57 protein-coding genes (1 of these 57 only partly in view) are annotated in these 56,827 nt (G+C 66.2%); 19 read left to right on the forward strand and 38 right to left on the reverse strand.

All coding sequences use genetic code 11. The features are described from left to right. The first annotated feature begins 327 nt into the window (after window positions 1-327). Both FB460_RS02645 and FB460_RS02650 read left to right on the forward strand, forming a co-directional pair. Complete coding sequence (locus FB460_RS02645; protein ID WP_142092554.1) at window positions 328-1,122, forward strand: isoprenyl transferase; 795 nt, start codon at window positions 328-330, stop codon at window positions 1,120-1,122. 58 nt (window positions 1,123-1,180) lie between these two features. Continuing rightward, window positions 1,181-1,639, forward strand: coding sequence for an SdpI family protein (locus tag FB460_RS02650; RefSeq protein WP_142092555.1), 459 nt, complete (start codon window positions 1,181-1,183; stop codon window positions 1,637-1,639). Between the two features lie 51 nt (window positions 1,640-1,690). Here the strand turns inward: FB460_RS02650 and FB460_RS02655 are convergent, their stop codons facing one another. From FB460_RS02655 to FB460_RS02665, 3 genes are all read right to left on the reverse strand, one after another. Beyond that, the gene (locus tag FB460_RS02655) at window positions 1,691-2,062 is read right to left on the reverse strand and encodes an SdpI family protein (protein WP_142092556.1); all 372 of its coding nucleotides are present in this window, start codon (window positions 2,060-2,062) and stop codon (window positions 1,691-1,693) included. Between the two features lie 6 nt (window positions 2,063-2,068). Then, a complete protein-coding gene (gene leuA, locus FB460_RS02660; protein WP_142092557.1) occupies window positions 2,069-3,796 on the reverse strand; it encodes a 2-isopropylmalate synthase in 1,728 nt (575 codons plus the stop codon). Between the two features lie 152 nt (window positions 3,797-3,948). Further along, a complete protein-coding gene (locus FB460_RS02665) occupies window positions 3,949-4,458 on the reverse strand; it encodes a hypothetical protein (protein WP_142092558.1) in 510 nt (169 codons plus the stop codon). A gap of 183 nt (window positions 4,459-4,641) precedes the next feature. Here FB460_RS02665 and FB460_RS13135 point away from each other — a divergent pair, with 183 nt between their 5' ends. Beyond that, on the forward strand, window positions 4,642-7,242 hold the full coding sequence (locus FB460_RS13135; RefSeq protein WP_211345799.1) for an alkaline phosphatase D family protein: 2,601 nt from the start codon (window positions 4,642-4,644) through the stop codon (window positions 7,240-7,242). Between the two features lie 247 nt (window positions 7,243-7,489). Here the strand turns inward: FB460_RS13135 and FB460_RS02675 are convergent, their stop codons facing one another. The 6 genes from FB460_RS02675 to argG form a co-directional block, all read right to left on the reverse strand. Beyond that, on the reverse strand, window positions 7,490-8,956 hold the full coding sequence (locus FB460_RS02675; protein WP_211345800.1) for a 2-hydroxymuconic semialdehyde dehydrogenase: 1,467 nt from the start codon (window positions 8,954-8,956) through the stop codon (window positions 7,490-7,492). A 42-nt stretch (window positions 8,957-8,998) separates the two neighbouring features. After that, window positions 8,999-9,796, reverse strand: coding sequence for a 2-keto-4-pentenoate hydratase (locus FB460_RS02680; protein ID WP_142092559.1), 798 nt, complete (start codon window positions 9,794-9,796; stop codon window positions 8,999-9,001). 78 nt (window positions 9,797-9,874) lie between these two features. Next, window positions 9,875-10,297 carry a GlcG/HbpS family heme-binding protein gene (locus FB460_RS02685; protein WP_211345801.1) on the reverse strand — a complete coding sequence of 141 codons (423 nt, stop codon included), beginning with the start codon at window positions 10,295-10,297 and terminating at the stop codon, window positions 9,875-9,877. A 138-nt stretch (window positions 10,298-10,435) separates the two neighbouring features. Further along, complete coding sequence (locus tag FB460_RS02690) at window positions 10,436-11,350, reverse strand: catechol 2,3-dioxygenase (RefSeq protein WP_142092560.1); 915 nt, start codon at window positions 11,348-11,350, stop codon at window positions 10,436-10,438. Window positions 11,351-11,418: 68 nt separating this feature from the next. Beyond that, entirely contained in the window at window positions 11,419-11,733 is a 315-nt protein-coding gene (locus FB460_RS02695; RefSeq protein ID WP_170209923.1) for a 2Fe-2S iron-sulfur cluster-binding protein, read from the reverse strand. Window positions 11,734-12,073: 340 nt separating this feature from the next. Continuing rightward, window positions 12,074-13,489 (reverse strand): argininosuccinate synthase, encoded by a 1,416-nt coding sequence (gene argG, locus FB460_RS02700; protein ID WP_142092562.1) that lies wholly within the window; start codon window positions 13,487-13,489, stop codon window positions 12,074-12,076. 192 nt (window positions 13,490-13,681) lie between these two features. Between argG and FB460_RS02705 the strand changes: the two genes are divergently transcribed. Further along, window positions 13,682-15,391, forward strand: a complete 1,710-nt coding sequence (locus FB460_RS02705; protein WP_142092563.1) for an ATP-binding cassette domain-containing protein — start codon at window positions 13,682-13,684, stop codon at window positions 15,389-15,391. Window position 15,392: 1 nt separating this feature from the next. Here FB460_RS02705 and era read toward each other — a convergent pair whose 3' ends face one another. Genes era through FB460_RS02725 form a run of 4 tightly spaced genes read right to left on the reverse strand, consistent with a single transcriptional unit; the run spans window position 15,393 to window position 19,103 of the window. Further along, window positions 15,393-16,349, reverse strand: a complete 957-nt coding sequence (gene era, locus FB460_RS02710) for a GTPase Era (RefSeq protein WP_142092564.1) — start codon at window positions 16,347-16,349, stop codon at window positions 15,393-15,395. Between the two features lie 17 nt (window positions 16,350-16,366). Beyond that, window positions 16,367-17,701, reverse strand: coding sequence for a hemolysin family protein (locus tag FB460_RS02715; RefSeq protein WP_142092565.1), 1,335 nt, complete (start codon window positions 17,699-17,701; stop codon window positions 16,367-16,369). Continuing rightward, window positions 17,698-18,156, reverse strand: coding sequence for an rRNA maturation RNase YbeY (gene ybeY, locus FB460_RS02720; protein WP_142092566.1), 459 nt, complete (start codon window positions 18,154-18,156; stop codon window positions 17,698-17,700). Before ybeY ends, FB460_RS02715 begins: the two co-directional genes overlap by 4 nt. Beyond that, window positions 18,153-19,103, reverse strand: a complete 951-nt coding sequence (locus FB460_RS02725; protein WP_142093319.1) for a PhoH family protein — start codon at window positions 19,101-19,103, stop codon at window positions 18,153-18,155. Before FB460_RS02725 ends, ybeY begins: the two co-directional genes overlap by 4 nt. Window positions 19,104-19,293: 190 nt before the next feature. Between FB460_RS02725 and FB460_RS02730 the strand changes: the two genes are divergently transcribed. The 3 genes from FB460_RS02730 to FB460_RS02740 all read left to right on the forward strand — a co-directional run bounded on the left by FB460_RS02730 (window position 19,294) and on the right by FB460_RS02740 (window position 21,162). Then, window positions 19,294-20,022: a queuosine precursor transporter gene (locus FB460_RS02730; protein ID WP_425466952.1), complete on the forward strand. Its 729-nt coding sequence runs from the start codon at window positions 19,294-19,296 to the stop codon at window positions 20,020-20,022. Window positions 20,023-20,140: 118 nt separating this feature from the next. Continuing rightward, the gene (locus tag FB460_RS02735; RefSeq protein WP_142092568.1) at window positions 20,141-20,860 is read left to right on the forward strand and encodes a toxin glutamine deamidase domain-containing protein; all 720 of its coding nucleotides are present in this window, start codon (window positions 20,141-20,143) and stop codon (window positions 20,858-20,860) included. Window positions 20,861-20,874: 14 nt separating this feature from the next. Continuing rightward, a complete protein-coding gene (locus FB460_RS02740) occupies window positions 20,875-21,162 on the forward strand; it encodes a hypothetical protein (protein ID WP_142092569.1) in 288 nt (95 codons plus the stop codon). Window positions 21,163-21,171: 9 nt separating this feature from the next. On the opposite strand, the gene FB460_RS02745 is transcribed toward FB460_RS02740, so the two are convergent. The 6 genes from FB460_RS02745 to hrcA all read right to left on the reverse strand — a co-directional run bounded on the left by FB460_RS02745 (window position 21,172) and on the right by hrcA (window position 26,876). Next, window positions 21,172-22,194: a nucleoside hydrolase gene (locus FB460_RS02745; protein WP_142092570.1), complete on the reverse strand. Its 1,023-nt coding sequence runs from the start codon at window positions 22,192-22,194 to the stop codon at window positions 21,172-21,174. Continuing rightward, complete coding sequence (gene tgt, locus FB460_RS02750) at window positions 22,191-23,471, reverse strand: tRNA guanosine(34) transglycosylase Tgt (protein ID WP_425466953.1); 1,281 nt, start codon at window positions 23,469-23,471, stop codon at window positions 22,191-22,193. Before tgt ends, FB460_RS02745 begins: the two co-directional genes overlap by 4 nt. Beyond that, window positions 23,468-23,791, reverse strand: a complete 324-nt coding sequence (locus tag FB460_RS02755; protein ID WP_142092571.1) for a hypothetical protein — start codon at window positions 23,789-23,791, stop codon at window positions 23,468-23,470. Before FB460_RS02755 ends, tgt begins: the two co-directional genes overlap by 4 nt. A 141-nt stretch (window positions 23,792-23,932) precedes the next feature. Next, the gene (locus FB460_RS02760) at window positions 23,933-24,667 is read right to left on the reverse strand and encodes a 16S rRNA (uracil(1498)-N(3))-methyltransferase (protein WP_142092572.1); all 735 of its coding nucleotides are present in this window, start codon (window positions 24,665-24,667) and stop codon (window positions 23,933-23,935) included. After that, the gene (dnaJ, locus tag FB460_RS02765) at window positions 24,664-25,824 is read right to left on the reverse strand and encodes a molecular chaperone DnaJ (protein WP_142092573.1); all 1,161 of its coding nucleotides are present in this window, start codon (window positions 25,822-25,824) and stop codon (window positions 24,664-24,666) included. The genes FB460_RS02760 and dnaJ overlap by 4 nt, the downstream gene beginning before the upstream one ends. Before the next feature lie 2 nt (window positions 25,825-25,826). Beyond that, complete coding sequence (hrcA, locus tag FB460_RS02770; RefSeq protein ID WP_142092574.1) at window positions 25,827-26,876, reverse strand: heat-inducible transcriptional repressor HrcA; 1,050 nt, start codon at window positions 26,874-26,876, stop codon at window positions 25,827-25,829. Between the two features lie 194 nt (window positions 26,877-27,070). On the opposite strand from hrcA, the gene FB460_RS02775 reads away from it, so the two are divergent. Together FB460_RS02775 and FB460_RS02780 are read left to right on the forward strand one after the other, a co-directional pair. After that, entirely contained in the window at window positions 27,071-27,793 is a 723-nt protein-coding gene (locus FB460_RS02775) for an MBL fold metallo-hydrolase (protein ID WP_142092575.1), read from the forward strand. Window positions 27,794-27,840: 47 nt separating this feature from the next. Then, a complete protein-coding gene (locus FB460_RS02780; protein WP_142092576.1) occupies window positions 27,841-28,602 on the forward strand; it encodes a hypothetical protein in 762 nt (253 codons plus the stop codon). Window positions 28,603-28,801: 199 nt separating this feature from the next. Here the strand turns inward: FB460_RS02780 and FB460_RS02785 are convergent, their stop codons facing one another. The 10 genes from FB460_RS02785 to lepA form a co-directional block, all read right to left on the reverse strand. After that, window positions 28,802-29,686, reverse strand: coding sequence for an amino acid ABC transporter permease (locus FB460_RS02785; RefSeq protein ID WP_142092577.1), 885 nt, complete (start codon window positions 29,684-29,686; stop codon window positions 28,802-28,804). Continuing rightward, window positions 29,683-30,348: an amino acid ABC transporter permease gene (locus tag FB460_RS02790; protein WP_142092578.1), complete on the reverse strand. Its 666-nt coding sequence runs from the start codon at window positions 30,346-30,348 to the stop codon at window positions 29,683-29,685. The genes FB460_RS02785 and FB460_RS02790 overlap by 4 nt, the downstream gene beginning before the upstream one ends. A gap of 93 nt (window positions 30,349-30,441) precedes the next feature. Further along, window positions 30,442-31,284 carry a glutamate ABC transporter substrate-binding protein gene (locus FB460_RS02795; protein ID WP_142092579.1) on the reverse strand — a complete coding sequence of 281 codons (843 nt, stop codon included), beginning with the start codon at window positions 31,282-31,284 and terminating at the stop codon, window positions 30,442-30,444. Between the two features lie 58 nt (window positions 31,285-31,342). Continuing rightward, complete coding sequence (locus FB460_RS02800; RefSeq protein WP_142092580.1) at window positions 31,343-32,119, reverse strand: amino acid ABC transporter ATP-binding protein; 777 nt, start codon at window positions 32,117-32,119, stop codon at window positions 31,343-31,345. A 122-nt stretch (window positions 32,120-32,241) separates the two neighbouring features. Next, window positions 32,242-33,039: an inositol monophosphatase family protein gene (locus FB460_RS02805; RefSeq protein ID WP_142092581.1), complete on the reverse strand. Its 798-nt coding sequence runs from the start codon at window positions 33,037-33,039 to the stop codon at window positions 32,242-32,244. Window positions 33,040-33,064: 25 nt separating this feature from the next. Beyond that, the gene (locus tag FB460_RS02810; RefSeq protein ID WP_425466970.1) at window positions 33,065-33,889 is read right to left on the reverse strand and encodes a DUF3097 family protein; all 825 of its coding nucleotides are present in this window, start codon (window positions 33,887-33,889) and stop codon (window positions 33,065-33,067) included. Between the two features lie 190 nt (window positions 33,890-34,079). Continuing rightward, entirely contained in the window at window positions 34,080-35,285 is a 1,206-nt protein-coding gene (hemW, locus tag FB460_RS02815) for a radical SAM family heme chaperone HemW (protein WP_142092583.1), read from the reverse strand. Continuing rightward, a complete protein-coding gene (locus FB460_RS02820) occupies window positions 35,285-35,827 on the reverse strand; it encodes a nucleosidase (RefSeq protein WP_142092584.1) in 543 nt (180 codons plus the stop codon). The genes hemW and FB460_RS02820 overlap by 1 nt, the downstream gene beginning before the upstream one ends. After that, a complete protein-coding gene (locus FB460_RS02825) occupies window positions 35,820-36,767 on the reverse strand; it encodes an aminoglycoside phosphotransferase family protein (RefSeq protein ID WP_142092585.1) in 948 nt (315 codons plus the stop codon). Before FB460_RS02825 ends, FB460_RS02820 begins: the two co-directional genes overlap by 8 nt. After that, complete coding sequence (lepA, locus tag FB460_RS02830) at window positions 36,764-38,614, reverse strand: translation elongation factor 4 (RefSeq protein ID WP_142092586.1); 1,851 nt, start codon at window positions 38,612-38,614, stop codon at window positions 36,764-36,766. The genes FB460_RS02825 and lepA overlap by 4 nt, the downstream gene beginning before the upstream one ends. A gap of 208 nt (window positions 38,615-38,822) precedes the next feature. Between lepA and FB460_RS02835 the strand changes: the two genes are divergently transcribed. Next, window positions 38,823-39,446, forward strand: coding sequence for a rhomboid family intramembrane serine protease (locus FB460_RS02835; RefSeq protein ID WP_246044210.1), 624 nt, complete (start codon window positions 38,823-38,825; stop codon window positions 39,444-39,446). A gap of 43 nt (window positions 39,447-39,489) precedes the next feature. Here the strand turns inward: FB460_RS02835 and FB460_RS02840 are convergent, their stop codons facing one another. Together FB460_RS02840 and FB460_RS02845 are read right to left on the reverse strand one after the other, a co-directional pair. Next, window positions 39,490-42,135: an ATP-binding protein gene (locus FB460_RS02840; protein ID WP_142092587.1), complete on the reverse strand. Its 2,646-nt coding sequence runs from the start codon at window positions 42,133-42,135 to the stop codon at window positions 39,490-39,492. Next, window positions 42,132-43,271, reverse strand: coding sequence for a metallophosphoesterase family protein (locus FB460_RS02845; protein WP_142092588.1), 1,140 nt, complete (start codon window positions 43,269-43,271; stop codon window positions 42,132-42,134). The genes FB460_RS02840 and FB460_RS02845 overlap by 4 nt, the downstream gene beginning before the upstream one ends. A 709-nt stretch (window positions 43,272-43,980) precedes the next feature. Between FB460_RS02845 and rpsT the strand changes: the two genes are divergently transcribed. The 3 genes from rpsT to FB460_RS02860 all read left to right on the forward strand — a co-directional run bounded on the left by rpsT (window position 43,981) and on the right by FB460_RS02860 (window position 45,706). Beyond that, window positions 43,981-44,244 (forward strand): 30S ribosomal protein S20, encoded by a 264-nt coding sequence (gene rpsT / locus FB460_RS02850; RefSeq protein WP_142092589.1) that lies wholly within the window; start codon window positions 43,981-43,983, stop codon window positions 44,242-44,244. A 113-nt stretch (window positions 44,245-44,357) separates the two neighbouring features. After that, the gene (locus FB460_RS02855) at window positions 44,358-44,720 is read left to right on the forward strand and encodes a GntR family transcriptional regulator (RefSeq protein WP_142092590.1); all 363 of its coding nucleotides are present in this window, start codon (window positions 44,358-44,360) and stop codon (window positions 44,718-44,720) included. Then, window positions 44,717-45,706 carry a DUF1648 domain-containing protein gene (locus tag FB460_RS02860; RefSeq protein ID WP_142092591.1) on the forward strand — a complete coding sequence of 330 codons (990 nt, stop codon included), beginning with the start codon at window positions 44,717-44,719 and terminating at the stop codon, window positions 45,704-45,706. Before FB460_RS02855 ends, FB460_RS02860 begins: the two co-directional genes overlap by 4 nt. On the opposite strand, the gene holA is transcribed toward FB460_RS02860, so the two are convergent. The 5 genes from holA to FB460_RS02890 form a co-directional block, all read right to left on the reverse strand. Further along, window positions 45,703-46,731, reverse strand: coding sequence for a DNA polymerase III subunit delta (holA, locus tag FB460_RS02865; RefSeq protein ID WP_246044211.1), 1,029 nt, complete (start codon window positions 46,729-46,731; stop codon window positions 45,703-45,705). The genes FB460_RS02860 and holA overlap by 4 nt on opposite strands. 35 nt (window positions 46,732-46,766) lie before the next feature. After that, complete coding sequence (locus tag FB460_RS02870) at window positions 46,767-47,441, reverse strand: class F sortase (protein WP_142092592.1); 675 nt, start codon at window positions 47,439-47,441, stop codon at window positions 46,767-46,769. After that, the gene (locus FB460_RS02875) at window positions 47,438-49,234 is read right to left on the reverse strand and encodes an Ig-like domain-containing protein (RefSeq protein ID WP_142092593.1); all 1,797 of its coding nucleotides are present in this window, start codon (window positions 49,232-49,234) and stop codon (window positions 47,438-47,440) included. Before FB460_RS02875 ends, FB460_RS02870 begins: the two co-directional genes overlap by 4 nt. Before the next feature lie 29 nt (window positions 49,235-49,263). Continuing rightward, a complete protein-coding gene (locus FB460_RS02880; RefSeq protein WP_170209924.1) occupies window positions 49,264-50,250 on the reverse strand; it encodes a ComEC/Rec2 family competence protein in 987 nt (328 codons plus the stop codon). 163 nt (window positions 50,251-50,413) lie between these two features. Next, window positions 50,414-50,887 carry a hypothetical protein gene (locus FB460_RS02890; RefSeq protein ID WP_142092595.1) on the reverse strand — a complete coding sequence of 158 codons (474 nt, stop codon included), beginning with the start codon at window positions 50,885-50,887 and terminating at the stop codon, window positions 50,414-50,416. Window positions 50,888-51,030: 143 nt separating this feature from the next. Here FB460_RS02890 and FB460_RS02895 point away from each other — a divergent pair, with 143 nt between their 5' ends. The 3 genes from FB460_RS02895 to FB460_RS02905 all read left to right on the forward strand — a co-directional run bounded on the left by FB460_RS02895 (window position 51,031) and on the right by FB460_RS02905 (window position 53,583). Next, window positions 51,031-51,528 carry a bMERB family protein gene (locus FB460_RS02895; protein WP_142092596.1) on the forward strand — a complete coding sequence of 166 codons (498 nt, stop codon included), beginning with the start codon at window positions 51,031-51,033 and terminating at the stop codon, window positions 51,526-51,528. 64 nt (window positions 51,529-51,592) lie between these two features. Continuing rightward, entirely contained in the window at window positions 51,593-52,576 is a 984-nt protein-coding gene (locus FB460_RS02900) for a DNA cytosine methyltransferase (RefSeq protein WP_142092597.1), read from the forward strand. A gap of 71 nt (window positions 52,577-52,647) precedes the next feature. Further along, a complete protein-coding gene (locus FB460_RS02905; protein ID WP_170209925.1) occupies window positions 52,648-53,583 on the forward strand; it encodes a NotI family restriction endonuclease in 936 nt (311 codons plus the stop codon). Between the two features lie 9 nt (window positions 53,584-53,592). Here FB460_RS02905 and FB460_RS02910 read toward each other — a convergent pair whose 3' ends face one another. Together FB460_RS02910 and FB460_RS02915 are read right to left on the reverse strand one after the other, a co-directional pair. Continuing rightward, the gene (locus tag FB460_RS02910) at window positions 53,593-54,603 is read right to left on the reverse strand and encodes a DNA adenine methylase (protein WP_142092599.1); all 1,011 of its coding nucleotides are present in this window, start codon (window positions 54,601-54,603) and stop codon (window positions 53,593-53,595) included. Window positions 54,604-54,716: 113 nt separating this feature from the next. Beyond that, window positions 54,717-54,950, reverse strand: coding sequence for a hypothetical protein (locus tag FB460_RS02915; RefSeq protein ID WP_142092600.1), 234 nt, complete (start codon window positions 54,948-54,950; stop codon window positions 54,717-54,719). 132 nt (window positions 54,951-55,082) lie between these two features. Between FB460_RS02915 and FB460_RS02920 the strand changes: the two genes are divergently transcribed. The 3 genes in view from FB460_RS02920 to FB460_RS02930 are tightly spaced (each overlapping or abutting the next) and all read left to right on the forward strand, a layout consistent with a single transcriptional unit that may run on beyond the window. Beyond that, a complete protein-coding gene (locus FB460_RS02920) occupies window positions 55,083-56,018 on the forward strand; it encodes a hypothetical protein (protein ID WP_142092601.1) in 936 nt (311 codons plus the stop codon). Continuing rightward, window positions 56,015-56,533 carry a hypothetical protein gene (locus tag FB460_RS02925; RefSeq protein WP_211345802.1) on the forward strand — a complete coding sequence of 173 codons (519 nt, stop codon included), beginning with the start codon at window positions 56,015-56,017 and terminating at the stop codon, window positions 56,531-56,533. The genes FB460_RS02920 and FB460_RS02925 overlap by 4 nt, the downstream gene beginning before the upstream one ends. Beyond that, window positions 56,530-56,827, forward strand: the 5' portion of a protein-coding gene (locus tag FB460_RS02930) for a hypothetical protein (protein ID WP_142092602.1). 26 nt of this gene lie beyond the right edge of the window; 298 of the gene's 324 nt are visible here — the first part of the coding sequence; its start codon is at window positions 56,530-56,532; its stop codon lies beyond the right edge, outside the window. Before FB460_RS02925 ends, FB460_RS02930 begins: the two co-directional genes overlap by 4 nt.

Raw genomic sequence — 56,827 nt, forward strand, 5'->3', positions numbered from 1 at the left:
CCTGAGTCCCTGCCCCGCTTCCATCCGATCCTCATCCCCACCTCGACGTAACGCCGCGTCTACCCGGCACAACGCAGAGATGGAACACCCAACCCCAAAACACCCACCCCCACCTCGACACAAAGCCGCGTCTACCCGGCACAACGCAGAGATGGAACACGCAGAAGCGGCGCACGCAGAGAGGGAACGCGCAGAGGCGGAGTACACCGAGGTGACACGCGTTCGGGACGCATCCCCGTGGAGAATCCCGCGCATGGGGCCACCGACCACGGCCCGCGCCGAAGAGCCACACGCCGGAGCCGAAGAGCAACCACCTAAACTGAAGCGGTGAGCAAGCGTCCCCCGAAGCGTGGTCCTGATCCACACCCCAGTGGTGCCCGGCCACCGCAGATTCCGGCCAAGAAGATCCCCAAGCATGTCGCCGTGGTGATGGATGGAAACGGCCGATGGGCCAAGCAACGCGGGCTTCCCCGCACAGATGGCCATGCCGCCGGCGAGGACGCCCTGTTCGACGTGATCGAGGGTGCCATCGAAATCGGCGTCAAGTACCTCTCGGCCTATGCCTTCTCCACCGAGAACTGGAAGCGCTCCCCCGACGAGGTGCGGTGGCTGATGGGCTTCAACCGCGATGTGATCCATCGTCGACGCGATCAGCTCGACGCCATGGGTGTACGCATCCGGTGGGCCGGACGCCGCCCCAAGCTGTGGGCCTCGGTGATCAAGGAGCTCGAGGACGCCGAGCGTCAAAGCGCCGACAACGATGTGCTCACCCTGCAGTTCTGCGTCAACTACGGGGGTCGCGCCGAAATCGTCGATGCCGTCCGGCGCATCGCCCAGCGGGCCGCCGATGGAGAGATCGATCCGCAACGGATCAGCGAGAAGTCGTTCCGCACCTATCTGGACGAGCCCGAGATCCCCGACGTGGACCTCTTCGTACGTTCCTCCGGCGAACAACGCACGTCGAACTTCCTTCTGTGGCAGTCGGCCTACGCCGAGATGGTCTTCCTCGACACCCTGTGGCCGGACTTCGACCGCCGGGATCTGTGGCAGGCAATCGAGCTCTACACCGACAGGGATCGGCGTTATGGCGGAGCGGTCCCCAACAAGGTCATCAAGAAGTGAAAAGGCACCAAGAAGTGACTTTACCGGCGGCCCGGCATGCTGCGACTAGGCTGGCTCCGTGAACGGTCAGGAGATCTGGGAATTCGTCATCGTGAACGGACTCATGGCGGTGGCGGTGCTGGTATCGCCGCTGCTGGTGGCGTGGCAGGGTCGCGAATCCGCCAAGCCCAACCGGTACGCGGGGATCCGGACCGAGAAGACATCGGTCGACGCCACCACTTGGCAAGCAGGACATCGCGCAGCGCTGCCCGCGATCCGTTTCGGCGGCCTCCTCGCCTTCGTCTTCGCCGGCGGTGGCGTCGTCACCGGGCTCTTCGGATGGCAGGGCCTGACGATGATATGCGCGCTGTGTGCGGGTGCGACGGCGTTCATCGCCTTCGGCGTCGGCGTCGCCCGGGCCAACACCGCTGCGGAGAAAGTCTCCGAGGAGCAGTCACAGAAGACCCCGTCTTCCGATGATGCGCCCGCCGATGATGATGCGCCCGCCGATGACGCGTCGGCCCCCGAGGCCGACTGAGCCGGACGCGCTGACAGGGCCGAACAGGAACAGGGCCGAACAGGACCAGGTTCAGTCCACGTCCGGCATCGCCGCGATGACCTCGGCGGCCCGCCGATCGGCATGGATGGTGCCGGCGATCGACACCAGCGCCATACCGACCAGGCTTCCGAGGAAGAGCCACTCACCCCATCCAGCACCGGTGCGCATCCCCCACACGGCCCCAATGAGGCTGAGTAGTGCCAGCAGACAGGCTGCGGTCAGTTCGTGCCGCGCGGCACGGTGACCCTCCACCCAGGTCTCATCGAAACGGAACACCCGCGGCGTCCGCAGCCCGAACAGCGGATTGGCGGGCAGCTTCCCGCTCGGGCCCGTCACCCGAAGGATGACGAACCCGAGCAGGCACAGTGCTGCGATGGCAGCGGCAAAACCCCACGTCGGCATGGCGCGTCAGCGTCCTGTCCGGTTGACCGCCGTCACAACGGCCTCCAGCGAGGCACGCACGATGTTGGCGTGCATACCGACGCCCCACACGACCCGGGCGTCATCGCCTTCACCGACCTCACACTCCACATAGGCGGCAGCGGCCGCATCCCCACCAGACGACATGGCGTGTTCGGCGTAGTCCAGGACGCGTACCGCGTGACCGCGCGTCGACAGCGCGTCGACGAATGCCGACAACGGACCATTGCCTTCACCGTGCACGGTGTGCTCGACACCGTCGATGACCAGTTCGGCATCACACACATTGTGGTCGCCCTCGGTGGCGACACTCGCGCCGTTCAGCGTCAGCGACCCGGTGACGTTCAGGTACTCGGCCGAGAAGACGTCCCACAGCTCCTGCGGAGTGACCTCGCCGCCGTCGGAATCGGTCTGCATCTGCACCATTCGTGAGAATTCGATCTGCAGACGACGCGGCAGATCCAGATGGTGCTCGGACTTCATCAGGTAGGCCATGCCGCCCTTGCCGGACTGCGAATTGACCCGGATCACGGCCTCATAGGATCGGCCCACATCGTACGGGTCGATCGGCAGATAGGGGGCTTCCCAATCGATCTCGTGGATCGTGACGCCCTTGGCATCGGCTTCGGCCTGCAGGGCTGCGAATCCCTTGTTGATGGCATCCTGGTGGGATCCGGAGAACGCGGTGTAGACCAGATCACCAGCGTAGGGATGACGCGGGTGCACCGGCAGATTGGTGCAGTACTCCACCGTGCGACGGATCTCGTCGATGTCGGAGAAGTCGATCTTGGGGTCGATGCCTTGGCTGAACAGGTTCATGCCCAGCGTCACCAGGTCGACATTTCCGGTGCGTTCGCCATGACCGAACAGGCAGCCCTCCACACGATCGGCCCCGGCCATCAGGCCCAGTTCGGTGGCGGCCACCGCAGTGCCACGGTCGTTGTGGGGGTGCAGCGAGATGACGACGTTCTCACGACGGTCGATGTGTCGCCCGAAGTACTCGATCTGGTCGCCGTACACGTTCGGCGTCGACATCTCGACAGTGGCCGGGAGGTTCAGGATGATCTCGCGCTCATCGGTGGGATCCCACGTGTCGATGACGGCATTGCACACATCCACGGCGAATTCGGTGGGCGTCTGGGTGAAGATCTCCGGCGAGTACTGGTAGCCGAACTCGACGTCCTCCAACAGCTCATCGGCGTACTTCTTCACCAGCTCGGTGCCACGCACGGCCAACGCCCGACATTCGTTCTCGTCCATGTCGAACACGACGCGACGGAACAACGGCGCAGTCGCGTTGTACATGTGGATGGTGGCGCGCTTGGCGCCCACCAAGGATTCGGCGGTACGGGCGATGAGGTCTTCCCGTGCCTGGGTCAGGACGCTGATGGTGACGTCATCGGGAATTGCGTCCTGCTCGATTAGGTCGCGGACGAACTGGAAGTCATTGGACGACGCCGAAGGGAAACCGATCTCGATCTCCTTGTAGCCCATACCGACCAGCAGATCGAACATGCGGCGTTTACGTCCGGGAGTCATCGGGTCGATCAGGGCTTGGTTGCCATCGCGCAGATCGGTGGACAACCAGCGTGGTGCCTTCTCAACGCGCTTGGTGGGCCAGGTGCGATCGGGCAGATCGATCGGTTCGAACGCCTTGTACCGGTGGAACGGCATCGGCGACGGCTGCTGGATCGGCTTCGGCTGTGGTCTGGTCATGGCGGTGCTCCTGCTGGAAGAAATGGTGTGCGGGCGGGCACGTCAACACTCCGCAGCGAGAATCCCACCCCTTCGGGGACTCGCTGCGGCGTCAAAGGAGCAGGAAGCGCGTGGCTTCCGCAGCGTTCCGCGTCAACAGCACGATGGTGACCTTACCAGCGAGCCCGGTGGGCGGACAGTCCCGCCACCACAAGGAGTACCGCTCCCCCGCCGACGCCGGCCAGCGTCACTCCCAGGAAGCGCAGCGGCATGAGCGCGAGGATCATGCCCACCCCACCGGCGGTGAACACCGCCCAGCCTCCGATCCGGGCGGTGTCGTCCCACCAGACCCAGCCCAGATAGACGACCGCACCTCCGATGCAGGCCACGCACATCGCCATGATGAATTCGACCGCTGCCCCGGCCCAATTCGCCAACCAGCCACCAACAGCGGCCACGACGATGGCTGCGACCACGGCGAGGACCGTGCGCACCACCGGGCCACGGTGTCCTGCCTGCGCGGGCGCTCGCATGGCGAGGAACAGCGTCAGGACCATGGCGAACATGGCCGCCGTCTTCAAGGCCGTCCCCAACGCCACGGGAACGGGAGGATTGCTGAAGGCGACCACCAGAGCAAGGCCGATGGCGCTCATGGCGGCGGTTCCGAGCAGTCGAGGACTCATGACCGCCAGTTTATGGCGGGCCGGAAGGTTCCGCGGACTGCGGCAAGACCGGCTGCAGGCCCGGCTGTCATGTTGTGTTCACCCACGACTTGACGCTCCGTTACCCAGCACGGTCACCCTGTCGTCATTGACGCCCAGCGCGCCACGCCCACCCCAGTACGCGATCCCTCCGGAGGGAATCCCATGAATGTCAGCCGTCGATCCTTGCTCGGGGGCTCGGCAGCCGCCGCTGCCGGCACGCTCCTGCCGATCCGAACCTTCAGCCGTGAGGCCGCAGCCGCACCGGCTTCGGAGGGCACGTTCGGCTATGGCGTCGCCTCCGGTGACCCGACCGCAACGTCGGTGATCATCTGGACGCGCGCCACCCCCGCGCCGGTGGACGGCGTCGTCGCCGCTCCCGGCTCCGGGCTGGGTGACCCGGTGCGGGTGCGGTGGACCGTGTGCAGCGATGAGGAGATGACATGCCCGGTCGCCTCGGGTGAGGTCATGACCGATGTCGCCACCGACCACACGGTGAAGATCGACGTGACCGGCCTCGATCCGTACACCCGGTACTGGTACCAGTTCTCCACCGACAGTGATTCCAGCATCGTCGGACGCACGCAGACCGCCCCGGACGAGCCCGGCGAAACCCATGCGCTGCGGTTCGCGCAGGTGTCATGCGCCAACTACACCGGCGGTTACTTCACCGTGTATCGCGCACTCGCCGAACGCGACGACATCGACTTCGTACTGCATCTGGGCGACTACGTGTACGAGTACGGCAATGCCGATGACCGCTACGGCCCTGACGCGCTCGCCGGGGACCGTGACCATGAGCCCGACCGCGAGATGCGCGAGCTGGAGGACTACCGCCTGCGCTACGCCCAATACCGGGCCGACGCCGACCTGCGCCAGTGTCATCAACGTCACCCGTTCATCACGATCTTCGATGACCACGAGATCACCAACAACGCCTGGGCCGACGGCGCGGAGAACCATCAGGACGGCGAGGGCGACTACGCAGCACGGATGGCCACGGCCCTGCAGGTGTACCAGGAGTGGATGCCGATCCGTATGCCCGAGACCGGCGACCAGGCTGCTCCGCATCAGGGGCTGCAGTTCTTCCGCCGGTTCACCTTCGGCGACCTCGCCGACCTCTCGGTGGTCGAGACCCGCCAGAATCGTTCCGAGCAGGTCTCCTCGTTCGTGCTGGTGGGAACACCGGAGGTCAATGACCAGCTCAACGACCCCGATCGTCACATCATGGAGCCCGAGCAGATGCAGTGGCTCAAGGACGGCATCACCACGCAGCGTTCATGGCATCTCGTGGGCAACCAGGTGATGGTGTCGCCGCTGGGCTGGCCCGGCCAGTACCTCGGGCTGGCACAGGGCTCGGTCGCGATCAACGGCGATGCATGGGACGGATACCGTCACGACCAGACGCAGCTGCTCTCCCACATGGCCAGCCAACCTCTGGAGAATGGAGACACCGTCATCCTCACCGGTGACATCCACTCCACGTGGGTGGAGAACCTCGTCGGCGACCCCGGTACACAGATGGATGGCACGGTCGAGAAGGCCGGTGCGGTGGAGGCCGACCCCACCGCACTGGTGGACCAGCCCGAGGGCACCGAGGTCCAGCCCAAGAACAGCAGCGAGCTCGGGCTCGAGGTCCAAGAGGGCCAGATCATGACCACCGCCGCCGACGCCTCGATCCCTCCGGGCGTATCGGTACCGCTCGCCAGCCAGACCCCCGAGCCGACACGGCTGGACGGTGGCGCGCCCGCCGGCGTCGAGTTCGTGTGCCCGTCAGTGACCAGCGATGGTTTCTACGAGATCGTCCGCGGCATCCTGCAGGGGCCGCTGCTGAGCATCGGTGCGGTGGAACTCGCCGGCGGCATCCTCAAGATGCTGAACCCGTCCCTGGAACATTTCGATGGCATCGGCCACGGATTCGCCCTCATCGACGTGACGCCCGAACGCGTGCAGGCGGACTACCACTACCTGCCACGTCCCCGGATCGACTACCCCGACCCGCGCCTGGATGATTCGGCCACCACCGCTCACGCCTCCTCGTGGCAGACGCTCGCCGGCACTCGTGAGGTGATCGCGGCCGACTCCCCCGTGGGTGAGCGCTCCGATGAACCACGGATCGCCGAGTGCGTGGTCCCGAGCCAGACCCCGACGCCCAGCGAAACGGCCACCCCCAGCCATACGCCCACCCCGAGTCATACGCCCACCCCCAGCCATACGCCCACACAGTCCCCCGAGCCAAGCGTCACCATGAACCCGACGCCCACCGGTGATGCCGCACCGATCACGGCCGCCCCGACGGCAAGCAGCACCCCTGCACCGACCACACCAAGCGGCACCCCCGTGCCAACCACACCAAGCGGCACCCCCGCGCCAACCACACCAAGCGGCACCCCCGCGCCAACCACACCAAGCAGCACCCCCGCGCCAACCACACCAAGCAGCACCCCCGCGCCAACCACACCAAGCAGCACCCCCGCGCCAACCACACCAAGCAGCACCCCCGCGCCAACCACACCAAGCGGCACCCCCGTGCCGACGCTCGACCCCACCGGCGCCCCCATCGCGTCCGCCACACCCACGCCGGGGCCGACGACCGCTGCAGGTGGTGGCCGTCTCCCGAGCACCGGCGGCCCCAGCGGCACGCTGGCCTTCGGCGCCCTCGCCGCCACCACCCTGGGCGCTGGGTTGATCGCCCGGCGCAACCGGCTGGCCGGACGCCGCCAGGAACACGCCGATGTGCAGGAGCGCACCGACGAGTCCGAGTGAACGAGCGCCCCACCTCTACGTTGTGCCGCGCAGACCCGGCCCAACGTAGAGGTGGGGCTTGTTGAAGGCTCAAAACGACGATCCCCGCACCTCTGATGTCAGGGGTGCGGGGATGTAGGGGACTGCGGGATGCCAAGGACCGCGGGATACCAAGAACTGCGGGATACCAAGAACTGCGGGATCGCGCGGTGTCAGGCGTCGAGCCTCCGGTCCTCGGCGCACCGAAGCGCGCCGAGGACCAGAACACTCAGTACTTGATGCAGATGTTGCTGGTCTCGGTGTAGAACTCGAGGCCGTGCACGCCGCCCTCGCGTCCGATACCGGACTGCTTCATGCCACCGAAGGCAGTGCGCAGGTCACGGAGGAACCAGCTGTTCACCCAGATGATGCCGGCTTCGAGCTGGGGCGCGACGCGGTGCACGCGGCTGACGTCCTGGCTGAAGAAGGTCGCCGCGAGACCGTACTTGGTGTCATTGGCGAGCTTGATGACCTCATCCTCGTCGGTGAACGGGATCAGCGCGACGCAGGGGCCGAAGATCTCCTCACGCGCGGTGCGCGAATCGTGTGAGAGGCCGGTCCAGATGGTCGGCTGCACCCACGAGCCGCCGTCGCGCTCGTCGTCGAACTTCGGTGCGCCACCGCCGGTGACGACGGTCGCGCCCTCCTCCTCGGCGAGCTTGTAGTACGACAGCACCTTGTCGCGGTGCTCGTCGGAGACCACGGGGCCGAAGTTGGTGGCTTCGTCATCGGGGAAGCCGTAGTGGAGGTTCTCCGCGGCCTCCTTCAGCCGGTCACGGACCTCGTCGAAGACCGATTCGTGCACGTAGACACGCTCGGTGCCCAGGCACACCTGACCGGTGTTGAGGAAGCAGGAGCGAGTGAGCTCCTTGATGGCGAGATCCAGGTCGGCGTCCTCGAACACGATGCCGGGGTTCTTGCCGCCCATCTCCATCGACGAGGCCTTCAGAGTGGGGGCCACGGCCTCGAGGATCTTCGAGCCGGTCACAGTCTCACCGGTGAAGGTGATGCCGTCGACGTCGGGGTGCGAGGTGATCATGGCGCCGGTGTCACCGTAGCCGTGGACCACGTTGTAGACGCCCTCGGGAACGCCGACCTCGTTCATGACCTCACCCAGCAGGGTGGCGGTCGACGGGGTGACCTCCGAGGGCTTGACCACGACGGTGTTGCCGCAGGCCAGGGCTGGCCCGACCTTGAAGGTCATGAGCAGCAGCGGGAGGTTCCACGGCGAGATGACGCCGATGACGCCCCGCGGGCGACGGATCATCATGTTGTGGGCGCCGCGGCCGTCAGGGGTGTCGAACTGGAACATCTCGGTTGCGTGCTCACGCAGCGACTCGGCGAACGACTCGAAGTTCGCACCACCGCGAGGGATGTCCACGTGGCTGGCGACCGAGTACGGCTTGCCGGTGTCGAGCACCTCGGCCTCGAGGAAGTCATCGAAGCGACGACGGATCGCGGCGGCGATGTCCTTGACCATCTCGACCCGGGCGTTGGTGGTCAACTGCCCCCAGGGGCCCGAGAGAGCGGCGCGAGCGGCGGCGACGGCCGCGTCGACCTCGGCCTGTCCGGCAGTGTGGGCCTTCGCGGTCACCTCACCGGTGATCGGGTAGAGCACATCGAAGGTGTTGCCGGTCTCGACGTACTGTCCGTTGATGAAGTTCGGGAGATCTCGAACGGTGATTTCCTTGCGCACAGTTCCTTCTTTTCCGTAGACGCTTGAGGGGATGGCCGGTACTCAGTTGGCGGGCTCGTCGCCGCCGTCGATGGTGAACTCGCCGAGGGTGGAGAACTTCACCTCGGTGCGGCTGTTCGGCGGGGAGAACACGGCGTCGGTGATACCACCGGTCAGCACGATCATGCCGGGCTCGATCGCCAGGCCACGGCGGGCGAGATCGTTGGCGGCAAGGGCGAGGGCCTCACCCGGGTGCCCCTGCACGTCCTCACCGGTGCCGGTGTGCTGGAGTTCTCCATCGCTGTGGACTTCGACCTTCTCGGCCAGCAGGTCGACATCCTCGACGGCGAAGTCCTCATCACCCATGACGAAAGCACCGGAGGAGGCGTTGTCGGCGATCACATCGCCGGCCTTGAACCGGAAGTTGCGGTAGCGCGAGTCGATGACCTCGGCTCCACCACGGATGCTGCCGACAGCGGCCATGGCGCTCTCCCGCGTGACCCCCGGGCCCTCGAGCCGGTCCTTCATGATGAAGACGATCTCGGGCTCGATACGCGGATGGATGAGCTTGGCCTGCGGCACGGGGGCACCGATCTCCATGACCATGTCGTCGGTCAGCCACGCGACGAACGGCGCGTACACCCCCATGCGCTTCTGCTTGGCCTCACTGGTGAGTCCGAGCTTGACGCCGATGAGCTTCTCGCCGCGGGCGAGGCGCTTCTCGAGGTTCGCGTCCTGGATGCGGTAGGCGGTGTCGACGTCGAGTTCGGGCCACTCGTCGGTGAAGGGTTCGCGATCACGACGCTCGGCCTCGCACGCGAGGAGTTCCTCGGCGACGCTCTTCTCATCCCACTGGGCCATGTGTTCCTCCTGTACAGACGCCGGCCCGTCGCCGGCGATCGGAAATCGTTGGGTCGGATGTGGTGGGTGGACGCCGGGTCACGCCACGGCGTCGGCGCCGGCCTGGGCCACTGCGGCGTCCTGTTCGGCGCTTCCGCCGGAGACGCCGACGGCACCGACCACCTGGCCGTCGACCTTGACCGGGACACCTCCGCCGAACAGCACGAGTCGGGGACGGTGCGGGAAGCTGAGGCGCAGTTCGTCCTCACTGTTGACGACGTCGAAGAAGTCCTGCGTCGACATCTTTCCGAAAGCCGCCGTCCAGGCCTTGTCGATGGCGATGGAGCTGCTGACGAGCATGGCATCATCCATGCGTTCGAACATCAACAGGTTTCCTCCGGCGTCGCAGATCGCCACGTTCATCTTGGTGTCCAGCTCGATGGCCTTGGCGATGGCGGCGTCCATGGCGGCGCGGGCACCGGCTCGGGTCAGTTGGGTCTGCGGACGAACGAGGTCGGACACGTGGGCTCCTTACGCTGGGCGTGTTTCAGTGGGCGGGCGATCAGGTGGGTTCTGTTGTGCCGGCTCCGGGATGAGACCGGCCGAACCCGATGTGCCCATCCGTACGGGGATGGGCACATCGGGTCGGTGGGGCGTCGATCAGGTGAGGACCGTGGTGAAGCGCTCGTTGAGCTCACGGTCGTGGTAGAAGATGCCCTTGCCGAGCTGGTCGGCGGTCCAGATGATGCACGGGCGGTCCGGGTAGGCCATGTAGCCACCGGCGAAGACCTCGTTGCGGTTGCCGGCGGGGTCGAAGAAGTAGACCGTCTTGCCACGGGTGATGCCGTGACGTGTCGGGCCGACGTCCTTCGACACATCGTCCATGGTGAACAGGTCCGCCGCACGGAGCACCTCGGCCCAGTCATCGAGCTGGAAGGCGAAGTGGTGCAGCTTGCCCTGCGGGCCACCGATGACAGCGAGCTGGTGGATCGAGTTGCTCGGGGTCATCCACACGCCCAGGGTGTCGGCGTCGTCATCGAGGGACGACATGACCTTCTCGGCGGTGTAGAAGTCGAAGACCTCGGCGAGGAACTTCTCCATGAGACCGACGTCCTCACAGGTGAGGAGCGAGTGGTCCAGTCCGGGGACGCCGACGCCCACGAGGTGACGCGGGAAGGCCTCGGGGTTGTGGGTGCCGACCTCAAGGCCCCACGAGGTCATTTCGTGGTAGATCTCGAAGACGTGGCCCGACGGCGGGTAGACGCGCAGACCGTCGCCGACCTCGGCCACCTCGCCGGCGCTGAAGCGCTCGGTCTTGGCACCGAAGTCCTGTGCCTTCTTCTCGATACGGTCGATGTCTTCGAGGTACTGGACCTTGAATCCGTACTTGACGACGCCGACACCGCCCTCCTCGAGCACGACCGAGTGGTGATCCCACTCATCCCAGCCCTTGTACCAGACCTTGCCATCCTCGGCGTGGGTCTCATACAGACCAAGGGTGTTCGCGTAGTGGTTCTTGGCCTCGGCCAGGTCGGTGACCCGGGTGTGGATGTATCCCATGCGCAGGATGCCCATTACCTACTCCTTTGTTGTGAGCATTTCCATCGACTGTGTCGTGACCACGGTCATCGACGTCAACCGGTTCAGGAAGCCGGTGGATGCAGCAGCGGGTTCGTCACCCGCAATGCTGACTTGAGCAGGGCGATCCTGACATCACCCTGAGGGACGGCGCGGCAGCCCAAGCAGACCCCTTCGCCCCTCTCCTCGGTATTCAGAGCACTCTCGGCGATGGGCCTGTTGTGCTCGATCTCTCCTTCCAGCACCTGCACCTTGCAGATGCCGCATCCACCACGACGGCAGCCGACGAGAAAGGTGTACCCGTGTTTGTTGAGCGCGCCCATGATGGTGTCGTCCTCCCCGGCGGGGATCTCGACGCCGTTCGGCTCGACTCTGATCACAGGTGGTCTCTCCTCGAACTGCACTGTCCTGATGAACTTGGCCCCGGATCACAGCGTGACCTTGGACCGAGCACGAGGGTCGCTCGCCTGACCCGCATGGTTGAAACCACGCCGCCAACAGCGGCCCTCGTGCCTGCACCGTATCGTTGACCTCGACAACGCCACAACGAAATCCAAGGCACCCTAGGCAATCCCTAGGGTTTTGTCCTAGCGGGAACCCGGAAAGGTGCCGCGTGTCGAAACGATGGGCCCGGCCAGGTGGCCGAGCCCATCGAGTGGTCGTATGTGATTCTGCCCCGCTGGATGCCGAGAGGGAACCCTGCGGGGAGTACGGGAAACCTCAGTCGGTGCCCAGATCGAATGCCGCCCGGTCCAAGGCCTCCTGGTCGTCGTCCGGGCCGCCACCGCCGGCGATCGCACGGGCGCCACCGGCCTCCATCTCACCCATCAGCTCGGCGGTCTGGCCACCGACGATGCCCTGCTGCGCGTACTGCTCGAGGCGCGACCGGGAGTCGGCGATGTCGAGGTTGCGCATGGTGAGCTGTCCGATCCGTTCCACCGGGCCGAACGCGGCGTCGCCGACGCGCTCCATCGAGAGCTTGTCGGGGTGATAGCTCAGGGCGGGGCCGGTCGTGTCGAGGAACTGGTAGTCATCGCCCCGACGCAGACGCAGCGTCACCTCACCGGTGATGGCCGAACCAACCCAGCGCACGATGGATTCCCGAAGCATGAGCGCCTGCGGATCCATCCAACGGCCCTCATACATGAGGCGGCCCAGACGGCGTCCTTCGTTGTGGTAGTTCGCGATCGTGTCCTCGTTGTGGATCGCGTTGACCAGACGCTCGTACGCGATGTGCAGCAGTGCCATGCCGGGCGCTTCGTAGATGCCTCGCGACTTGGCCTCGATGATGCGGTTCTCGATCTGGTCGGAGGTTCCCAGACCGTGGCGTCCACCGATCTCATTGGCCTTGAGCACCAGGGCGACCGGTGAATCGAAGGTCTCGCCGTTGATGGCGACGGGGCGTCCCTGCTCGAAGGTGACGGTGACGTCCTCGGTGGCGATCTCGACGTCATCACGCCAGAAAGCGACACTCATGATGGGGTCGACGAGTTCGAGCCCGTGGTCGAGATGTTCGAGTTGCTTGGCCTCATGCGTCGCGCCCCAGATGTTGGCGTCGGTCGAGTAGGCCTTCTCCTGCGAGTCGCGGTACGGCAGATTGCGTTCGCCGAGCCACTGGCTCATCTCGTCACGTCCGCCGAGTTCCTCGACGAACTCGGCGTCGAGCCACGGCTTGTAGATGCGCAGGTTCGGGTTCGCCATGAGGCCGTAGCGGTAGAACCGCTCGATGTCGTTGCCCTTGTAGGTGGATCCGTCGCCCCAGATGTCGACGGAGTCCTCCTTCATCGCGCGCACCAGCAGGGTGCCGGTGACGGCGCGTCCCAGCGGCGTGGTGTTGAAGTACATCTTGCCGCCCGAGCGGATGTGGAACGCACCGCACTGCAGCGCGACCAGGCCCTCCTCCACGAGGGGCTCACGGCAGTCGACCAGTCGGAAGACCTCGGCCCCGTATTCCTCGGCGCGCCCGGGCACCGAGGCGATGTCGGGCTCGTCGTACTGGCCGATGTCTGCGGTATAGGTGCAGGGAACAGCGCCTTTCTCACGCATCCAGGCGACTGCCACGGACGTATCGAGGCCACCGGAGAACGCGATACCGACGCGCTCCCCCACGGGAAGACTGGTCAAGACTTTGGACATGGTCCAAGACTAGGGCTTCCAGCAGCATGCTGCGACGCCGGTCACGCAGCGGTCGCGTTAGAATGACCGGGTCCTGTCGTCGACGGAAGTTTCGATCGTGGAGAACGCACCTCTCGCCCACATCCGCTGAGCGGTCCGGCGTCCGAGGCCACTTTGGCCGACGCGTCCGCTCGCCCTTCGAGAGGACGCTCCATGCCCACGATCACCTTCACCGACGTTTCCTTCACCTGGCCCGACGGCACCGCCTGCCTCGCGCCCTTCAGCCTCAGCCTCGACGCCGGTCTCCACGGCGTCATCGGATCCAACGGCACCGGCAAGACCACGCTGGCCCGGCTCGTCACCGGTGACCTCCGCCCCAGCACCGGCACGATCTCGGTCCCTCGACCGCTGTGCGCGCTCGCACAGGATCTCGGGTTACGCCCCGACGCCACGGTGGCCGACCTCCTCGGCATCACCGAGACACTCGAGGCATTGGACGCGGTCGCTCGCGGGGACATCGACCCTGCTCTGTTCGACGTGATCGGTGACGACTGGGGCGTCGAGGAGCAGGCACGATCCGCGCTGGACCGCGCGGGCCTGCGGCGGATCGCCAGCACCGAAGCGGGTCTTCGACGTCCCATCGGCACACTCTCTGGTGGCGAAGCGGTCCAAGTCGCGCTGGTCGGCATCGAGATGCGCCGACCAGCGGCCCTCCTTCTCGACGAACCGACGAACAATCTGGACGTCGACGCCCGACGGCGTCTGGGTGAGCTGCTGGAACGCGAACGCGGCCGTATCCCGATTCTGGCGATCAGCCACGACCGTTCCCTGCTGGATGGGTGTGATTCGATCACCGCGCTCACCCCGTCCGGACCAGCGCGTTCCCGATCCGACGGCATCACCACACCGATGGGGGCCACGGTCACGATGCGTCCGGGCGGCTACGCCGAGTGGGCCGAGGAACGTGCGGCCGCGGCGGACCGTGCCGAGCAGCGTGTCCGAGCGGCGAAATCCAGCCACGCCACGGAGAAGCGCCAACGCATCGCGCACGAGATCAAGCAATCCCGTGACGAGCGTCGCGGAAGGTCGTTCCATGCGAGCAAACGCGAGCCGAAGATGGTGATGAACCTGCGCAGGCGTGCCGCCGAGCAGTCGGCAGGCGCGCTGCGCGGGACCATGCAGAACAGGGAGATGCGGGCTGCCGAGGCTGTCAAGCAGGCCGAGCTCGAGGCTTGGATCCCAGACGCCGTTCACATCGAGCTGCCCGACACACAGGTTGCCCCCGGCCAACGGGTTCTGGAGCTGGATCTCGTGGGATGCCCGTCCGATGATCCCGAAGCGCCACCACTCGCCAGCGAGATCATCCACCCGATCATCAAGGGCCCCGAGCGGTGGCGTCTGGCCGGATCCAACGGTTCGGGCAAGACCACTCTCCTTCGAGCCGTCATGGCCGAGGGCCAGGTGGAGGCCACCCACAGGGTCGTCGCCCGCACCGATCGAGTCGGGTACATCGCCCAGACACCGGCGATTCCGGACGCGTCGACACTGCTCGAAGCCGTGCGTGACGCCAACCCGGGTGCCGAGGAACAGTGGCTGCGCGATCAGCTCGCCCGTCTCCTCTTCCGTGGGGACAAGGTCTTCGCCGCCCCTGCAACCTTGTCAGGAGGTGAGCGTTTCCGCGCCGCCGTGGCCATGACGCTGTTGGCATCACCTGCCCCGCAGCTCCTGTTGCTCGATGAGCCGACCAACAACCTCGACATGGACACAGTGGACTGGCTCGTCGATGTCATGGCCCGGTACGAGGGCGCGTTGATGGTCGTGACGCATGATGACGACGTCGCCGAACGACTCGGGCTGACCAGAACCTTGGACCTCGATCTGGTGGCCCGAGCCGTCGCGCCGGGCGGCTCAGAAGCCCAGTGACTCAGAAACCCAGGCGGTTGAGGTGTTTCGCGTCGCGCTGCCATTCCTTGAGCACCTTGACGCGGAGGTCCAGGTGCACGGGGGTGCCCAGCAGGGCACCGATCTGGCGGCGGGCGGCCTGGCCCACCTCTCGCAGGTGCGAGCCGCGGTGGCCGATCATGATGCCCTTCTGCGATTCGCGTTCGACGATGAGGTTGGCGAACACATCGACGAGTGGTTTGTCCTCGGGGCGTCCTTCGCGCAGGCCCATCTCCTCCACCGTCACGACGATGGAGTGCGGGAGTTCCTCCCGGACGCTATCCAGTGCGGCTTCTCGGATGAGTTCCCCGACGAGTCGTTCGGTGGGCTCATCGGTCACATCGCCATCGGGATAGTAGGCCGGGCCTTCGGGGAGGCGGTCGATGAGGCAGTCGGCGACCACATCCACCTGGTGTCCCTCGGTGGCCGAGACCGGAACGATGTGCTGCCACGTCAGCCCGATTTCCTCCTCGAGCTTCTGGATGCTCAGCAGGTGCTCCCCCAGCCGTGTCGGCCCGACGAGGTCGGACTTCGTCGCGATCGCCACCAGTTCGGGGACCCTGCGCAGTTTCAGGATCTCCCCCAGCAGGTACTTGTCGCCTGGACCGACGCGTTGGTCCGACGGCAGGCACACGCCGATCACGTCGACCTCGGCCCAGGTCTCCTGCACCAGATCATTGAGGCGTTCACCCAGCAGCGTCCGCGGCCGGTGGAGTCCGGGGGTGTCGATGAGCACGAGCTGGGCGTCGGGACGATGGACGATGCCGCGCACCACGTGACGCGTCGTCTGTGGTTTGGACGAGGTGATCGCCACCTTCTGCCCCACGAGCGCGTTGGTGAGCGTCGACTTGCCGGCATTGGGCCGACCCACGAAGCTCACGAAACCCGACCGGAACCCCTCGTGTCGTTCACCCGGGCCGTTCGCAGTGGTCTTGTCCATCGTTCCTCCAGTCCTTCTCAGCGGGTCGCTCGGGCGTCCGCCGCGTCACTGAGCATCTTCGCAGCCGCTTCGGTGCCGGCGTCGGTGTCGACACGCGAGGCGAAGAACGTCGTCACGCGCTGGCGCGGCCCTGCGGTGCGATCAGCGGTCAGCTCGATGCCCTCCACCTCGACGCTCGACCCACGCACCGGCATCCGTCCGAGCCTCTTGGCCATCAACCCACCCACGGTCTCGACATCGTCGTCATCGAGTTCGATGCCGAACAGCTCCCCCAGGTCATTGACCGGAAGCCGCGACGACACCCGAAACCGTCCGCTGGCAAGCTCCAGCGCCAGCGCCGCCTCGGTGTCATATTCATCGATGATCTCGCCGACGATCTCCTCCAGGATGTCCTCGATTGTCACCAGACCGGCGGTGCCGTCGAACTCATCGACCACGATGGCCATGTGTTTGCGTTGCACCTGCATCTCCCGCAGCAGGTCATCGACCGGTTTCGACTCCGGGGTCCACATGGGTTCACGCATGATGGCATCGACACGTACCTTCCCCTGCGTCCCTGCGTGGTCGTGCACGTGCTTCATCAGGTCCTTCACGTGCAGGATCCCGACCACATCGTCGAGGCCGTTCTCGGTGATCACCGGGATGCGGGAGAACCCGGTGCGCAGGGACAGGGCCATGCCTTCCAGAAGGTTCCTGCCGCTGTCGATGTAGACCATGTCGGTGCGCGGCACCATGACATTGCGCACCACCGTCTCGCCGAGGCCGAACACCGAGGCGATCATCTTGGCGTCCTCGGCCTCCAACAGGTCCGCAGCAGCGGCCTCGTCGAACACCTCCCGCAGTTCGGCCTCGGACGAGAAGGGACCCTCAGCGAAACCGTGGCCCGGTGTGACGGTGTTGCCCACCATGATCAGGACGCGCACCAACGGACCCACGACCCAGCCGATGATGACCAACGGCCACGACGCCGCCAATGCCACCGCGTCGGCGTGCTGGCGTCCCAGGGTGCGTGGCAGGACGCCCCACAGCAGGAACGACACCAGCAACATGCCTGCAACCAGCAGCACGATCGGCAACCACGACTCAGCCACGTGGGCGAACACGACGTGGGCCACGAGCGTCACGGTGATGAGCTCGACGCCGATCCGGACGAAGAGTGCTGCGTTCAGATAGGACGGCAGGTCCTCCACGACCCGCAGGAGACGCTTCGAACCTTGGCGGCCGTCATCGACGAGCCCCTGTGCGCGGGCACGGGAGAAACTGGTCAGAGCCGCCTCGGAAGCCGCCACACAGGCGGCGATGACCGCGCACACCCCGGCCAATCCGATCTGCAACCATTCGACGGTCGTCACCGCGGACGTTGCTCCTCCCACGCCGCCAGGAGACGATCCTTGAGACCGAACATCTCCTGCTTCTCCTCCGGCGTCCCGTGGTCGAAACCGAGCAGATGCAGCAGTCCGTGTGTGAGGAGGTATTCGGCCTCGGCGTCGGGTTGGCGTCCGTGCTCGGCAGCCTGACGCGAGGTCACCGCCGGGCAGAGCACCACATCGCCCAGCAGGCCCAGGGGTGGTTCCTCGTCCTGCCGCGGCGGCCGCAGCTCGTCCATGGGGAACGACAGCACATCGGTCGGCCCGGGCTCGCCCATCCACTTCTCGTGGTAGACGCTCATCACGTCCTCGCCCACCAGCAGGATCGACACCTCGGCCTCCTCGTGGATGCGCATCTCGGCCAGCACGAACCTGGCCAGTGCCACGAGCCCTGGCTCATCGGCCTCGACGCTGGATTCATTCTGGATGTCGACGCTCATCGCTTCTCCCTGGTGTTGTCTGATCGGGCGCTGTCTGATCGGGTGCTGTCGAAACGGTCATAGGCGGCGACGATGCGTCCCACGAGTTTGTGGCGCACCACATCCAGATTGGTGAGGTTGCAGAACGCGATGTCGTCGATGTCGTCGAGGATGTCCTGCACCACGCGCAGACCGGACCTCTGGCCGCCGGGCAGGTCGACCTGGGTCACGTCACCGGTCACCACCATCTTGGAGCCGAACCCGAGTCGGGTGAGGAACATCTTCATCTGCTCCGGGGAGGTGTTCTGGGCCTCATCGAGAATGACGAACGCGTCGTTGAGCGTCCGGCCCCGCATGTAGGCCAGGGGCGCGATCTCGATGGTTCCAGCGGTGAGCAGACGGGGGATCGAATCGGGGTCGATCATGTCGTGCAGCGCGTCGTGGAGCGGGCGCACGTACGGATCCATCTTGTCGCCAAGCGTTCCCGGCAGGAAGCCGAGCCGCTCCCCCGCCTCGACCGCCGGGCGGGTCAGGATGATGCGGTTGACCATCTTGGCCTGGAGAGCCTGGACCGCCTTGGCCATCGCCAGGTAGGTCTTGCCCGTGCCGGCTGGCCCGATCCCGAACACGACGGTGTGCTCGTCGATCATGTCGACGTAACGCTTCTGATTGAGCGTCTTGGGTCGAATGGTCCGGCCGCGGTCGGAGAGGATGTTCTGTGTCAGCACCTCGGCGGGACGTTCGTCGCCGGTGCGCATCATGGTGAGGATCCGTTCGACGGCGTCTGCGCTCAGTCCCTGCCCGGTGCGGATGATCGCGACCATCTCGGTGAGAACGTCGGCTGCGGCCACCAGTGCCTCAGGGTCTCCGCTGAAGGTGATCTCATTGCCGCGGACATGGACGTCGGCGTCGAGCTCACGTTCCAGGATGCGCAGGTATTCGTCGCCCGGGCCGAGCACGCTGATCATGTCGATCGAGGCGGGCACGGTGATCTTCCGAATGGTTCCGGCTGCGGCCGTCGTCTGTTGCGGTCTGATCTGTCTCTCCGTAGTGCTTGCGATGTCGTCGGTGCCGGCGATGTCGAGAAATCCGGCGGGCACCGGTGCGTCCGGGGCCGGAGTCAGACACAGTGTAGGGCGAAAGGCAGCACGACATGCCGTGGTGGGCTATCCTCCCGCGGTGACCTCGTCGAACGAATCCCGCTCACCCGCCTACGCCGACCCCGGGTCGGGCACGTACGCGATCTTGATGTCACTGCTGTGTGCCGTGGTGATCCTCTCCGGCATCGGCGCTGCCAAGGGCGTCGTATTCGGCCCCATCATCACCGATGGTGGCTTCTTCCTGTTTCCCCTCGCCTACGTGCTGGGCGACGTGATCAGCGAAGTGTTCGGTCTCAAGGCAGCCCGTCGCGCCATCTACATGAGCTTCGGCGTCAATCTCCTCGCTGTGCTCTGCTACGCGGTGATCATCGCCCTGCCGGGGTTCGACGACGACTACGGCATCGAGAAGCAGGCCGCGCTCGAGGGCGCACTCGGCCCGGTCTGGCAGGTCGTGCTCGCCGGCCTGGTGGGTTACGTCGTCGGCCAGTCCATCAACTCGGTGATCATGACGCGGATGAAGCGTCGCGATGGCGAACGTCGCCTCATCAGTCGCATGGCCAGCGCCACCGGACTCGGTGAACTGGCCGACACCATCTTGTTCTGCACCATCGCCGCCACCGCCATCGGCATCGACTCGGTGGGCCAATGGGCCAACTACACCGCCTTCGGTTACCTGTACAAGATGATCGTGCAATACGCCGCGCTCCCGGCCACTGCCGCCGTGGTCACACGTATCAAGCGCCGCGAACCCACCTACCAGGCCGCCCTGGCCGAACAGGGTCACTGACCAGCCACCTGACCCCGGAACCATCCCGGAGAATCATCAACACGGTGGAGTCGCCACCGGTTATCTTCACTCCAGCACGACTCGACGCTACAGGTGTCAGGAGCGGGGAGGGGGAAACATGCCGAAGGTTCCGACCACGGGCGGCGGATTCATCGTGAAGATGCTCAAGGACTTCTTCCGGACCCCACGCACCAGTGCTCGTGCCGGTTCAGGCCCCGAGGCCCCAGCGCTCAAAACACCAGCGCTCAAAACACCAGCGCCCAAGACCCCAGCACCCAAAACCTCGGGCAGTGGGCCCGCTCATCCCAATCCTTTCGCGCATGCGCCTGATTCGCCCCAGGCCAGGCCATTGGCCGGGGCTGAACCTCCGGAGGTGGCCGTCCGCAACGCCAATCCTCATTTCGACCCGAAGGACCCCACCGGCCCCTACAACGTGAACTGCACCAACTGTGTGGTTGCGGTCGAGCACCGGATGCGTGGGTGGGATGTTCAGGCCAGGCCCTTCACCGGTGGCCCGGCCGGACGCTTCGGTGACCCTTCCGAGGGCTGGCGGGGGCCCGACGGGAGGCCCGTGGAGCATCACGTCTATCACGAGAACGTGGGTGATGAGTTCCCCGATGGGGCGAGTGGAAGCATCTACGGTGGATGGCGCATGGGCGGTGGCCACATCTGGAACTGGAGGAAGCAGGACGGGGTCATGCAGTATTTCGACGGGCAGACCGGGCTTGCCGATGCCTCTGGATACTTCGACAATCTCGCCCCCGGCACCACGGCTCTCTATCGCACCGACGATGCCGATTGGATCGGTGATCCATCCGACTGGATCATGCCGAGCTGACCTCAGGAGGAACCTTGCTCGACCTCACCGAAGCACGCGAAAAGGCGCGCGCGTTGTTCGCCGCCAAGTCCGGTGACGGTGCAACCGACACCTTCCGGGTGCGCCTGACCGGCTGCTCCGAGAGGAATTACCTGTTCGTGGCCGAACCCGCCGACGGTTCCGCCGCGTTCGGTGGTCTCCATGCCCTGGTGGACTTGGAGTCCGGACAGATTGAGCTGACCAGCATGCCCCTGCTCATGGGCAGGTTGAACGAATTGGCTCTGGACCCGGTCGACGACGACGTGGACCCGCAGCACCCCTGACCGGCGCGGTCAGCGGAAGCTGCGCAGCGCCCGTCCCCAGTCCACGAACACAGCACCGGAGTCCACGTGCCTCACGCGTCGGGCTGCGGCCGGTGCCGGGGTGATCTCGGTCGCCCCACGAGCATCCCCCTCGATACCGACGTGTACGCCCACCAATTCGGTCTCGAAGGTGACCCTCCCTCCGATGAGCACGGCGGCCAGCAGGTCATGGACGTGCACGATGTACTGGCCGTCGTGGTCCAGGTGGAACTGGAAGTAGAACTGCAGCGCGTTCACCAGCAGCGTCAGCACCGGGAGCCGACACTCGTACTCCTCCACCTCGCCGGGACGCAGCCGTGGTTCCGGCACACCCGCCGACGAGCAGTAACCCCGCAGGTGTGCCGGGTGCATCTCGACGGTCTCGGTGATGTCGAGCCCGCACACGATCGGCAGGTCCGCTTCGGGGCGGCCCGTGAAGTGCTCGTACACGCGGGCCGCGGCGTGGGGATCGCACCAGGTGTTCCACTCGGCCCGATCGGTGGTGTTTCCGGGGTGGTCGAAGCTGCCGCCCATGATGACGATCTGGTCGAAACGTTCCACCAGATCCGGGTCGCGGTCCAGGGCGTCGGCGAGGTTCGTCAACGGGCCGGTGAGCAGCAGCGTCGTGGGTGGGACGATGGCCCCCGCGTACCCCTCGGGCGGCGCGTCGAGGGCGTCCCGCCACACCTCGAGGAAGTCGGCGTCGGCGATCCTGTCGGGCCGTTCGGGGACGTGCGCGTGGCCCAGCCCCGTGGGGCCGTGCGTCTCCGGCGTCGTGACCAGTGGGACCTCCCGCGGCACGGTGTTCCCCACCACCACCGGTACGTCGTTGACGCCGCAGGCGTCGAGGACCGCAGCGGTGTTGCGGGCGGCGAGTTCGGCGGTGGTGTTGCCCGAGACCGTCGTGCAGGCCATCAGCTCCACTCCACCGGTTCCGGCCAGCCAGCTCAGCGCGCAGGCGTCATCGATTCCGGTGTCGACATCGGCTACGACTCGCCTCGGGCCCAGATTCACGCGTCAGAGGATACTCCCGCGCGTCGCGCATGGAAACGCCCCAGGAATTCGTCTCGGAACTCGGCGAAGTCGCCGTTTTCGATGCTGGCCCGGATGCGGTCCACCAGATCGATCGTGAAGTGCTCGTTGTGGATGGTCGCCAGGGTGAAGCCGAGCATCTCCTTGGCCTTGAACAGGTGATGCAGGTAGGCACGCGAGTAGTTGCGGCATGTGTAGCACGAGCAGCCGGGATCGATCGGTTCAAAGTTGCGACGGTTCGGCGCGGTGTTGATGTTGAACCGCCCATCGGGGTGGTAGATCGCCGCGTTGCGGGCGACGCGCGAGGGCTGTACGCAGTCGAAGGTGTCCGCGCCGGCCTCGATGGCTGCGAAGAAGTCCTCGGGTTCGGAGATCCCCAGCAGGTGCCGGGGTTTGTCCTCGGGGAGTTCGCTGCAGACCCAGTCCACGATGGTGCCCAGGTTGTGCTTCTCGAGGGCTCCCCCGATGCCGAATCCGTCGAACATCTGCCCGTCGATCTCCATGGAGCCGAGGTCCCGGGCGGCCTTGCGTCGCAGATCCTCGTACTGCGCCCCCTGGAGGACGCCGAACAGCGCCTGATACGGCCGGTGGGAGCGTTCCTCGGTGAGACGCCGGTGCTCGGCCAGACAACGCTCGGCCCACAGCCGGGTGCGCTCCAGCGACTTCTCCTGATAGCCGCGGGTGTTCATCAACGTGGTGAGCTCGTCGAAGGCGAACATGATGTCTGCGCCGATCTGGTGCTGCACCCGCATCGACACCTCGGGGGTGAACCGGTGCTTCGTCCCATCCAGGTGGGATTTGAAGGTGACACCGTCGTCATCCACGACGGCGAGGCGTTCTCTGTCGGCGGCCATCGCCTCGTCGTCGGGCCCCTGCCCCGCCTCCATCTGGATGATCTTCTTGAATCCGACGCCCAAGCTCATCACCTGGAAGCCGCCCGAATCGGTGAAGGTGGGGCCGTCCCAGTGCATGAAGGCCCCCAGACCGCCGGCCTCATCGATCAGGTCGCTCCCCGGCTGCAGGTAGAGGTGGTAGGCGTTCGCGAGCACCGCCTGGGCGCCCACCTCGGCGACCTGTTCGGGGGTCACGGTCTTGACGGTCGCCTTGGTGCCGACCGCGATGAAGGCCGGGGTCCGGATGGTGCCGTGCGGGGTCTCGATGACGCCGGTGCGGCCTCCGGCGTCGGTCAGCGAGGACGTCTCGGACAGGCGCGCGCCAATGGAGAAGCCGAAACCACGGCTCTGGGCGTCGTCACTCACGTGGTGCTCCGCTTCACGTCCATCCGCACGATGTCCGATCCGATATCGGTGCACGTCAGCTCAAGCTGCGGCATCTCGACCGTCTCTCCCCGCTGACAGCCATAACTCTTGCCGCCGGCGCCGAAGAACGCCACACGACCATCGGATCCGTAGAACTTCAGATCGACGCCGAGCACGTTCACCTTGGATTCGATGCCGTCCATCGTCACCACGCACGTCTGCCCCTGGCATTCGGAATGCGTCCCATTGACCGGGTTCAACGCGATGAAGGCGACGACGACCGCCGCGAGCATCGACAACGGCAACCACACCGAACGCATCGAATCTCCTGTCGTAGCACGGGCCACCGGTCCACATCCCCCGACGGGGACTCGCCGAGTCTAGGCCATGAACGTCAAAGCCATGAGTGTCGAGGCCAGGGGCATCGAGATCAGGGGCATCGAGATCAGGGACGTCGAAGATCAGGGGCAGCGCAGGATCGCCGTGGCGGCCGCCCCGGCGGTCGAGGTGCGCAGGACGCCGTCGCTGATGCACACCGGGTGGGCGCCGACCTCGACGAAGCGGTCGAGTTCCTCGTCGGTGATGCCGCCCTCGGGGCCCACCACGAGGATGATCTCGCCCCTGCTTGGAAGGTCGACCCCGCCGAAGCCGGGTTCGGCACTCTCGTGGAGCACCAGCACCGTGACCGGTTCGGTGGCGTCGGCGACCTCCTGGCACAACTGGTTGGTGGTGACCGGCTCGGTGATCTCCGGGACGCGGACGCGCCGGGACTGCTTGGTGGCCTCACGTGCGGTGCTGCGCCACCGATTGAGGGCCTTGGCGCCGCGGTCGCCCTGCCATTTGACGATGCAGCGGGACGCCTGCCACGGGCGGATGCGCGTCACTCCGACCTCGGTCATGGTCTCGACCGCGAGCTCTGCCCGATCACCCTTGGCCAGTGCTTGGACCACGGTGATCGGACGTGCCTCGGGGGTGGCTTCGACGATCTCGTCGATGCACACCACGAGCCCGGACTTCTCGGCCTCGGTGACGGTGCCGTGCACGACGCGCCCGTCCCCGGCTCCGATCATCACCTGTTCACCGACGCCGATGCGGCGCACGACGGCCGCGTGGCGTCCCTCGCTGCCGCGCAGTTCGACGGTGTCCCCGATGTGGGGCTCGGCGGGCAGCTCGCCGAGAAACAGTGGCCTGGTCAGCGGAACGACTCCTTGATCCGGTCGAAGAAGCCCTTGCCGGCTTCGCGTTTGTGCACATCGGGCTGCGGGTCGGTCTCATCGCGGAGCTCGGCGAGCTCCTGCAGGAGCCGGGTCTGTTCGGCATTGAGCCGGGTGGGGGTGGCGACGCGGAACGTGACCCCGAGGTCGCCGCGTCCTTTCCCACGCAGATTGGGGACGCCGCGCCCGGGCAGGGTGACCCGCGTGCCCGACTGGGTGCCGGCCGGCACCTCGATGTGGGCGATCCGATCTTCCTCGGGGCTCTCGCTCCACTCGTATTCGAGCGTCTCGACGGTCACCTCGGTGCCGAGGGCCGCAGCGGTCATCGGCACCGAGAGTTCCATCTCGAGGTTGTCGCCGTCGCGGTGGAACACCGGGTGTTCGTTGACCAGCAGCTCGACGTAGAGGTCACCGGCGGGGCCGCCGCCGGGGCCGACCTCGCCTTGGGAGGCCAGGTGGATGCGGTTGCCGGTGTCGACGCCCGCGGGGATCTTCACCGTGATGTCGCGACGCGAGCGCACCCGGCCCTCACCGTCACATTCGATGCACGGGTTCGGGATGACGCTGCCGTAGCCGCGGCACTGCGGGCAGGCCGAGGTGGTGCGCACATCGCCGAGGAAGGAACGCTGGGTCTGCACGATCTCGCCCCGGCCATGGCAGACCTTGCACGTGACCGGCTCGGAACCCTCGGCCGCGCCCGAGCCCTGGCAGCGTCCACACAGGACGGCGGTGTCCACCGACACCTTCTTGCGGGTGCCGAACACCGCTTCGTACAGGTCGAGCTTGGTGCGCACCAGCGCGTCCTGGCCGCGGCGCACGCGCGAGCGGGGCCCGCGTCCGCCCTGCTGGCCGAACATGGCGTCCATCAGGTTGGTGAAGTCGAAGCCACCGGCGCCGAACCCGTCGAAACCGCTGAAGCCACCGCCGTGCTTGGGGTCGCCGCCGCGATCGTAGACGGCACGCTTGTTGTCGTCGCTGAGGACCTCATACGCCTCGGAGATCTTCTTGAACTTCTCCGCGGCATCGGCTTCGGAGTTGACGTCCGGGTGGTACTTCATCGCCGCACGCCGGTAGGCCTTCTTGATCTGTTCGGCCGTGGCGTCACGGGAGACACCCAGAACCTCGTAGTAGTCGGTCATCGTCACCCTTCGTTGAGGAATCGTCCGAGGTAGCGGGCGACGGCGCGTACCGAGCCCATCGCCGAGGGGTAGTCCATCCGGGTCGGGCCGACGATGCCGAGCGCCGCCCACGCGTCATCGCTCGCACCGTACCCGGCGGAAACCACCGATGTCGTCTGCAACTCCGTGTAGGGGTTCTCCTGCCCGATGCGGACGGTGACCTCCTCCGGCGAGGTGGACTCCCCCAGGAGCCGCAGCAGTACGACCTGTTCTTCGAGTGCTTCGAGCACCGGCCCCATGGTGGTGAGGAATTCGGGGCCGAAGCGGGTCAGGTTGGGCACTCCCCCCACCACGACGCGACGCGGGGCGCCGGTGCTGAGCATGTCGAGCACCGCACTGCCGCAGGCGGTGAGACCGGGCGCGTGGCGCGTGGCGTCACTCTGTCCGTCGTCACTCTGTCCGTCGTCACGCTGGTCCAGGAATGCCCCGAGGGCGGTGACCGCTTCGGAGACCTGTTGTCCCTCGACCACACGGTTGATCTGTTGTTTCCATTCCGCGAGGTCGTCCTCGGTGTGTGCACCGATCTCGAGCGTGCGCTGTTCGATGCGGCCGGTGGAGCTGATGGCGATCACCAGGACCCGCTCGGTGCTCATGGAGACCAGTTCCACGTGCCGCACCGTGGAGCTGTCGAGCACCGGGTACTGCACGATCGCGACCTGCTGGGTGATCTCCGCCAGCAGACGCACGGTGCGGATCACGATGTCGTCGACGTCCGCCGCACCGGAGAGGAAGGTGCTGATGGCGCGACGTTCGGGGCCCGAGAGTGGTTTGACCGTGGCCAGCCGGTCGACGAAGAGGCGGTAGCCCTTGTCGGTGGGGACGCGTCCGGCGCTGGTGTGGGGCTGGGCGATGTAGCCCTCCTCCTCCAGCGACGCCATGTCGTTGCGCACCGTGGCCGGGGACACCCCGAGGTTGTGCCGTTCCACGAGGGCCTTGGAGCCGACGGGTTCACGGCTGGAGACGTAGTCGCTGACGATGGCCTTCAGCACCGACAGCTTGCGATCGTCGACCATCGTCCCTCCCTCCTGGCTTGTTCATCGCGTGGCTTGTTCATCGCGTGGCTTGTTCATCGAGTGGCTTGTTCAACGAGACCCAGCACGTCGACATCTGGCACTCACGCAGAGCGAGTGCCAATCACACAGGGGGCCAGTGTAGCGACGTGGATCGGCTTTCGCAGTCCGCGCGCCGTCCGGACTACCGTTGTCCCATGACCTCAGGCCCTGCTTCAGACACCCCGATCATCTGGACCGAGCTCGCACGCGGCGTCCACACCTGCACGGTTCCCGGGGCGGTACCGACCACGGCGACGCTGGTGGTCGGCACCGAAGCGGCAGCACTCATCGATCCCGGCCGGAACGCGACCGATGCCGCCACCGTGCGGAACGCCGTGGATGAGGTGACCGATGCGCCCCTCACCCATGTGGTGGTCACCGGGGCCGCGCATGCCGGTTCGTTGGCCGCGTTCGAGGATCTGACGACGCTCGGGCAGTGGTCACTGACCGAGGACGCGCAGGACCACCCCGCCCCGAACAGACCCTTCGCCGGCGCCGCCAGCGTGTCGCTCGGTGACCTGTGGCTCGAGGTGGTCCAAGTCGGGGGCCGCTGTGAATCCGATGCCGTCGTGGCCATCCCGGCCGCGCATCTCGTGGTGGTCGGAGATCTGGTGGATTCCCGCGACGACGCCCTCGAAGGGCTCACCGCCGCCGATGTCGCCGAGGGCTGGCCCGATGGCGTGCACACCATGCTCGGGCTCCTGCGCCCGGCCCGTGGCCAGCAACCGGCCGACCGCGTGATCTGCAGCCGCGGCCCGGTGACCGACGCCGCAGGCGTCACGCGGTTCGGCATGGCGATCGACGAACTCTCCCACGCCGACGACCCCGCGCCGACCGACCCCGGCGGACGACCGCAGTTGCCGATCACCTTCCGATAAATTTTCGGTGAAGTCTCAGCCCGCACACGTCGACAAAGGGGGATGACGTGGATGACAGGGAATGGTTCGACCTGACGCCTCGGGTGCGCGAGCTGTTCAGCAACGGCTTGTTCGAGCAGTGGTCCATGCTCGGGGCGTGGAGCAGTGAATCCTGCACCGCGCTCACGCTACGCCGAAACGAGGATGAGCCGCAGGTGTACAGGTGGCCCCTGGACCAACCCGCGGCCGACTTCATCGACGACGTCCACCACGGTCGGGTCGCAGCCGAGTCCTTGAGCGTCGGCCCGTGGGAGCGCTCTCCGCTCCACGAACCCGCACGTCACGGGTTCTTGGATTCGTCATTGACGGATCGGATATACAGCCGGGGCCCGTGGGCTGAGTATCGCGGGCCCACCTGGGCCGAGACCATGGCTGTGTGGGTGGCGCTGTTGGGTGGTGATTTCGCCGGTCCGATCAACCCCACGCTGGGGGTGTGGATGACAGCGCCGGATGAGATCATGTTCTGCCAAGCGTTGTGGGCCACTCACGTCGGAGGCTTTGACGAGCTGTCTGACCCTTGGGGCACGGGTCATCTGTGGCAGGTGGTGGTCGAGAGGCTGGGCTCCTACGGCAACATGGCCAACCCATGGTCGCCGGACTGGGCAGGCGAGGCGATCAGATACGTCAACGAGATCGGCCCTCTCGGGCCGATCGAGGCCAACCCGGCGAGGGTCTCTGAAGCCGGGTTCTACCGCACCTACGGGGATGGCTACCCCGAGCCGGTGGAACGACTGTGCGCCCACCTGACACAACTGACCCGCCAGGGATAGGAATGGGACTGCCGCACAGCCAAAGGTCGCAGTGCTGGCCTGCACCACCTCGCCCGCTGCATGACGATATTGCAGGAGCACACCACGACGCTGCAGCGTGTGCAGACCTCATCATCGCAGCGATTCGAATGGCCGCTTGAGGCCACTCGTGATGGGCGGCGCGCCACGTCCCACGGGCACGGCACCCCAAAGGCTCACATCACAGATGCGGGGCCGAGGATCCGGCCGGCCCCGGCTTGAGCGCCGTGGCACCACTGGTGCGCGACGACAGGCGTCCGGCCAGCCACCGGGCCACGAGCGTCAGAACCGTGTTCAACACGATGAACACCAGAGCCGCCACCACCAGGGCCTGCAACATGTTGCCCTGCCCCGACCCGAGCTGACGGGAGTACTGGAGCAGCTCGTAGAAACCGATCAGGTAGCCGAGCGCGGAGTCCTTGATGATGATGACGATCTGGCTGAGCAGCGACGGCATCATCGCGGTGATGGCCTGGGGCACCTCCACCAGCAGCAGCGACTGGTTCCGCGTCATACCGATCGCCGACGCCGCCTCGCGCTGCCCCTTCGGCAGACCGTTGACGCCCGAACGGATCAACTCGGCGATGACCGAGCCGTTGTACAGCGTCAGGCCGATGATCACCGCGTAGTACGGGGAGTCCTCCGCCGCGATGGCGCCGGTGGTGCGAGAGACCTGCGCGAGCGCGGTGTACAGGAACACCATCATCACCAGCACCGGCACGGCGCGCAGGAACTCCACGATGATGCTCGCGCCCCAGCGGATGACCGCGAACGGCGCAAGACGCAGGAACCCGAACGCGAGTCCGAACACCAGTGAGGTGGCCACCGAGATCGCAGCGGCCTGGAGGGTGAACTGCAGACCGGGCAGCAGGTAGTCCTGCCAGGCCGCGCCGTTGATGGCGTTGATCCACAGGTGGCCGGCGAGTTGGCCCTTCTGTGCGAGGTCGACCAGGACCTTGACGATCAGGCCCACCACCAGCAGGACGCCGACGATGTTGAGCAAGAGGATGTTCCTGCGTCCCCGGGGCCCGGGGGCATCGAACAGGACTGTGGGTTGTGCGCTCATCGAGCCACCGCCAATCGGTCGGAGAGCCACGTGGTGCAGATGCCGATCGGGATCACGATCAGGCAGAAGCCCAACGCGACGATGCAGAAGATGAACACCATCACGTCGGGGCGGAACTCCATCATCGTCTTCATCATCCCCGAGACCTCGGCCACCGACGCGGCGGCGGCCACGGTCGAGTTCTTCGTGAGCGCGATCAGGGTGTTGCCGAGGGGCGTCACCGCGCCGCGCAGCGCCTGCGGGAGGATCACCAGACGCGCCGCGTCCATGAAGGGAAGACCGATCGCCCGGGCGGCCTCGGCCTGCCCGAGCGGCACGGTGTTGACGCCCGAGCGGATCGCCTCACACACGAACGACGCATGGTAGAGGCTGAGGCAGGCCACCGCATAGAGGAAGAAGTTGAAGTCGAAGTCCGACGACAACTGCACCTGCAGCTGGCTCCAGACACCGAGCACGCCGATCACCATGATGATGGTCAGCGGTGTGTTCCGAACGATGTTCACGTAGGCCGCACCGAACTTCTGCAGCGACCCGATCGGTGAGATGCGGCACAGCGCCAACACCAAGCCGATCACGAACGAGCCGACGGCCGCGAGCACCGTCAACTTGATGTTCATCCAGAACGCTCCCAGTACGTCGTACTGGCTGAGCAGTTCTCCCATGAGTCGAGATCCTTCCTGCCTGGGACTGCGTCGGCGGGTCCTGCTTCAGGACGCCGCCGTGGGGCCCGGCCCACTCGGGCCGGGCCGGGTCGATCAGGAGCAGGACTCCATCTCGGCGTTGTCGTTGAGCTCGGCGTCGGGCTCGTAGCCGGTGCCCTCAGTGGCGGTGTCGAGGGCTTCCTGCCACTTGCCGTCCTCCTTCATCTTCTCGATGGCGGCGTTGATGTCGGCGCACTTGTCCGAGCCCTTGGGCAGGCCGACGCCGTAGCGCTCCTCGGTGAAGGCGTTGCCGACGACCTTGAACTTGCCCTTGTTGGCATCGGCCGCCGCCAGCCCGGCGAGGATGATGTCATCGGTGGTCACCGCGTCCACCTGACCGGCTTCGAGGATGGTCACGCACTCGGCGTACCCGGCCTGCTCGACGAGGTTGACGCCCTCGGCGTACTCGTCCTTGATCTTCTGGGCCGAGGTGGAGCCGGTGACCGAGCAGAGGTTCTTGCCGTTGAGATCCTCGGGCCCCTTGATGGCGTTCTCATCCGAACGAACGAGCAGGTCCTGTCCGGCGACGAAGTACGGGCCGGCGAAGTCGACGCGCTCCTTGCGTTCATCGGTGATCGAGTAGGTGGCGAGGATCATGTCGACCTCACCGTTCTCCAGGGCGTTCTCGCGGTTGGCGGACGGGGTCTGGACCCATTCGATCTTGTCCTCGGGGAAACCGAGCTCGCTCGCCACGTAGCGGGCCACATCGGTGTCGAAGCCCTCGGGATCGGCGTTGCCGGCACGGAAACCGAGACCGGGCTGGTCGAACTTGATGCCGATGCGCAGGGTTTCGCCGTCGCCACCTTCGTCACCGCCCTGACTGGAGGGCGCGCAGGCGGTCGCGGTGAGCATCAGGCCGGCCGCGGCGGTCGCGGCGAGGAATCGGAAACGTCGCATGGGGATCTCCTTTGGTCGTGCGGCGTGAGTGTGGATATGAGGTTGGGGGTGGATCGGTTCAGTGGCTCAGGATCTTGCTGAGGAAGTCCTTGGCGCGCGAGGTCTCGGGCTCGGTGAAGAACTGGTCCGGCGTCGTGTCTTCGAGGATCTTGCCGTCGGCCATGAACAGCAGACGGTCACCGGCCTTGCGGGCGAACCCCATCTCGTGGGTCACCACCACCATCGTCATGCCCTCCTTCGCCAGGTCGGTCATGACGTCCAGCACCTCCTGGACCATCTCGGGGTCCAGCGCCGAGGTCGGCTCGTCGAAGAGCATGATCTTGGGCTTCATCGCCAGCGCCCGCGCGATGGCGACACGCTGCTGCTGGCCGCCCGAGAGCTGAGCGGGCATCTTCTTGGCCTGGTGGGCGACGCCGACGCGGTCGAGCAGCTTCATCGCCTGCTCCTCGGCGTCCTTCTTGGAAACGCCCTTGACCCTGATCGGGCCGAGCGTCACGTTCTCCAGGATCGTCTTGTGGGCGAACAGGTTGAACGACTGGAACACCATGCCGACCTCGGCACGCAGCTTGGCCAGGGCCTTGCCCTCCTCGGGCAGGGCCGTGCCGTCGATCGTGATGGTGCCGCCGTCGTCGATCGTCTCCAGACGGTTGATGGTGCGGCACAGCGTCGACTTGCCCGATCCGGAGGGGCCGACGACGATGACCACCTGCCCGCGAGGAATCGACACATTGATGTCCGTCAACGCCTGGAAGTCACCAAAATGCTTGTTGACTCCCTTGATCTCAACAAGAGCTTGCGCCTTTTGGTGCCCCGAAGCGTCATCGCGTTCATTCATGAGCGGGACACTACCGGCTGGTAAGCCTTGACGGGAAGAGCCGACGATCCGGTTATCCAATCGTTGTCTAACGACCGGCTTTCTTCGCCTTCCCCCTGTATCGGTCAGGCGAACTGTATCGGTCAGGCGAACCTCGTGATGAGACGCTCACGCGCATGGTCCATGGTGTCTGCACCACACGTCGCCAGGAGCATCGACGCGGGCTGACCCACATATCGTTCCCCCTCACCAGTCACCACGGCTCCACCGGCCTCGGTGACGAGCAGGGCCCCCGGAACGTGATCCCACGGCTTGGGCTGCTGGTAGAGCAGGAAGTCCTGCAGACCCACCACCAGATCCGGGTAGTCGACGCCACAGCAGATCCCCACCCGGTTGATGTGACGGGCGAGAGTCTCGTCCTGCAGGACGTGTGGCACCGACGTGGCCCCATGCAGGTCGCGCGTGCCCTGCCCACACAAGTGGAGTTGTTCTCCCTCTGCGCTGAACGTTCCGGCACCTTTCTCCGCCATGTAGGCACGGTCGTGCTCGGGTTGCAGCACCCACGCGCGGGTGATCTCGCCGCGTCGGATCTCGCCGATCATGACGGCGTAGTCGGGGCTCCCCTGGATGAACTGTCGTGTGCCGTCGACGGGATCGACGTAGAACACATGCTCGGCCAGATGACTGTCCACCAGCAGCTCCGGGTCTGCTGAGACCGCCTCCTCCCCGACCACAAGGGCATGCGGGAAGGCCGCAGTGAGTTCTTGGGTGAGACGCAGCTCCGACTCCCGGTCGGCCACGGTCACGACATCACCGGGGGCCTTCTCGCTGATGTCACCGCGGCCGAGACCACGCCACCGCGGACGGATGACGTCGCCGGCGACCGCCCTCATCAATTCGAGGATCCCGGCGGTGTCCAGAGGCTCTGCACTGTTCGGCATGTCGACAAGGGTAGCGAGCGCCCCCTCACCACCCGTCCTGGGTGACGAAGTCGATGAGTTTCTCGACCTCGGTGACCAGCCTTCGATCCAGATGTTCCCAACTCTCGACACGGGCCAGGATCGCCTGCCATGCACGGGCGATGTCCTTCTGATCGCGCGCTGGAAGCCCCAGATGGGCGCAGATGCCCGATTTCCAGTCGGTCCCCTTGGGAATGTGGGGCCATTCGGTCAGACCGACGCGTTGGGGAAGCACCGCCTCCCAGATGTCGACGAACCGATGCCCGGTGACGAACACGTGGTCGGCGTACGGGCCGCGGGCGACCGCGTCCACGATGCGGGTCTCCTTGGTGCCCTGCACCAGATGGTCCACCAGGACGCCGAGACGACGTCCCTTCTCGGGTGCGAAGTCCCGCACGATCGCGTCCAGATCGTCGATACCGCCCAGGTACTCGACGACGACGCCCACGTGACGCAGGTCGTCACCCCAGATCTTCTCCACGAGCTCGGCGTCGTGGCGTCCCTCCACGTAGATACGGCTCGGGAGCGCCACCTTGGCCCGCTGCTCCGACGCCGGCGTCCGGCGGCTTCCCGAAGCGGTGTGCGTGAGCGACCGGGGCGTCTTGGCGCGCGGGCCGGCGACCAGATCGACCGGCTGCCCCTCCAACCACAGGCCGGGGCCGAGCGGGAAGGAGCGCGTCTTGCCGCGTCGGTCCTCCAACACGACGAGCCCGTTCTCCCAACGCACGACCGCCCCGACGAAACCACTGGACGGATCTTCGAGGACCATGTCCTTCTCCACGGTCGTCTTCTTCGACGGCGTGCGCCCGGATGCCTTGGGGTTGGCCAGCACATCGCCTCGGTACCGCTCCTGGGGTGAGGGGCGTCGCGCTCCGGGAGGCGCGGAGCGTCGAGCGGGACGTTCGTCAGCAGCGCCACTGTTGGTCAGCCCGGTGCGACGAGCACCGGCCAGCCGACCATCACCAGAACCGGATTCATGGGGGAAGGGGTTACGGGAAGACACCCGGGCGATGCTAGCCAGCTCAGTCGAGCAGGTCACGTACCACGGCGTCGGCGAGGAGGCGTCCGCGTCGGGTGAGGGTGAGGGTGTCGCCATCCACGACCAGACCGCGAGCGACGAGGTCGGGCACGCGGCTCCGTTCTGACTCGGTGAGCACATCGGCGTCGAGCCCCGGGGCGATGCGCAGTTCGAGCAGGACACGTTCGATGCGGCGGGTCTCGGCGTCCAGCACTTCACGAGCCTGGACCGGGGACTCCCCCGCACCCAACCTGCCCGCCCACGTGGCCGGGTGACGCAGGTTCCAGAACCGCGTCCCGGCGATGTGCGAGTGCGCGCCGGGGCCGAATCCCCACCAGTTCCCGCCCTGCCAATAGGCGATGTTGTGTCGGCACCAGTCATCCGGTGACGCCGCCCAGTTCGAGATCTCGTAGGCCTCGAGCCCGGCTGCGGTGAGCATCTCGTCGGCCAGTTCGTACTTGGTGGCTTGGTCATCCTCATCGGGCATGGGCAGTTCGCCACGGCGGACGCGACGGGCGAGCTGGGTTCCGGGCTCGACGGTGAGCGCATAGGCAGAGACGTGACGGACGCCGGCGTCGATCACCGTCTGGACCGAGGTGCGCCATTCCTCGAGGGTCTCGGTGGGTGTGCCGTGGATGAGGTCCAGGCTGACGCGCTCGAATCCGGCCTCACCGGCCCAGCGGGCCACGTCGAGTTCCCGGCCGGGGCGGTGCTGCCTGTCGAGCAGGTCGAGCACGCGCGGCACCGCCGACTGCATACCGATGGAGATCCGGGTGAAACCGGCGGCGCGGAGGGCCTCGAGTTCGGCCGGGCCGACGGTTTCGGGGTTGGCCTCCGTCGTCACCTCGATGTCATCGGCGAACCCGAACCGTTCCCGCAGCGCGTCGAGGATGGACGCCAACTGCGCGGGGTCGAGCATCGTGGGCGTGCCGCCGCCGAAGAAGATGGTCCGCAGCGGCTGCATGGGCGGCAACACCTGCGCGGCGAGCCCGACCTCGGCCAGGAGCGCGTCCACGTAGGCCGGTGTCGACGCTGCGGTGCCCAGTTCCCCCGCGGTGTAGGTGTTGAAGTCGCAGTAGCCGCAGCGGGTCCGACAGAAGGGGACGTGCACGTACGCCGAGAGGTGCTGCCCGCGGGCTTCGGCCACTGACTCCGGCGGGAGGGAGCCGTCGCGCGGGGCGTCCTCACCATCTGGCGGTGTGGAGGGCATCAGCGCAGCCCCGCGTACGCCTCGGCCAGGGCCCGCGCGGAGGCGTCCACCACGTCGGCCCACGCGCGGGCGTCCTCATCGGCGGTGTCGGAGACGTGCTTGATCATGACGAGTTCGACGCCGAGGGTTTCACAGGCGTGGGCGATCGCGAAGCCCTCCATGTCGACGAGATCGCAGCGTTCCAGCAGTGCGTCCCTGGCCGGTCCTCCGGCGACAAAACTGTCGCCGGTGCCCAGAATCGGGCCCTCGGGGTCGCCGTGGATCAGATCGATGCGTTCGTGCGGCGTCAGGCCCATGGAGCGGATGTCATCGGCGTTGAGGTCGCGGTTGATCACCGCACGTGGACGCTGGATCCCCACGAGGCCGGGGCGCAACGCACCGACTGTCCCGAGATTGACGACGCGGTCGGGTGTGCGCTCGCAGATGGCCCGGGTCACTGCGGTGGCGGCCTGGACCATGCCCACCCCGCACAGCAGCACGTCGGCGTCCTTCGGGAGCCGCGCGGCCTCCCAGCGATGTGCGACGACGATGAGATCACCCATGCAGGCCCCCCTCGGCGATGAAGGGCGTCAGACCATCGGCCATGGCTTCCTGCCAGGGCCGCAACCACGGCGTGCGTTCGGGTACGTGCCGGGTACGACGCGAATACATGAACGCACCGAGCGAGGCGATGGTCGCGGCCACGATTTCGGGGTCGGCACCGCCGAGCGCCGGGTGCACGACCTGCTCGGGCAGATGCGTCATGCCCCGGGAGGCCACCACATCGGCCAGCACGAGAGCGGCGTCGATCCACGGTGGCGCGACGGCCAGTTGTGCCCAGTCCACCAGGGTGACGCGTCGCGCGTCCCGAAGGATGTTGTCGGCCCGCAGGTCGCCGTGGGCCACGGTGTGCGCGTGCGAGAGCTCGGAACGCAGATGCCGCTCCAGCGGATGCCAACGTTTCGAGTACTGGAACCACGGGTGCTGCCGGTCGTCCGCGATGGCCTTCCACCCGGAGAAGTAACCGATCATCTGGTTTCCCTGGGCGGCCTCGGTACTCACCGATGACAGCCCTTCACGCATCTCGGCGAGGGCATCCAGCACCGCTTCAAGGTCCTCGTCGTTCCAGGGATGGGCCGGTGGTTCCCCGGGCGCAACAGAGGTGATGAGCAGATCCCACTCCCCCTCCTCGGTGTCGATCGCTTCACCGTGCAACACGCGGGGCACGTGGGGAACGGCCGCGAGCTGGGTGAGGATGCGGTGCTCATCGGCCAAGGACGGCCCGGAATCGACGGCACGGGCCTTGACGAAGGCGGTGCAGTCGGCCCCGTACACGATCGCCGCCGGGGAGGTGCTGACACCCCCATGGCAATCGGTGATCTCCTCTATTCCATTGACGAAATCCGAGATCGTGTCGATGACCTCGACGGGCATCTCGTCGAACCGCTGGCGTCGCCCCTGCAGAAAAGTGGCAGGAGTCGCGGCAAGCGCCGCGTCGCTCACTTCTTCTCCTTCTCCTTGGGCTCGCCCGTCGACAGTGCGGCGACGAAGGCCTCCTGCGGGACCTCGACCCGACCCACCATCTTCATGCGCTTCTTGCCCTCCTTCTGCTTCTCGAGCAGCTTGCGCTTACGGCTGATGTCACCGCCATAACACTTCGACAGGACGTCCTTGCGCATCGCGCGAATCGTCTCACGGGCGATGACGCGCGAGCCGATCGCCGCCTGGATCGGCACCTCGAACTGCTGCCGTGGGATGAGCTCGCGGAGCTTACCGGCCATGGCCACCCCGTACTGGTACGCCTTGTCGCGGTGCACGATCGCGGAGAAGGCGTCGACGGCGTCACCGTGGAGCAGGATGTCGACCTTCACCAGATCCGACGCGGCCACACCGTCGTCGTCATAGTCGAGCGACGCGTAGCCCTTGGTCTTGGACTTGAGCTGGTCGAAGAAGTCGAACACGATCTCGGCCAACGGGAGGCGGTAGCGGATCTCGACGCGATCCTCCGAGAGGTAGTCGAGCCCCTGTTGGATGCCGCGGCGGTTCTCGCACAGCTCGATGATGGGTCCGATGAACTCGGCCGGGGCGAGGATGGTCGCCTTCACCATGGGTTCCTGCACCTCGGCGACCTTGCCCTCGGTCGGGTACTCCGACGGGTTGGTCACGTGATGCTCCAAGCCGTCTTCCATGACCACGTCATAGACGACGTTGGGCGCGGTGGAGATGAGGTCCAGATCGAACTCGCGTTCCAGACGCTCCCGCACGATCTCCATGTGCAGCAGACCGAGGAAGCCGACGCGGAACCCGAAGCCCAGGGCCGTGGACGTCTCGGGTTCGTAGGTGAGGGCGGCATCGTTGAGCTGCAGTTTGTCGAGCGCCTCGCGCAGATCGGGGAAGTCGTTGCCGTCGATCGGGAACAGACCCGAATACACCATGGGATTGGGGTGCTGATAGCCCGCGAGCATCTCGGTGGCCGGTTTGTTGGCCGCAGTGATCGTGTCACCGACGCGGGACTGCCGCACCTCCTTCACACCGGTGATGAGATAACCGGTCTCCCCCACCGCGAGACGGTCGACGCGCTTGGGTTCGGGCGAGATGACGCCGACCTCCAGCACCTCATGGGTGGCGCCGGTCGACATCATCAAGATCTTCTCGCGGTGCGACAGTTCGCCATCGACCACACGCACGTAGGTGACGACGCCGCGGTAGGTGTCGTAGACCGAGTCGAAGATCATGGCCCGTGCCGGGGCCTCGGCGTCGCCGACCGGCGGCGGCACCTGGATGACGATCTCCTGCATGAGGTCCTCGACGCCCTCACCGGTCTTCGCGCTGACCCGCAGCACATCGTCCTCGTCACAGCCGATGATGCCGGCGATCTCGGCGGCATACTTCTCCGGCTGCGCACCCGGAAGGTCGATCTTGTTGAGCACCGGGATGATGTGCAGATCGGCTTCGATGGCCAGATAGAGGTTCGCCAGCGTCTGGGCCTCGATGCCCTGAGCCGCGTCGACCAACAAGATGGCTCCCTCACAGGCGGCCAGCGAACGTGAGACCTCGTAGGTGAAGTCGACGTGACCGGGGGTGTCGATCATGTTGAGCACGTATGTCTCGTCGTCCAGGCCCGTCAGCGGCATGCGGACCGCCTGCGACTTGATCGTGATACCGCGTTCGCGCTCGATGTCCATGCGGTCGAGATACTGCGCGCGCATATCACGGGCCTCGACGATTCCGGTCAATTGCAACATGCGGTCGGCCAACGTCGACTTGCCGTGGTCGATGTGCGCGATGATGCAGAAATTGCGGATGATCGCCGGGTCGGTGGTGCCGGCCGCGGGAACGGGCTGGTTCATCGAACTCCATCTGGTCTGGTGAGGTGGCTTCGCGCCCCGTGAGGACGGACGTCAAGCGCCCATTGTGGCATGGAAACGCCTGCGGACCGTTGGCTCGGTCTCAGCCCCACCGCTGCTGGTGATACGTCATACCCCCACTTTCCTACTCGTGTGGAGGTAGACGCGTTCACAGCACCTCGGTTGACCGGTCATCACGCACAATGGGTCCATGAGCTCCGAGTCGCCTCGTCACGCCGTCGAAACGCCCAAGGGCGCCGCCTTCTTCATGATCGGCGCCGTCCTCCTGCTGTGGATCCTCGAGATCATCGACCAGTTCATCTTGTTCTTCATCAACCTCGACCACATGTTGGGGATCCGTTCATGGGAACTCACGGGCTTGTTCGGCCTGGTCACCGCCCCGCTGATGCACATCGGTTTCCAACACCTGATGAGCAACAGCCTTCCGTTCATGATCCTCGGATTCCTCATCCTGGTGGGTGCCGGCGGACTGCAGCGTTTCATCGGGGCGACAGTGGCCTCGGCGCTCGGCTCGGGGCTGTTCGCGTGGGCGCTCAATGCCGTACACACCTTCACCGTCGGGGCATCCGGCATCGTGTTCGGCTGGTTGACCTACCTGATCCTTCGTGGCGTGTTCGCCCGCAACTGGAGCAACATCATCGTCTCGATCGGTGTTCTGTTCATCTACGGCGGTGTGCTGTGGGGCGTCTTGCCGACCACACCCGGCGTTTCCTGGCAGGCGCATCTCGGTGGCGCGATCGCCGGTGGACTCGCCGCGTGGTGGATGCATCAGAAGGCTGCCCGACGCGCCGACCGAGGGGTCCGGATCGCCTGAGCGCTCCGGACCGACTTTCACCAGGAGTGGGACTCAGGAATCGTCAGGAGTCGTTGCCCACGCCCTCTCCAGACGACACCGCCTCTCCCCGGAGCGGAAGAGTCACGTGTTTGGCCTTTCCAAGGTACTTGTAGCGGTCGGGCTGGCATGTCAGCACGATCACCTGCGTGGTTCGCCCCACTTTCGCCAAGGCTCGCCCCAGCGCACGAAGACGGTCTTCGTCAGTGAAACCGAGCGCATCATCCAGGATCAGTGGCGCTCCCTGCTCTCGATCCACCAGTTGCGCACAGGCCAACCGCCCGAGCAGCGCCAACTGCTCCTGCGTACCACCCGAGAGTGATTCGAACGCGACGGTGCGGCCATCGACGGTGCGGCTCGCGATGTGCAGATCGGGCGTGACCTCCACCTGCATCTCCTCGTTGTAGAGGATCTTGCCGAGGCGATCGATCTCCGAGGTGAACGGGGCGACATAGCGGGCCTGCGCCTCATCACGGCGCGCGGTGATCACGCGGTGCAGGAGCTGGATCGCCGCTGCCCGGCGCTGGAAACGCTCGTACCGCTGGGTCACTTCCTCCAGTTCGGCCTCGGCGTCGTCCAGCAGGTCCCGGATCCCCAGACGTTCCCGGTCCCGCAGCAACCCCTGGAGTTCGCTGCGACGCTCACGCGCATCGTTCCGCACCTTCTCCTGCGTCTCCAGGCTGCCTTCGAGATTCTCCAGTTCCTCGGCCACCGACTCCGGGTCCGCCTCATCGAGGGCCATCTGCTGCTCGTCCCGCATGGCTGTGGCCTGTTCGACCGCGATGTCGGCCTGCTCGACCGCTGCCTCGAGCGCCTCATCGCTGTCGGCTTCCCGTGCTTCGGTCAGACGTCGACGATGCTGGTCGGCATTGCGTCGTTTCTCCTCCAACGCCGCTTGTGCACTCGCATGCACCGTGTGCGCCTCGCTGGCGGACTCACGGCGTTCCTCCAGCTCCTCACGCGCCGACGCGAGCTCCTCAACAAGACCTGTGCGTCGCTCGTCGAGCTCGGCGATCCGCGCCTCCCAGGTATCGGATTCCCCGAGGTTGGAGGGTGCGTCCTCCGAGACCTTCGCCTGGATCCGAGCAAGCTCGACCTCAAGCTCGGAGAGCTCAGCCCCATCAAGGTTCTGATCTCGTCGGGCCTTTGCGTCCTGCACCGCCTGCGACGCTCGATGACGTCGTTCCGCCGACTCCTGGGCGGCCGCGATGTCGGCGACCTGCAGCTTCGACAGTTCCCTGACCAACGCCGCATGGGCGGCGTCGACTCCCTGCTGAAGGTCTTCGGGAGAACGTCCCGGCTGCACGGTGACCTCGACGATGCCATCCACCGTGACACGCACCGGATCGATGACGGGACGGGAATCCTGCGCACCGGGCTGCACGGTGTCGTCGTCCACGCCCACCGAATGGTCCCCCATGGCCCGGACGGTGATGTTCGCGGCGGCGGCCTCCTGTGCGGCCTCGGCGACCCGCAGGTCCTGCTGAAGCTTCGTCAGCCGCTTCAACGCACCTTCATCGACCTTTTCGGCCTCCATCTGTGCTTCGGCCGCCCGCACATCGTCATCGGCCTGTTGTGCAGCCTTGACCCGGGCCTCGAGCTTCTCCACCGCCTCGACGGCGCGGTGACGATCCAGTGCCCGACGCAGCTTCGTCAGGTCCGCGTCGACCTCGGCCTGCTCCTTCTCGAGCCTCCGTGCCCGTTCGTGCGCGGCGTCACGGGCTTCAGCGGCCGATTCCCGATCCGCGTCACGCTCGTCCAGAACCGACTGTTCCTCGGTGATCTCTGCATCGGTCCGCTCGAGCCACGCGATCGCTTCACGACGCTCGTCCCGTGCCGCGCAGGCACGCTTCAACCGCTCGGTGGCATCGGCGAGTGCCTTGTCGCTCGCGTCCCGCGACTCGGCAAGGCCACGCAACTCCTTGTCCTTCGCTCTCAGAGCGGCAAGCTCCTCCTCCATGGACGCGATGCTCCGGTTCGCTCGGTCGATCGCCACTCCGCGCTCGGCGTGCTCATCGACGAAGGCCTGCATCTCCTGGCTCTGCCCCATCAAGCGGTCACGCTCGCGCGTCAGCTCCTGGACCGCGTCGCTCAGCGCCCGGCCCTCCTTGGAGGGTTTGCCGGAGCGCGGTGTGAAATAAACCTCGTACTCGGCGTTGATCCGTTCCATGAGGGCGTCATCGGACTCATCGGATTCCTCATCGCCCAATGCGTTCTGCAACACCCGCAGCTGAGCGAGATCCGGCTGATCGAGCGATTTCCCCTGTTGCACCTCGAGGGCCTCGAGGAGGTCGATGTCGAGGGTCTCCTTGAGGATCTCCAGGTAGCGCTGATCGGCATCACGTCCGGTGTGCTGTTCTGGGCTCGGCTCGAACACATTCAGGGTCGTGGTCGCTCGCTTCCGCCAGCGTTTCGCATATTCGACGCGGTACGGCCCGGTCGTCACCACGACCACGACCTCCGGCCCCACATCCTTGTGCACCGGCGTGATGGCTTGGATCTCCCTGGCCTTGGAGCTGTCGGGCTTCGTCCGGATCAGACGCAGGGCCTCGGCGATGGATGACTTGCCGACCTCGTTCGGGCCGCTGATCAGGGTGACGCCGTCGTCGAACTCGATGGTGCGGTCCTCGACCCCTCGGTAATTGCGCAGCGTGACGCTTTCGATCCTCATCGGACACCTCCGGCGAAGCGATAGAGCAGGGCCAATGCATCCTGCGCGGCGCCAACGTCAGCATCGCTGTGGTTTCCCTCACCGCGCGCCGCGGACTCCAGATCATCGAGCGCCTGCCGAGCGAATCCCGTCAGGCCCAGGGCTTCGAAGTCAGCGTCTTCGGGCATGACCGCCAGATCGGTGTGCCGCTCCCACGCGTCCAACTTGGCGAACAGCTCCGATGCCTCATCGAGCACCTCCTGCAGTCGAGCATGGGCCGCGGTCGACAGGGTTCCGCTGAGCCTCAACCACACCGCGGTGCGTGACTTGGCGTCCATGCCCTGCAGCCGACGCCGCAGCACCTCGACATCTTCGACGGAATCGAGTTCCTCGCCCACCACCGTGAACGCCCAGCGTCCGATATTGACCTTCTCGACCTCGCACCGGTCGGGGGCGACATCCATCACGAGCACATTGCCCGGGTCGATCTCGTCGCGGCTGGTGACCTCGGGCGCTCCCGGATACCAGATCCGGTCCGCGACCTCGGTGGTCGAATGCCGGTCGCCCAACACGGCGGCGTGGATGATGCCGTCGGCGAGCGTCCGCTGGAGATCGGACACCTCGACCACCGCCGGGTCATCGGGATCCGGGCTCAGCGTGCTCACCGCCCCGTGCCCGGCCAGGATCCGGACGACCCCGTCCGGCGCAGGCTCGCGCCCCTCCACGGCCGCCGCCATGAGATCGCGCTGCGGCCGCTTCGATGACCACGGCGCCCCGATCACCTCGACGCCGGGCACCACCTCGTGGGGCTCGCTCGACCGCAGCACATGAATGTGGTCGGGCATGCCGCCGATGAACCGGTGTGAGTCGTAGATGGACGAGGCATCGAGCGGGTCATGGTTGCCAGGCACCAGCACCACCGGAACATCGAAGGCCCGCAGAGCATCGAAGGCCTGGGCGATGACCCGGCGGTCGAGCTGGTTGGACTCGAACACATCCCCGCAGGCGACCACGAACCGCGCATCATGCTCGGCGACGACCTCCGCGATGCGCTCCACCGCGTCGAACCGTGCCCGCTGGAACTGGGGCCTCGCCTCGTCATCGAGAAAATGCGCCGTCATCCCCAACTGCCAGTCTCCGGTCGCCACGAATTTCATGGCTTGTCCCCTTCGAATCTCATGGCCCATCCGCTTTCATGGCCCGTCTCCTCGAGCTTCATGACCTGCCCGCTTCCATGGCCTGTCTTCTCGAGCTTCCCGGCCCGTCCGTTTTCCAGAGCCTGCGCCCCTCAAATTGTCGCTGTGTCAAACGCATCTGGAGAGTAACAAGGGGGTCTGACAGATTTGGGCACGCCGTGTCCACGTACGCCCTGTGTCTCACCTCGACCCGCGCCCCACCTCGACGTTGTGCCCCACCTCGACGTTGCGCTGCGCAGACACAGCACTACGTCAAGGTGGAACGTCATGACCTGTAGCCGGGCAGCCGAAGACCGACCCCATACGATTGGTAAATCGTCGAGGACACTTCCTGACCTCATTGAACGAAGATCCGCAGCCGCGAAGAGCTGATGCGGACACTATCTGTCCCAAAAGAAAAACGATGTATGCAGGGCTCCGCTCAGGGATGCCGGTAGCCGCGTGGGATTCGGCAACCTCACGGAACGCCTGCAGCCACACGGGATGCGACATCTGCACCAAACTTCCTGCACGGGGCGTCAGATGAGTCACCGGCGTCAGGTGAGCCTCGTCAGCAGGCGGAAGATTGGCGTTGACGTGCTCTGCGGAGTAATCTAGAGCGCTGTGCCGCGCGTCCCCCCGCGCGAACCCCAGACATTTCACCTGAACGAACGACACCGAAGGGTCACCAGTGGCGAACATCAAGTCGCAGATCAAGCGCAACAAGACCAATGAGAAGGCGCGTCAGCGCAACAAGGCCACCCGCTCGGCCCTGCGTACCCATGCCCGCCGTTTCCGTGAGGCCGTCGAGGCCGGCGAGACCGAGAAGGCACAGGAGTTCGCGCGCATCGCGACCCGTGAGCTCGACCGTGCCGCGTCGAAGCGCGTGATCCACAAGAACCAGGCCACCAACCGCAAGGCCAAGATCCAGTCCGAGGCCGCCAAGCTCGGCTGACCTCGCCTCGGCCAAGAACCACGCTGAGCCCGGTACACCACGTCGGTGTGCCGGGCTCGGTTTTTCCCCTTGCCACACCCCAACATGACCCATTGTTCTATACGATGTAGAACATGTTGTGGTTGGTGGATACGGCTGACCCGACCCCCATGTACCTGCAGGTGGCCCGTGTGGCACGACAGGCATGGGAGTCCGGAGAGTTGCGCACAGGAGAACGACTGCCTCCGGCTCGTGAACTCGCCACCTCACTCGGCCTGAACATGCACACGGTGCTGCGGGGATACCAGGAACTGCGCGACGAGGGAATCGTCGAATTGCGCCGAGGCCGTGGTGCCGTCATCCGTACCGATGTGGACGCCGCCGAGCGTCTACGGCCTGAAGTCGACGACCTCATCAGCAGCGCCCACCGGCTCGGAGTGGCCAAGGACGCCCTGATCGCACTGATCCATGACCGATACGCCGAGGAGGCACCATGATCGAGCGTTCCCACGAGTCGGCCTCGAAATGGTCCGACCGAACCGTGCTCCTGATCTGCCTGTCCATCGCCCTCGTGCTCAGCGTCGCCCCGGCCCTGGTTTCGTTGACGCTCCCACTGCCCGACCTGGTCGCCACCCACTGGGGCATGAACGGCCAACCTGACGACTGGCAGCCGGTGACCACAGCGGTGATCACCCATGCGCTCATCGTGTTCATCACCACCAGCGGGCTGACGCTCCTGGGCTCGGCCCTCAACTCCACGGCCCTGCTCGGTGCCTTCGCAGTGGGAACCGGCACCTTCACCACGGCAACGCTCAACGGGACGCTCTGGACGCAGACCGGAGATTCCATGCCACCGATCGGGCTGGTGCTCATCGCGGCCTTGCTGCTCGGGAGTGCGACCGGCCTGACCGCCGGGTTGACCTTCCGGCAGAAGGCACAGCCCACGTCACGTGCCGAGGGTTCCCGCCCTCGTGCCACCGAACCATGGCAGTTGTCGAACACCGCGGCCCTCGCCTGGACCGGGCGGGTCAAGGTGTCGCGTGGCGTGGTCGTTTTCGCGGTGACCGTGACGCTCCTGTCGCTCGCACCGGCGGTGTTCATGCTGACTGACCCGTGGATGGGCGTCTTCTTCGCCCTGATCGGATTGGCCATGGCCTGCGGCTTCGCCACCCTGGCGGCCCGCGTGACCATCGACGCACGTGGCGTTCGCGTCGGTGCGTTCGGGATCACGTTCATCACCGTCGGCATCCACGAGATCACCGCAGTCGGCACCCGCCATGTGGAGGCACTGGGTGAGCTCGGTGGGTGGGGCTATCGGGTCGCGCACGACGGCACGGCCGTGGCCTTCGCAAGTGCCTCGGGCCAGGGTCTCGTCCTCGGCCGTGGGGAGCGCAAGGACATGATCATCGTCCTCGATGACGATGACATCGAAAGTGCCGCCCGTACCGTCTCCACGCTCCGCGAACGCGTCGCGCAGGGCTAACGCCCGCGTCCTCTGGCCTGTGTGATCGCCAGGACGCAGCGTTCCAACGGGAACTCGGGCTCGTCCGCGGCCCCCTTGACCTCGGCATCGCAGCGCGACACCGCGAGAATCGCCTGCATGACCCCATCGGGGGTCCAGCCGCGGGCCTGCTGGCGCAAGGTGCGCATCTTCCATGGCGGGACGCCGATGGCCGCAGCAAGATCGCGGTCCGACATGCCGGAGCGGTCGTCGATGAGCTTGCCGAGCTGACGCAGCCCGCCGGCCAGGGCGCTGGTCAACAGAACGGGTGCGACCCCGGTGGCGAGGGCCCACCGGAGTTGTTCCATGGCCTCGGTGGTCTTCCCCGCAATGGCAGCGTCGGCGATGGCGAAACCGGTCACCTCGGCACGCCCGGCGAAGTAGCGTCGCACCAGCTCGGTGTCGATCGTGCCGTAGCCGCGGCCACCGGCGTCGGCGTCGAGGCGGTCGTTGGCGAGCTGGGCCATGGCCCCGGCGAGAGCACGCGCATCATGGCCGACGCTGTCGATGAGTTCGGCGGTGGCCTCGGCGTCGATCCGGACCCGGTGTCGTCGGGCCTCGCCGTTGACGAACTGCGGGAGGTCGCGCGGCTTGAGGGCTGCGCAGTCCACGGTGACCGGCTTGGCCTTCTTCACCTTGGTGATCAGGCCCTTGCCCTTGTTTCCCCCGGCGTGCAGAAGCACCAGACAGACCTCGGCGGGAGGGTCGGCGACCAACGCGGCCAGGCGGTCGTGCAGCCCGGCATCCAGGGCCCCCACATCTGTGATCACGGCGACGCTGCGCTCGGCGAACAATGAGCTGCCGGTGATCTCGGCCAGTGTGCCGGCGTCCATCTCGGCCGCGTCGACGCGGGTCACCTGGACCTGCGCATCCTCGGCGCGGGCCGCGGCGATAACGTCCTCGGCCGCCCGCTCCGCCAGCAGCCCTTCCGGGCCCGTCGCGAGCAACACCTTGCCGAACGGGGACGACGCACCGAACGGGGACTTCGACTTCGCTTGGGATGCCACTCCCCCAGCATGCCGCATCACTCGGACGGCCGTCGTCAGCCCGACACCGGCAGCGCGGTCACGATCAGGTTCTCCGCGAATCGACGCACACCGCTCTCGTCCTCGGTCACCTCCCCGGCGCAGGTCACCAGCACCAGACGCCGGGTCCCGGCGGCATCCATCACATCGGCGGGGATCTCGTCGAAGGGCACCAAGCGCAGTTCGACCGCCTGCCACGTCTCGGTGCGGCCCGATGTGTCACTGGTGTGGATCAACGTGCCGGGCTCGATGCGATGCAGTTCGTACAGCGAGCCGAGTTCTCCGTTCCAGGTGACGTGTCCCGAGGCGAGGATGGTCCCCGGGCCGGGGCCGAGTCGCGCATCGAGGTCGTCGGCGGTACCGCTCCGGTGGACCCCGACGAAGGCGGGCGGCGGCACCAGGAACTCGCCCTTCTCGACCCGTGTGGATTCCAGGTCTGCGACGATGCCCAGGCTGGGCACCTCGATGGTTCCGGGTTCGAGCACGACGCCGGGGTCCTCGACCGGCCCGGGTTCGGCGATGCTCCACTCGCGTTCGGGTTCCGGGGCCGGCCCCACAGGACCGGCGGACGGTTCAGGCAGCCCGGCCAGTTCCTGTGAAGGAGCGCCACGTTCGCCGGTGGAGGCGACGACGAACGCGATGACCACGATCACTCCGAGAAGTGCAAGCACCACTGCGTGTCGACGCATCATGCCCCCGACCTGATCCGGATCGGCGCCTCCGACCGCGGCAGCGGCGTCGGGCTCGTGATGAGTGGCGTCGTACCCTGCGACGGGGACGGTTCCGGCTCGAGGGACGGGTGTTCCGGAGCATCGGTGTTCCTGGGCGACGGGGTCCCGGTGCTCTCGGGGGCCGGCGCTTCAGGTGACGGCGCATCGGGGTTCGGTGACGTCGAAGGCTTGGGAGATGAAGACCCTGGAGACGAAGATCTGGGAGTAGGCGATGCCCGGTGGCCGGACGGCCTCGGCGACGGTCCGCGTGAGTCAGCCGATGGTGGTGTGGTCGTCGAGGAGTCGGGCATCGGCACCTCGGGGACCGGAGAGCCAGATCTCGCAGGGTCCGATGCCGCAGGCGCGTCGGGAGATGGGAATGTGGATTCCGTTGATGTGGGTTCCGGGGGCGATGCTGTTGGTGAGGGGGTCTGCGTCGGGGACGCTACAGGCTCGGCGTCGATGTCGGTCTCGACGACGGGGGCAGCCAGGACCTCGGTGGTCTCGGCCTCGATGCCGCAGGGAGTGTCGACCCCTTCGAAGCCCGGCGCCCGCGGAAGGTGGATCGTCCATGTGTAATGCCCCGGCTTCTCCACGGTGATGTTCGGCGTCGTGTAGGAACCGTCCCCGTCGATATCGAACTCGACCTCGCCGGCCTTCATCTGCTCATCGCGGCACTGTTGCTCCCCGGGTTGGTCAGGGAATGGGCCCCACAGCCGCGCGGTCGCCCGCCCCCGGTATCCGGCTGCTCCGGTCACGCGCACCACATCGTGCAGTTCAGCGCCGACGTGCGCCTGCGGAGCGCTGGCGACCGTGACGACGCTGGGGGTGGATCCCCCGACCCGGTAGCTGTCTCGGGCGCGCACCACCGCCGGTTCGCCTGCCGAGAGCATGCGCTGGATACGGTGGTCGCCGTGGGTGTCATCGTCGTAGTGACGTGGCGTGTGCAGCACCGGGATCGAGCCGGGCATCACCGCTTCAGCACTGACGTTCACCTCTCCTGAATCGAGCTGCGGCAGATCGAACGTGGCGACGCCCTTGGAGTCGCTGGTCACGTCCACACGCTGCTCCCCCACCGTCACGGTCATCGCGCGTCCGGGGATGGGTTTACCGGCACGTCCCACCACCTGGGCGGTGCCGCTGCCCGAGGCCACATCGAGCTTCAGCACCATCCGGAACGGCCCGGCTTCGGCACCCACCCGTTCTTCGAGCCGAGCGAGGTGATCGGGCACATCGGGATACTCCTTGGCGGCCGCCTCGAGGCGGTTGTCCATGCGCGTGCGTTGGGCCTGGTCACCGATCGAACGCAGCCGGATGAAATGGTCGACGGCGATGGCGGTGGCGTCGTCGTCAACGTGGTGTTCGGCCCACTCGAGGACCCATGCAAGTTCGGCCATCTCCTGGCGCGTGATGAGATCCCCGGCCACATCCGCATGCCCGGCACGATCTCCGAACGACGTCTGCTTGCGGATGCGGTCGGTGCGCGTCCTCACCCAGCCCGAAGCCTTCTGCGGACCGTAGGAGTTGAGGTCGATGCACCACACTGTGGTGTCGCCTAGCTGGAACTGACCGAGCTCGGCGACACCGTCCGAGGCCTCGATGACGGCGCCGTACGGGCCATGACGGTCCTGCGGTCGAGCCTCCACGTCGGGCACGACGAGAAGCCAACCGGCCGACGCCAGCACGATGGCCAGCGCGGCGACCACACAGGCCATGAGGCTGCGACGCCCCGGACGAACACGGCGACGAGTACGGACAGAACTGGGATGGGGCATGACGGCTCCTGTGGTGCAGATGGCGGGTTTCAGGTGGGTCGACGTTGGGTGGTTACGCTGATGCGTTGGTCCTCATGGGTGAAGGCGATGGAGCCTTCAAGATCGGTCCGGTGCAGACGCAGGCCATGGCGCTGCAGGAGATCGACGGTCTTCTCGGCGGGGTGCCCGTGGTCGTTGTCGATTCCGCAACTGACCAGTGCGACGCGGGCCCGGTGGGTGGTCAGGAAATCGGCGTATTGGTTTCCCGAGCCGTGGTGGGGCACCTTGAGCACGTCCACCGGCAGGGCTCCCCACATGCGTTCCACCGCGCGCTGCCCATCGGGCTCGAGGTCGCCGGGCAGCAGGAGACGCAGACCTCCGACGTGTGCGTGGAGCACCAGGCTGGTGTCGTTCTCCGTCGCTGATTCGCCTTCCCCCGACATCAGCAGGCTTCGGGGGATGCGGGCCGGGCCGATGACCTGGAGGGAGGCGTCTCCGACGCGGGTCGATGCCCCGAGCGCAGGCGTCAGGACCGTGACGCCGTGCTGTGTCGCCTCGTGTTCCACCGCGGCGGCGGTCCCAGCCGGTGACGGCACCGGCGACACCCACACCTGCCCATCGTGGTCCATGCGTGGCCACACCGCGGCCCGGCCATCCACGTGGTCGGAGTGATAGTGCGTGAGCACCAGCAGGGGTACGCGTCGGACTCCCACCCCATCCAGGCAGGCCCTCATCGCTGCGACATCCGGGCCGGTGTCGATGACGACGGCGCTGTCGTCGGCTATGCGCAGCAGCGTCGCATCCCCCTGCCCGACATCACAGCTGACTGCATGCCAGCGCTCGGGCGGCCACCCGGGGCTGGGCGGCCTGTTCAGCGAAGCCGCGATCAGAACGATCAGCAACCCCAACGCCACGACGCGTCGCTTCATGACCTCGGTGCCCAACACGAGCATGGCCACGCTCGCCAGCGTCACCACGGCGATGGACCATGGTGTCGCCGGCCAGGCGATCTCTGCACCGGGCAGGGCCGCACCCACATGCGCGGCCCAGAGGATCCATTGCGCACACCAGCCAGCTCGTGCAGCTTCGCGATGGTCAGTCCCCCTGCGTCGGCGGCGTCGATCCAGGCGCCGACCAGACGGCCTGCGTTGTAGCACGACAGGCAACCAGGCCAGACCCGCAGGGGCATCGTTGCGGTGGTCATCGGGCGGTCTCCTGGTCCTGTGCCTGGAGCTTGGCCAGTGCCGGGTGGTCGGCCAGTTCCGAGTTCCGGCCCGACATCGGCATGTCGTCGTCATCATCGGCCCAGCCCAACATCCGCCGCCAGGTGTCGGTGGTCAGGCCCACCTGGGCGACGCCGACGACGTCGATGCCACGGTGGTCGAGCGCCAGGGCCATGTGGGTGGCGATTGTGGCCACGGTGTCGATGCAGACCTCGTGGTATGCCACCACGAATGTGGCCGTGACACCCTGGGAGCGCAGGCCGTCGGCCACGAAGTCGGGTACCCCAGCAGTTAGGGCCTCAACGAGTGGCAGGGTTGCGCTGGCCACAAGACGTCCGCTGTCGTCCAGGCCGGCCACGACCATGGTGTTGGCGGTCGGAGTGCCACCCAGCTCGTGGGGCAGGCAAGCAAGCAGGCCGATGATGTCGGTCTTGGTGGGTGTCGTGGTCATGGCAGGAGTCCTCTCTGGCGGCGGGCGAACTGTTTCCCTAGCCGCCGGGAGTGCTCCCGGCCGCGGTGACGCGGCTGTGCTGCTGATGGGCTTGTCCCTTGCCACTGGAGTCACATGACCACCACCTTGGGCACAATGGAAAGGTGAGCGACGCGACCAGCCCCAAGTCTCCTCTGAAGCCCAGTGGGCAGAAGAAGCCCGCCAGCCCCGAAGCCGATGTGCTTCGTGCCAAGCTGGAGGGCGCCGTCGACTTCCGCGGCACAGCGCGTGAGGCGCTGCACGACCTCCGTGCCGCGGGCAGCGACGCTGTCGCGGCCAACCAGGAGAGTCTCAAGGGCTACGACGAGATGGCTGCCCGTGCCATGACGGCCATCGAGAAGGAACTCGACAAGCCGGACCTCACGCCCGAGGATCGTCGTGAACTCATCGACCGCATGGTGAGTCTGGTCGATCGGCGCGACGCCAAAGACACCGAGAACAAGCGTTTCCTGGTCGGGTTGACCGAGGATCGCATGAAGGCCGCGCTCTACGTTGCCGGCACAGTCGGGATGGTCGCCGTCGCCGCGCTTGCCGGGCCGGAGGGGGTCAAGCAGCTAGGGAAGCTCGCTCCTCAGGTGGCCAAGAAGGCCATCACGTCATAGTCGACTAGGTCCGCCTAGGTATCGCTGGGAGGTGATGCAAGCGCCACAAGGGTAGGGTGGGCAAGTGCGTTACGTGAGTCTGTTCAGCGGGGGCGGTGGCCTCGACCTCGGCTTCGAAGCAGCAGGTTTCGAGCCCGCGGTCTGTATCGACCATGACGCCGTCGCCTGCGAAACGCTCAGGAGTAACCGCCCCGCCTGGAATGTCATCTGCGAGGACATCCGCGACTTCGACGCCAAACCCTACGCAGGTGCCGACGTGGTCGTCGGCGGCCCGCCCTGCCAGGGTTTCAGCACCGCTGGTAAGGGCGACCCGAACGACCCCCGCAACTTCCTCTGGCGTGAGTACATGCGCGTTGTCGAGGAAGTGAAGCCCCGAGCGATCGTGCTGGAGAATGTCTCAGCCCTTGCGCACCGGCGCAACGGTGACCATCTGACGGGGATCATGTCCACCCTTGAGGAGCAGGGCTACGACTTCGCATATGGGGTGCTGAACGCTGCGGACTACGGAGTCCCCCAAGCCCGGCGCCGGTTGATCGTCATCGGCGTCCAGGACGGGCAAGCATCGCTCCCCTCTCCGACCACCCAAGGTGCTCCGCTCACGGTGTGGGATGCCATCGCCGACCTCGTGGATCACAAGGCTGACCCTGCTCTCAACCACGTGCCCAACCGGCACGCCAAGCACGTCGCTGAGCGCTGGGCGCTACTGGGGCCAGGAGAGGTTGACCCGAACTACAGGCGTGCGAGGTTGGATCCGAACAAGCCATCGCTGACAATCCGAGCCGGCGGCGGCTACGGGCCTAACGGTGATCACCTGGCAGGCTTCCATCCTCCGATCCACCCGACTTTGCCACGCCAGTTGACGGTGCGGGAGGCAGCCCGGATCCAGTCGTTCCCGGATGATTGGGTACTCAGCGGACCTAAGACGATCCAGGGGCGCCAGATCGGCAACGCCGTGCCGGTGAAGCTCGGAGAAGCGATCGCCATGCACGTCGCAAAGCTGCTGTCCAGGACGGCGCACTTGCCGGAGACCGACGGCTCGCTCTTCTGAATCCCGCGACTTCAACCGTCAGTCGGCCGTACGCTTGGTCGAGAATGACTCTTGGAAAGGAGGCGGTCGCCGTGTCATGGGGAATCGCCGAATGGTACGGCAAGGACATCAGGAGGATGTCGGCCAAAGAGCGAGCGGACGCCGCCTCCGTGGCATTGGAGACGAACGAGAAGGGCATGGAGGAGGTTGAGCAACCGCGATGCCCCTTCCTCGACTCCGCACGTCCAGGTGCCCGGTGCAACAAGCCAGGCGGGGTGTGCTCCATCCGGTCCTACGAAGGCACCAAGCCCAAGGATGACGAACAACCTGCCGCGGTGTGCCCGAACCGCTTCCTGGAGCTGGTCTCGGGCCAGTCGGTCTTCGCACGAATCGCGAAGGACCTCTACGGTCGCACCTCGGGCGCGAAGGTGATCAAGGAGATTCCGTTCCTACACAAAGTGGACGCCAAGGGCGAGGTGAACCGCAGCGCGAAGGCTGGGCGCATCGACTGGGTGCTGGTGCCGGAGCCCCCCGCCAAGGGGGCGTCAGGATCTTTCGACTGGGTAGCCGTGGAAACCCAGGCGGTCTACTTCTCGGGCGGCAACATGTGGGTCGACATTGAGCAGTACCGCAAAGACCCGGCGCACCTCCACGCCCCTCAAGCACAACGGCGCCCCGACTACCGTTCCTCCGGCGCCAAGCGTCTGGCCCCTCAGCTCGACGCCAAGGCCCCGGTCATCCGGCGGTGGGGCAAGAAGGTCGTGGTGATCATCGACCAGTCCTTCTACGGGGAGCTTGCCACGCTGCCGACGAAGGTCGACGACTTCGACAACGCCGAGGTCGTATGGGTGATCATGCGGTACACGGACGCCATGAACCTAGTCGTGGACAAGCTCTTCTTCGGCCTCCTGGACGAGTCGATCCAGGCTCTCCAGGCGACTCGTCCTCTCAACAAGGCTGAGTTCGAGAGCGGGCTCAAGGAAGAGTTGTGGCGAACAGGTAAGAAGAGCAAGGTGCACGACGCCTGAGCTGGAGCATCAGTCCTTGAGGATCGCCAGTTCACGCATCACGACGTGGTGCGTGGACTTCATCGCGACGTCACCGACGCGAAAGCCATGGGCCGCCGCCAGAGCACGGACGTCGGGGTCGTCGTCGTAGGTCAGCATGGCTGGCCCGGCATGCGCGGCCACGAGGTCGAAGAGCTTCTCGTGATCGACCTCGTTGTGCGTGTACAGACGCTTGCCGGCGCGTTTGCCGGAACCCGCGGTGTAGGGAGGATCCACAAACATCGTGGCTCCGTGGTATCGCTCGACGGCCTCAAGCGCGTCGCCGTGCTCGAAAGTGATGCGGTCCCTAAAAGACCGGATCGCTGCGAACCGGGATACCAAGGTCTCGGCGTACCAACGGCTCGACAACCCCTTACCGTTCTCCCCTTCCTTCGTCAGCCCGGCACCCGGTGCCATGATCCCACCACGTTGGCAGCGGTTCTTCACGATAGTGCGAAACGCCATGTCGACGGTCCTGTTGGGCGTGCTGTCGATCACCGCCCGAACATTGTCGTGGGTGACATCAAAGCGCAGCACCTTGTTCGAGAGGATCTTTACGTCACGGTCAGAGCCGTTGACAAGGATCTTCCACACGGCGGCGACATCGTCATCCAGTTCGACCATGACAACGTGGTCGACGAGCCCTTCGGCTGCCGCGGTGAGCCCGATGACGCCGCCCCCGGCGAACGGCTCCAGCAGCACAGAAGGCCGCCCCAGCGACCCCAGCCATTCACGGGCTACCGGCACGAGCCACGTCTTGCCACCCGGGTAGCGGAAGGGACTGATCTGGCGGACTTGCGAGACATTCACAGGTTGCTGCGCGGCCAGCGCCGTGGTGAGTCGCGAGAGAGCGTCTTTGGAGGTCGGGCTGGCCAGGTGAGGGCGCAGCGCGTCGAGGCTGTCGCGGTTCGCGTCGTGCACGAGCACATTTGTCTGTCGCACACCTTGTTCGGCCAGCCTTTGCAGGCGCCTGTTCTGACGTGTGTTGATGGTCGCGGTCATGGCAGTCCGATCTCGTCAATATCTACGAGTTCATGGTACACGAGAAGGAAGACTCCAGCGAGGTTGTTTACGAGGTAGAACTTCAGCCGACCCTTGAGTAGACCGCTCCTTGACTAGGCGTGACCCGATCGAGCCCTTGTGAGGTCGGTCTCAGGGTTCGCCAAGAACCAGATGCCGTCGGTGAACTGGATCTCACACAGGGGCCTACCGTCGCTGGTCTCCAACATGTTCATCGCCACGTAGGGCTGACCGTCGCGCTCCAGCGATGCGCCGTCGCGGCACGAGACGGCATGGAAGGTGCCGAGCACGGGCTGGCGGCTGTGGAGGTCGGTGACGTTGTCTAGCATGAGGTCCATCCTCTCGTGAATGGGAGATGTGCGGTGGCGTGTTGCCACCGGACTCCCGGGGCGGCGCGCCGCCCCGCAGAATTGTCACACCCCGGTGGGATGCTGGTTGTTGTCCGGCATGAGGAGGAACCCATGGGCCGTCGAGTCCTGACCGTTTACGAGCTGACCTTCCACCAGAAGCGCAAGCGCAATGCCATCTCGTTCGCGCCTGCCGATCTGGACGGCGAAGACCTGCTCGACATCTTCGAGGGTTGGGCCACCAAGCTGACCACGGACGACACCCACAACAAGGACCGCCAGACCTGGGTGAACCTGGCCAGCGTGTCGCGCTACGCCTCGCGGGTCCTCCTGCTGGACCTGCGTGTCGGCGCCTACGGCGAGGCTGGCGAGCTCGTTGACGTGGACACCGGCGAACCGGTGGGCACCATCACAGACAACCAAGCGCCAACGGGCAGCAATCGCGCCCTGCTGTTCGTCCCGGCGACGGGTGAACATGCCTACTTCCTGTCGGAGGAGTCGTCCCGAGGGCAGGCAGGTGGGCGCATCCGCGAGCTGTTCCGCTCCTACTTCAGCGGCTACACCGACAAGGTGACCATGAAGATGCAGGCAGTGACCGAGGGCGAGGTGTGGGCGGAGGCTGCCGAGTTGACCGAGGTGGAAGTGCGCATCGAAGGCAAGAGCGTTGACGTCGCCGACGGTCCTCACGTGGTGGTGGGCAAGATCTCCTATGTCGCTCGCCCGGAGCGCCGCAACCGGTTTCCCGGCAAACTCCTCACCTCTCTCAAGGACGAGAAGGTCCTCCAGCGCATCGTCGCAGTCGAGGACCTGCCGGCCGAGCGAACCGTGTGGGTCACAATGGAACACGACGGTCGCACCAAGAAGTTCGAGCTGGGCACGGAGGGGGCACCAGCCATCCGGGAATTGCTCAATGCCGCTACGGAGCCGTCACTGGAGACATCGGAGCTCGTCTCCCGGTGCACGGAGCGGGTTGACGGATTGTGCAGGCGTCACGGCGCAGCCTGGGACGTGTCCTGGAGCCGACCCGTGAGCACGACCCAAGGAGGGTGAACGCGGTGGGCAAGGCGTCGTTGTGGCGGGTACCTGCTGACCACTTCGCCACCCTCTACGACAACCGCACCAGTCGCCCAGACTGGGTGGCCATTGCCGTGCAATCGCTGCTGCCCATCGCTGCTGGGATGGGCACGTGGTGGCTGGGCGCGAAGATCTCCGACGTCGGGGGTGCCGTCGCTGGAATCTCGATCGTCGCTGGCCTGTTGTTCGCCATGGCGGTGTTCCTCTTCCAGCTGCGGATAACCTTGGGCGCCGACAAGCGGCTCATTGAAGATGACTTCGCACTGGTCGACGAGTGCATGGCGAACACCCTGTGGGCCATCCTGTGGGGGCTGGTGTTGGTGGGTTACCTCATTGTGTGTGGGGCCGGCAAGTGGATCGGGACAGAACCCTTGGGCCCAGTGCTAACCGGGATCGCCGTAGCTGGAACGGTCCACTTCCTCCTGGTCATCGCGATGTGCCTCAAGCGCCTCCGCCGAGCCTACGAGCGCATCGCCATGAGGCAGTCATGACCGTGGGCAGGCCTGAGCACGGCGAAAGGGGCTTCGTGCCCCTCGACTGGATCATGCTGCGGGCAGACGACGTCAAGGCGTTGCTGGCCGGACGTGGGCTCGGCAACGCTCGGGTCATCGGCTGGGCGGGGGCCGGCAAGGACTTGCCCGCCGCCGCGGAGATCGCCGTCGACCTGCCGGAGGTCACCGACCTGACTGCCGGGGATCTCGCCGCCCTGGATCGCGAGGTGAGCGCCCTGGTCGGCCTCGACGTCATCGTGGTGCCGCAGCGCCCTGGCGAGCGCGAGATGCTGC

It is taken from the genome of Propioniferax innocua, from assembly GCF_006716235.1.
Taxonomy (GTDB): Bacteria; Actinomycetota; Actinomycetes; order Propionibacteriales; family Propionibacteriaceae; genus Propioniferax; species Propioniferax innocua.

What these genes read in the sequence shown, in the direction of transcription:
- FB460_RS02680 (WP_142092559.1), bottom strand. Translation starts at nt 9,796, where the DNA reads ATGGCCCAGTGGGATGAGAAGAGCGTCGCCGAGGAACTCCTCGCGTGC.
- FB460_RS02875 (WP_142092593.1), bottom strand. Translation starts at nt 49,234, where the DNA reads ATGCCCCATCCCAGTTCTGTCCGTACTCGTCGCCGTGTTCGTCCGGGG.
- FB460_RS02870 (WP_142092592.1), bottom strand. Translation starts at nt 47,441, where the DNA reads ATGATGCGTCGACACGCAGTGGTGCTTGCACTTCTCGGAGTGATCGTG.
- FB460_RS02910 (WP_142092599.1), bottom strand. Translation starts at nt 54,603, where the DNA reads ATGACCGCGACCATCAACACACGTCAGAACAGGCGCCTGCAAAGGCTG.
- FB460_RS02655 (WP_142092556.1), bottom strand. Translation starts at nt 2,062, where the DNA reads ATGCCGACGTGGGGTTTTGCCGCTGCCATCGCAGCACTGTGCCTGCTC.
- era (WP_142092564.1), bottom strand. Translation starts at nt 16,349, where the DNA reads ATGGACAAGACCACTGCGAACGGCCCGGGTGAACGACACGAGGGGTTC.
- FB460_RS02920 (WP_142092601.1), top strand. Translation starts at nt 55,083, where the DNA reads ATGGGCCGTCGAGTCCTGACCGTTTACGAGCTGACCTTCCACCAGAAG.
- FB460_RS02665 (WP_142092558.1), bottom strand. Translation starts at nt 4,458, where the DNA reads ATGAGTCCTCGACTGCTCGGAACCGCCGCCATGAGCGCCATCGGCCTT.
- FB460_RS02890 (WP_142092595.1), bottom strand. Translation starts at nt 50,887, where the DNA reads ATGACCACGACACCCACCAAGACCGACATCATCGGCCTGCTTGCTTGC.
- FB460_RS02795 (WP_142092579.1), bottom strand. Translation starts at nt 31,284, where the DNA reads ATGCGACGTTTCCGATTCCTCGCCGCGACCGCCGCGGCCGGCCTGATG.
- FB460_RS02915 (WP_142092600.1), bottom strand. Translation starts at nt 54,950, where the DNA reads ATGCTAGACAACGTCACCGACCTCCACAGCCGCCAGCCCGTGCTCGGC.
- FB460_RS02845 (WP_142092588.1), bottom strand. Translation starts at nt 43,271, where the DNA reads ATGAAATTCGTGGCGACCGGAGACTGGCAGTTGGGGATGACGGCGCAT.
- FB460_RS02725 (WP_142093319.1), bottom strand. Translation starts at nt 19,103, where the DNA reads ATGATCAGCGTGCTCGGCCCGGGCGACGAATACCTGCGCATCCTGGAA.
- ybeY (WP_142092566.1), bottom strand. Translation starts at nt 18,156, where the DNA reads ATGAGCGTCGACATCCAGAATGAATCCAGCGTCGAGGCCGATGAGCCA.
- FB460_RS02800 (WP_142092580.1), bottom strand. Translation starts at nt 32,119, where the DNA reads ATGAATGAACGCGATGACGCTTCGGGGCACCAAAAGGCGCAAGCTCTT.
- FB460_RS02835 (WP_246044210.1), top strand. Translation starts at nt 38,823, where the DNA reads ATGAGCTCCGAGTCGCCTCGTCACGCCGTCGAAACGCCCAAGGGCGCC.
- argG (WP_142092562.1), bottom strand. Translation starts at nt 13,489, where the DNA reads ATGTCCAAAGTCTTGACCAGTCTTCCCGTGGGGGAGCGCGTCGGTATC.
- dnaJ (WP_142092573.1), bottom strand. Translation starts at nt 25,824, where the DNA reads ATGACCGACTACTACGAGGTTCTGGGTGTCTCCCGTGACGCCACGGCC.
- FB460_RS02790 (WP_142092578.1), bottom strand. Translation starts at nt 30,348, where the DNA reads ATGGGAGAACTGCTCAGCCAGTACGACGTACTGGGAGCGTTCTGGATG.
- leuA (WP_142092557.1), bottom strand. Translation starts at nt 3,796, where the DNA reads ATGACCAGACCACAGCCGAAGCCGATCCAGCAGCCGTCGCCGATGCCG.
- FB460_RS02820 (WP_142092584.1), bottom strand. Translation starts at nt 35,827, where the DNA reads ATGGGTGATCTCATCGTCGTCGCACATCGCTGGGAGGCCGCGCGGCTC.
- FB460_RS02705 (WP_142092563.1), top strand. Translation starts at nt 13,682, where the DNA reads ATGCCCACGATCACCTTCACCGACGTTTCCTTCACCTGGCCCGACGGC.
- hrcA (WP_142092574.1), bottom strand. Translation starts at nt 26,876, where the DNA reads ATGGTCGACGATCGCAAGCTGTCGGTGCTGAAGGCCATCGTCAGCGAC.
- FB460_RS02775 (WP_142092575.1), top strand. Translation starts at nt 27,071, where the DNA reads ATGACCTCAGGCCCTGCTTCAGACACCCCGATCATCTGGACCGAGCTC.
- FB460_RS13135 (WP_211345799.1), top strand. Translation starts at nt 4,642, where the DNA reads ATGAATGTCAGCCGTCGATCCTTGCTCGGGGGCTCGGCAGCCGCCGCT.
- lepA (WP_142092586.1), bottom strand. Translation starts at nt 38,614, where the DNA reads ATGAACCAGCCCGTTCCCGCGGCCGGCACCACCGACCCGGCGATCATC.
- FB460_RS02690 (WP_142092560.1), bottom strand. Translation starts at nt 11,350, where the DNA reads ATGGGCATCCTGCGCATGGGATACATCCACACCCGGGTCACCGACCTG.
- FB460_RS02735 (WP_142092568.1), top strand. Translation starts at nt 20,141, where the DNA reads ATGCCGAAGGTTCCGACCACGGGCGGCGGATTCATCGTGAAGATGCTC.
- FB460_RS02805 (WP_142092581.1), bottom strand. Translation starts at nt 33,039, where the DNA reads ATGCCGAACAGTGCAGAGCCTCTGGACACCGCCGGGATCCTCGAATTG.
- FB460_RS02860 (WP_142092591.1), top strand. Translation starts at nt 44,717, where the DNA reads ATGATCGAGCGTTCCCACGAGTCGGCCTCGAAATGGTCCGACCGAACC.
- FB460_RS02840 (WP_142092587.1), bottom strand. Translation starts at nt 42,135, where the DNA reads ATGAGGATCGAAAGCGTCACGCTGCGCAATTACCGAGGGGTCGAGGAC.
- hemW (WP_142092583.1), bottom strand. Translation starts at nt 35,285, where the DNA reads ATGCCCTCCACACCGCCAGATGGTGAGGACGCCCCGCGCGACGGCTCC.
- FB460_RS02855 (WP_142092590.1), top strand. Translation starts at nt 44,358, where the DNA reads ATGTTGTGGTTGGTGGATACGGCTGACCCGACCCCCATGTACCTGCAG.
- FB460_RS02755 (WP_142092571.1), bottom strand. Translation starts at nt 23,791, where the DNA reads ATGCGTTCGGTGTGGTTGCCGTTGTCGATGCTCGCGGCGGTCGTCGTC.
- FB460_RS02785 (WP_142092577.1), bottom strand. Translation starts at nt 29,686, where the DNA reads ATGAGCGCACAACCCACAGTCCTGTTCGATGCCCCCGGGCCCCGGGGA.